The following is a 57671-nucleotide window of genomic DNA, read 5'->3' on the forward strand; positions in this document are numbered from 1 at the left end:
GCCACAAGATGCTGGGCCGCCAGGCCGGCCGGGCCACCCGCGGCGGCATGGGCTTCGACTACATCCACTCCGCCGTCGACGACCACAGCCGCCTCGCCTACAGCGAGATCCACGCCGATGAGAAGGCCGCCACCTGCGCGGCCTTCCTGCGCCGGGCCGCGGCCTTCTTCGCCGCGTCGGGCATCGACCGCATCGAGCGGGTGCTGACCGACAACGCCTGGCCCTACCGCAAGAGCTTCGCCTGGCGACAGGCTCTGGCCGACCTCGGCGCGACCGGCAAGCTGACCCGCGCCTACCGGCCGCAGACCAACGGCAAGGTCGAACGCTTCAACCGCACCCTGCTCGAAGAATGGGCCTACCTACGGCCCTACACCAGCAACACCGAACGCACCGACGCCCTGACAGACTTCCTCCACACCTACAACCACCACCGCTGCCACACCGCACTCGGTGGCCACCCACCCATCAGCCGTGTGAACAACGCTGCGGGTCAATACACCTAGGTCGTGTCGGCAAAGTCCCGTCGTCCGCCCGCGGGGCAGGCGGGACTTTGCGGACACGGCCTAGCGTCGGAGCATGACCGAAACCGCGACCTGGCCGAACTGGGACGGCGAACCGGCCCACGTCGACGACCGCGTCCACGCCGGCGCCGCAGGAGACCCGTCATGACCGCGTTCGCCGACCTTCACCACGGCGACGAACCCCTCCTCCTCCCCAACGCCTGGGACCACGCCTCCGCGGCCGCCCTGGCTGCCCAGGGGTTCCGTGCGATCGGCACGACGAGCCTCGGCGTCGCCGCGGCGGCCGGGCTGCCGGACGGGACGTCGGAAACCCGCGACGAGACGCTGCGGCTCGCCCTCGCGCTCGGCTCGGGGCCGTATCTGCTCTCCGTTGACGCGGAGGACGGTTACAGCGAGGATCCGGACGAGGTGGGGGAGTTCGCCCGGGAGCTGGCCGCCGTTGGAGTCGTCGGCGTCAATCTGGAGGACCGCCTCGGCTCCACCGCACTGCACGCCGCGAAGATCGCCGCCGTCAAGTCGGCGGCACCCGGCCTCTTCGTCAACGCCCGCACCGACACTTACTGGCTGGGCGACGGAAAGGGGACGACGGATCGTCTCGACGCCTATCAACAGGCGGGTGCCGACGGGGTCTTCGTGCCGGGCCTCACCGAACCCCGCGAGATCGCCGACCTGGTGAAGCGCGTCGACGTCCCTCTCAACATCCTCTACAACCCCGCCGGCCCCACCGTCCCCCACCTCGCCGACCTCGGCGTCCGCCGCGTCAGTCTCGGTTCGCTGCTGTACCGGCGGGCGCTGGGCGCGGCGCTGGAGACGGCCCTGGACATCAGGGAGGGGCGGACGCCGGGCGGTGCCGTCCCCTCGTACGGCGCCGTGGACGGGCTGAGCCGCCAGGGCGATTCCGCTCACAGCGCGGGGACGTAGGTTCCTGTTACCGTTGACACTTTCCCGGGTATCAGACCCTTTGGACTCATCACCGGCGAGGGACCGAGGAACCATGACCATGGACATCCCCGGCGACAGGCGACTGGCGGCCGCCGTCGTGATGGACGACCAACTGCGGGTGCTTCTGGTGCGCCGCAGCGAGAAGGAGCGGTTCCTGCCACGGGTGTGGGGCGTTCCCTGCGGGAAGCTGGAGCCCGGTGAGAGCGCCGAGGACGGCGCGCTGCGGGAGCTGAAGGAAGAGACCGGGCTGCTCGGCGAAGTCGTCCGCAAGGTCGGCGAGTCGTCCTTCCTCAGTGACTTCCGAGGCCATGAGATCAAGAACTGGCAGGAGAACTTCCTTGTCAGGCCCTTGTCCACGGGGATCACGCTGCCCGAGCCCGACCAGGACGCCGCCTGGCTCGCCCGGGCCGAGCTGACGACGGTCGACATCGACGCGTACAACCTCGACATCGTCCGGCAGGCCTTCACTCAGCTCTGAGCCGCTCCGACAACTCCCGCAGCGCGTCCAGATACTCCGGCACCGCCAGCGGCACCTTCGCCACCGCGCCCGGATGCGAGCCCGCCGCCGTGAACACATCGGTCTGCCGCCGCCGCTCCGCGCCCGTCTCCAGGAACAGGGTCACCGTCGGCGCGTCCGTGTCGCACCAGGCCCGGTGCAGGGTGTGCGCGGGCAGGGCGTAGGAGCTGCCCGCCGCGTACTGTCCCACATGGGTCAGCCGCAGCCGCGCCGGACCGGCCGGCTCCAGCACCCAGTCCGCCGACCGTTGTGCCAGCGACTCCTCGTAGCGGGCCGCCGTGATTCCGCCGGCGCCTTCGTCGACCTCGTACAGCTCCATGGCCAGCCGGCCCCGTACGACATAAGAGGCCAGCGGCGAGCGGTGGTTGTGGATGTCCTCCTTGCCGATCGCGCCCGCGCCGGGATGCCACACGTGTGCGCGCAGCATCCGGCGCGGTCCGCCGTCGATCAGCAGCAGCTTGTCGAAGCCCAGGACATGACGGTACGACAGCCGCGCACAGCCCTCGGGATCCCCCTGTCCGTCGGCGAGTTCGGCGATCAGCCCGGGCAGCCGGTCGGGGGCGCCGAGTTCGGTGACCACGGCGCGTGCCGCGGCGACCAGTTCGTGCTCGGGCGGTTCACCGTCCAGCGTCCCGGTCAGCAGCCGCCGCGCCGCCACGACCTGCCGACCACCCATGCAATCGTCCTCCGACTCCCGCTCGCCCGACCCGGCTTCAGCCGTTCGGCTGGTACATCCATACGGCATGCGCGCGCAGCGCCGACAGCCCCTGATAGGTCATCCACATCGGCCGCCGCTGCTCGGCGCTGCCGCCCAGCCGCCAGAACCAGATGCCGTCCGTCTGCCCCGCCCACACCGCGGCGAGGGCGCCGTCCAGCCGTACCCGCCACTCGTCCTCCAGCCCGTCGGCACGGGCGATCTCCAGGGCACCCGGGCAGAGCAGGGCGCGGACCAGCCAGGAGGCGGTGAAGTGCCGTACGTTCAGCACCTCGTGGCGGGAGGGGTCGTCGGAGCGGGGGCGGCGTACCTCCTCGTGCAGGTTCTCCAGGTCCGGGCAGGTGTCGTGCGGTGCGTCCGGACAGGACAGCAGCCAGCGGACCCCGTCCTCGCGGGCGGCCCGCGCCCGGGCGGCGCGCGCGTCGCCGTCCTCGCCCAGGACCCGGGCCGCCCGGTCCAGGGCGACGACGGCCTGCGCGGTGTGCAGCGGGGACGGCCTGCCGTAGGGCGGCTGCAGCCGGTAGCCCCAGCAGCGCAGATGGTCGCGGCGCTGGTCGCTGATCGCGCCGTCCGCGAGGGCCTCGCGCAGCAGGGGCAGAATGTCGGAGCGGGGCGCGGCGCGCAGCAGCCCGCGCAGCACGGTCGTCACCACATGGGTCGACTCCCGTCCGGCTCGGTCGAGTTGACGGGTGAAGCCGCTGGTGCACCGGTCCACCTCCGCGGCCAGCCGCTCGGCGGACGTGCCGGCCCGGGCCAGCGCGCCCAGCACCAGAGCGGTGACCTCGGGGCGCGCCTCGGACCCCTGCGACCGCGCCGACCAGCCGCCGTCCGGGAGCCGCAGCCGCCACAGCGTGTCCACCAGGTCGCCGGTGCTCAGCCGGCCGTCGGGCACGCCCAGGTCGAGCATGATGTGCAGGCCGTACGCGGTGCCGACGGGGGTGGGCCGGGAGGGCGAGTCCTCGCCGAGGGAGTGCGGCCAGCCGGTGAGGCGCCCCTGTTCGGGGTCGTCGACGACGGACACCTGGTCGACGAGGGTGTCGTAGGCGGAGGCGAAGACCTTCGGGAGCGGGCCGGGCGCCCCCGGCGCCATCGCGGCGGTTCCCGCGGCGGGGAGCCGCGCGGGACCGGCGGCCGCCGCTGCCGCCCTGGCCCGCAGCAGTGCCGCCGCCAGCCAGGTCGCGACGAACGTGGCGAGGCCGCTGAGCCCGGCGATCACATACCGGGCGGCAGACCCGTCGAGGGAGTCGGGCAGCACAGTGAACAGGAACTGGAACACGCCGTACCCGGCGGCCGCACACCCGAGGCCGCCGAGCCAGCCGACGAACCGGGCCGGCGGTGAGTCGTCCGGGGGTTCCCCGCCGGGAGCGGGAGGTGGGGGGCCGGGCTGACGGTGCCTCAAGGGGCCGCGTCCTAGCTGCTGTTGGGACAAGACGCGCTCCCTCCCCCGTGATGGCGGCGTGTGACCGCCGCGAAGCCTCCAGTCTAAGTGGTCAGGGTGACAACTGGGGCGGCCGCCGGTCGTGCCCGTTCCGTGGCCAGTTCACGAGCGCCACGTGCAGGGCGTCGACCGCGCGCTCCCAGGACTCCCGTACGTCCCGTGGCGCGCCGAACGCGCCGGTGGACTCCAGCGCGCAGTAGCCGTGGAAGGTGCTGCGCAGCAGGCGGACCGCGTCGGTGAGGTCGGGTTCCTCCAGGCCGTAGGCGCGGAGCATGCCATAGGTGATCTCGGCGGTGCGGCGCATCGCGGGGGCGTCCGCGACCAGGGCCTGGTCAATCCGGATCTGGGTGGCCGCGTACCGCCCCGGGTGCTGCAGGGCGTACTCCCGGTAGGCGTCCGCGAAGGCGGCGAGCGCGTCCTTCCCGGCGCGCCCCGCCACCGCCGCGGCGATCCGGTCGATCATCTCCTCGCCGGCCAGCAGGGCGACCCGGGTCCGCAGGTCCCGCAGATTCCGCACGTGCGAGTACAGGCTCGCGTCCTTCACCCCGAAGTGCCGGGCCAGCGCGGACAGGCTGACGTTCTCGAACCCGACCTCGTCGGCGAGCTCGGCGGCGGCCGCGGCGAGCCGGTCGGCGGTGAGTCCTGCGCGGGCCATGGGGCGGCTGACCTCCGGATACGTGACCTGGCCTAGGTCGCGGACACGACCTAGGGCATCTAGGAGGAATCCTAGGCCGCCGGGCATTGGCGCCGTCGGTGATACGGCCCTTCCTCGGGCCGTCGACTTACTACCTTCGCTCCCCATGACTCACACCGAGATCGAGATCACCGCCGAGCTGGTCCGGGACCTGCTGCACGACCAGCACCCCGACCTCGCCGGACATCCCGTGCGGCTCGGCGCGCGGGGCTGGGACAACCAGCTGTGGCGGCTCGGCGACGACCTCGCGGTGCGGCTGCCCTGGGCCACGCCGACCGCGGACGAGCTGCTGCGCAAGGAACACGCGTGGCTGCCCGGCCTCGCCTCGCGGCTGCCCCTGCCGGTCCCGGTCCCGCAGCGCCTCGGCGAACCGTCCGAGCGGTTTCCGCGCCCCTGGATCGTCACCACCTGGGTACCGGGCTCGCCCGCCGACCGCGACCCCGTCACGCGCGGCGCGGACGCGGCCGACGCCCTGGCCGCCTTCCTGACGGCCCTTCACCGCCCCGCCCCCGAGGGCGCTCCCCGCGGCCGCGACCGCCGCGGGGGCGCACTGGCCGACCATGCCAAGGGGTTCGCCAAGGGGCTCGCCTCGGCCGTCGAGCTGGGGCTCATCCCGGATCCGGACGCCGTCCGCGCGGTCTGGGAGGACGCCGTCGCCGCGCCCGGGTGGGCGGGACCGGCCGTATGGCTGCACGGGGACCTGCATCCGGCCAACGTCGTCACGGCGGACGGCACCTTGTGCGGGGTGATCGACTTCGGTGAGCTGTGCGCGGGCGATCCGGCCTGCGATCTCGCCGCCGTCTGGAACCTGCTGCCGGACGGCGCCGCCGACCGCTGCCACGCCGCCTACCGGCCGGCCCCCGACGCCGCGACCCTGCGCCGTGCCCGCGGCTGGGCGCTGATCCGCGCGCTCGGCGGCCTCCTCGTCGGAGAGGCCGGGGTCAGGGGCCGCCCCGGAGGAAAGCCCAGTTGGGGCCCACCGGCACGGGCGGCACTGAGGCGCCTCACCGGCTAGGAGGTGCCTGCACCGCGGCGACGCGGGCCAACCTCAGCTCGGTCGTCGGCCGCTGGCGCACCTCCTTCAGCGCCCAGCCGTACTCGGCGGAGCGCTGCGCGGCGTGACCGGCGCCCACAGCACGGTACTTGCGCACGCCGAGGTCCATGTCCCGCTGGATCTTGTTGGCCGACCACTTGGCGAGCACGGCCTCGAGACGCGCCCGGTAGAAGGCGGCGTCGCCTTCGTGACGGAGCTCGGGCAAGGTGACGAACCAGCGGGGCCAGAACGGGACGACCCTCAGCACGGTGTCCATCAGCTTGTCGTATCCCTTCTCCACGCCGGGTATCAGGCTCAGCACCTCGATCACGAAGGCGAAGGCGATGAGCACCAGGAAGAGTGCTGCCCACAGGATCCAGTGCACCGGCGCGTACACCGTGGTGAGCAGGAACTGGCACGTCAGTCGAGCGGTGCCGCGGACAGGCAGGGGGTCCCAGGACGGGTCGCGGTGCATGAGCTTCTCTCAGGCGTGGGGACAGGGAGACAAGGGCCGTCGTATCACGGTGGCCGACCACATTGTGCAGCGCGCCGCGAACGGGCCCGCACTCAGCAGCGCTTGCCCTGCGTCAGTACCAGCGCCACGTCCTCCGCCCGCACCCTGAGCGCGTGCCGGGTGGTGTCCTCGCCCCGGGACGGGGCCGGGTCCCACAGCCATACGGTGTCGCCGCTCGCCTGGAAGGACAGCACCGGATGCCGGGTCGGGACGGGGCCGTTGATGACGGGCGTCCGGTCGCCCACGGGCTGGACGCAGACGAGTTCGGGGCGGATGCCGAAGTAGGCCGGGGGACGCCGGCCCTCGGCGGCCGCGTTCATCGTCCGGTCGGCCGCCCTGTCCAGGTCGTCCAGCGTGAGCTGCACGACCGTCAGGACCGCGACGATCCCCGACAGGATCAGCGCCAGCCGGAAGAACCCGCTGACGGGCGCCTGCACATTGAAGTGCCGCGCCCAGCCGGCCAGCGCGACGAGCATGAGGACGAACGCCACCGCCACCGCCAGCGGCCGGAACGCCACGGCGTACTGCCAGTAGAAGCCGACGTGCACCGCACCGGCCGGAACCCCGAACAGCTCCTCCAGGTAGAGGGCGTGCAGGAACGCCCCGACCCACGGCATGACGAACGGCAGCGGGGCCGCGAGCACGGGCAGGAACCAGTGCACGTTGCGGCTGAACCAGGAGGCGCTGAGCGCGTACCACAGCCCGATCAGCGTCAGCCCGATGCCCAGGACCCAGCCCAGCCCGGTGAGCAGCCCGGACAGCCCCGTGTCCTGGGAGCGCCCCCACATCCAGCCGAGGAGCGTCATGGCGGCTGTAAGGATCACCCCGCAGCCCAGCCGGACCAGCTTCGGCGGCGGTGCGTTCGAGGTCATCCACGCGCCCACCGGCCAGCAGACGGCGGCGGGCACCAGCAGCGCCGTGAGCCGCCACGGAGAGGTGAGGACGCCGACAAGGATGCCGCTCGCGACGCAGACCAGCACGGTCGCGGAGATCACCGCGATCGTCCCCGCGTCGCGACGCGGGTCGGCCGCCCCGGTCCCCGACGCACGAGGTCCCATCGACCGGCGTATGTCGTGCGTGTCGGGGTCGAAGGGTGGCCCGCCGATGTTGCGCGCGGCCAACTCCGCAAGCGCCTGGTCCCGTTGCTCGTCGGAGTACTCCCCGCGCAGATGCAGGGTGTGCCGTACGTCCCGCCCGCCGACGGCGATCCAGTGCTCGGCCAGCCACCGCAGGACCGGGCGCAGGTCGTCCGGCACCCTGCGGTGCACGTGGTAAGTGGTCTGGCGCTCGGCCGACTTGGCGGGAATCAGCTTGCTCTCCCGCACCCACAGGTCGAGCTTGCGCCGCCCTGCGAGCGACGTGAGCCGCTCGACCGCCGTCGGCCGAGCGGTCCACCGGGAGCCGTGGACGGGGATCTCGACGACGAGCCCGGCGTACCCGTCGTCGGCGGTGACCGAGTCCCCGTCCCGTGCGGGCCGCACCCCCCACCCCTGGGCGGCGAACACGCCGGTCGCCAGCTCCAGTTCGTCCTGGTCGTCACGGACCTCGACGACCAGGCGAACCCTGCGGTTGTACGGTCCCTGTGGCTCCGGCGTCACCGGGGAAGTCTCGCACCGTCAGCCGATCGGCGCGTACAGCACCCCCAGCTTGTCGATCTCCTCGCCCGACCGCCCGGTGAAGCCGACGATCTGCCAGCCGGACGGTGCCGTGAAGGTCTTCGTGCTCGATGTCGCCGTTCCGGCGGACAGCGTGCGGCCCTTGTCGGTCGTGAACGACGCCGAGAAGATCCTCGTGCGCCCGTCCTTCTGGCCCTGCGTCAGCTTTACGGCGGTGAGGTGCTCGCCGGAGGCCAGGGTCAGGGAGGCGGCGGTGCCGCCCGTGCCGCCGTGGGTGAGGGTCGTGCCGCCGTCGTGGGTCAGCGACACCGCGTCCAGACGGGAGGCGCCGCGCAGGGTCAGGGTGCGGGGCGCGGGCGTGTTCGGCAGGTCGTCGGCGTCGTTGAAGGCGGTGCCGTGCGGGCCGCCGAAGAAGTCGCTCGCCTTCAGGGCGGAGTCGAGGGTGTAGGAGAAGTCGACCGTGTGCGGGAAGTGGTCGGAGAGGTGCTTGCCGTCCGAGCGGAGGAACGTGGCCCAGTCGTTGTTGTAGCGGGTGGCGTTCAGGTTCAGCAGCTCGCTGCCGCGGTAGAGGACCTTGTCCACGACCTCGCAGTCGTTCGTCGGAGCCGCGGCGTCGCACAGGAGCGCGTCGCTGCCCGCCGCCGGGGGCGTGCCGCCCTTGACCAGCCGCACCCAGGCGTCCGTCAATCCGTTCTCGCTGACGAGCGTGCGGATGTTGTCGCCGGTGCGGGTGTAACGGGTGTTGGTGTCGCCCATGACGATCACCGCGTTGCCGGACGAGTTGGCCTGGATGAAGTCCGACAGCTGCTCCACGTTGGCGCGGCGGGCGGCGAGCGCCGCGTCGTCGGAGTCGGCGTTGGTGTGGACGTTGTAGAGGTCGACGAACACGCCCTCGGCGAGGCGCACGCGGGCAAGGGAGAAGCCCTTGGGTGTCAGGCAGTTCGTGCCCGTGCAGTTGTTCCACTTCACCCGCTGAAAGTCCTCGAAGGCGAAGTCGGACAGGGTGTTCATGCCGTCGCCGATACCCGCCCCGCCGCTGGTCGCGGTGCGGTACGGGTGGGCGTCGTTGGCGTACAGCGAGGCGTGGTAGTTGAAGTCCTCCTGGACGTTGACGATGTCGTACGGCGCGAGGCGCTGCCCGATGAGCGGAGTGTTCGTCTCGGGGTCGCTGTCGCCGAGTCCGAGGGGAAGACCGGCGATGTTGTACGTCAGGACGTTGAAGGTGCCGGAGGTGGCGGCCGCCGCGGGCGTGGCCGCTGTGGTGGTGAGGCCGGTGAGGGCGAGCGCGGCCGCCGCGAGGGTGCCGATCAGTCGTCTCATGGTGGGGGTGTCTCCTGAGGGGGTGGCAAGAAGGTGAGCGCTGCTCAGGTTCGGTGTCAACCAGGGTGACGTACAAGGGCCGTTGGGGAAACAGTGAGGGACGTGACGTTCCGCCGTGTCCGGGGCACCCGGCGGCCACTCACCGCTCGTTCAACGTTCATGTTTCGCCTTGATCCTCCACAGGCGGCGCAGAAGCGCCGGAGAAGGCGGCCGCGGACAGCAGTCGTAGAAGGCAGCGGCAAGGGGAGGCGTTCATGGGGCACGGGCACACGCACGGTCATCATCACCACCACGGGCACGGGCACGGGCACGACCACGCGCACGACGAGGCGGCGTCCGGCGCCCTGCCCGCAGCCTTCGACACCTCCGTCCCCGACGAGGCCCTGACCCCCGAGCAGCAGTCCCGCCGCACCCTGCTGCGCCGGGCCGGCCTGCTGGGCGCCGGGCTGGCCGCCGGCAGCGTCGTCGCCCCGACCCCGGCCGCCGCCTCCGCTCCGACCGAGTCCCCCGCCTCCGGCGGCCGCCGCACGAACGGCTTCCTGTGGCTGGCCGGCGACCACCACATCCACACCCAGTACAGCAGCGACGGCAAGTACCGCGTCGTCGACCAGGTCCGTCAGGGCGCCAAGCACGGTATGGACTGGTTGGTCATCACCGACCACGGCAGCGCGACCCACGCCAAGATCGGCGTCGAGAAGGTCAACCCGGACATCCAGGCGGCCCGCGCCGCCTACGAGGACACCCTCGTCTTCCAGGGCCTGGAGTGGAACATCCCGGCCGCCGAGCACGGCACCGTCTTCGTGCACCCGGGCAAGAACGAGGTGTCCGTCCTCAAGCAGTTCGAGACCGACTACGACGGCAGCGTCAAGGGCGCCGGCGACTCGACGCCCGCCAACGAGGCCCTCGCCATCGCGGGCCTGAACTTCCTCGCCGAGCAGGTCGAGCGGCGCAAGGTCAGGGACGCGCTGATGCTCGCCAACCACCCGGCGCGCCGCGGTGTCGACTCCCCGCACGAGATCCGCGGCTGGCGCGACGCGGGCCGCACCCGCCAGATCGCCGTCGGCTTCGAGGGCGCCCCCGGCCACCAGGCGGCCGGCCTGCCCGCCCCGCTCGGCATGGCCCGCGCCCGCGGCATCTACGACAACAACCCCAGCGCCAACTCCTTCCCCGGCTACCCGCTGGAGAGCTACCGCACCTGGGGCGGCTTCGACTGGATGACCTCGACCGTCGGCGGCCTGTGGGACAGCCTCCTCGCCGAGGGCAAGCCGTGGTGGATCACCGCCAACTCCGACTCCCACCAGGTGTACACGGACACCGCGGTGCGCGGCACGGGCGGCGACTTCGCCACCGACGGCCGCTACCCCGACCCCGTCTACGGCGGCAAGATCGACATCACCCAGGGCGACTACTGGCCCGGCCAGTACAGCCGTACGCACGTCGGCTCCGACGGCTTCTCCTACGCCGCCGTCATGGACGGCATCCGCGCGGGCCGCATCTGGGTCGACCACGGGCAGCTCATCAGCGCCCTCGACGTCCGCGTGACCGGTGGCCGCCGCTGGGCCACGCTCGGCGGCGCGCTGCACGTCCGCAAGGGCACGAACGTCACGCTGACGGTCGACGTGACGCCGGCCGGCGGCCCCAACTGGGCGGGTTTCGTCCCGAAGCTGGCCCGGGTGGACGTCATCCAGGGTGACGTCACCGGCCCGGTCGCCGACAAGGACACCTTCACCGCGCCGACGGCCAAGGTGGTCAAGTCGTACGAGGTGAACAAGTCGACCGGCACGGTCCGCCTCACCTACGACCTCGGCAAGGTCGACCACCCCGTCTACGTCCGCCTGCGCGGCACCGACGGCAACCGCACCGCCGTCGGCCCGATGGGCGCCGCCGTCGACCCGGCCGGCCCGGCCATCGACGTCGTCGGCGACGCCGACCCCTGGCGCGACCTGTGGTTCTACACCAACCCGGTGTGGGTCCTGCCCTCGTGACGACGTACGCCCTGACGGTGGACACGGAGGTCCGGGACCTCCGCGCGGCCGACCACCTGCTCCGTACGCTGGCGGCCGAACTCGCCCTCCCCGAGGGCGCGTTCGGCTGCACCCACCTGGTGCGGGGAGAGCGCCCACGGGTGGTCCTCTCCCTCACCCTCCCGTCCGAGCCGCTCCTGCGTACCGCCCAGGAGCGGCTCACCGCCCGGGGGCACGAGGTGGCGCCCGGTTCGCCGGACGCGGTGGGCCGGGCGGTGATCTACCCGGGCGTCTCGGCGCTGACCGGCACCCTGACGGTCGCGGACCTGCTCACCCGCTCGGCGATCGACCGCGTCACGGTCCTGGGCACCCCCGGCCGACCTACCCCGGACACGCGGCTGGTGACCGGCGACCACGTACGCCCGCAGTGGCAGGACGGCGAACTGGTCCTGACCGCCATGCCCGCTGTGGGCGGCGCCCTCGTGCCCTTCGAGGTGCCGGATCCGACGCCGTGCTGCGCGGACCACTGAAGCGGGCGACGGGAGACGGGCGGCGGGGGGCGGACCGCGGGAGACGGACGACGGGAGGCGGTCGAGCGGACCCTCTGACTCGACATCCCACGGGGGCAAGGCCTCAGGAGGGTCCCTGGTCACGGCCGCGATCGGCGGGACGTTGTCCCTGCTGTGGCTGCTGCCCTTGCGGATTCCCGGCATCCGCCCCCTCGACGGCTTCCTGCCGCCCACCTCCGCCGAACCCCCGGCCGAGGCCGCTGGATTGAGCCCGTGTTCCGGGGGCAAGAGCGCGGAGACGTGCTTTCTGGGGCGCCGCCAACCCTCGTAAAGGTGGCCGGGGTCCGAGCGCGTTCGAGGTCTCAGGTTCGTTGTCCCAATCCGACGGGGGACGGATGACGTACAGGGCACGACACGGATGACGCACGAGGCACGACGCGGGAGGGACGCCGACAGCGGGACACCCCGCGACCGGTCGCCGGGCGGCTTCCCGCGCCCCCTCTGGCGGCAGCGCGACGAGCTCCGCCTCCTGCTCCCGTCCGCCTGCGGTGACACCCCCTTCTGCGGCCGGCACCCAGGGCTGCCGGCCGCAGAAGGGGCTCAGGAAACTGCCGCCTCCGTCATCCGTTGACGCCGGTGTAGTGCCGCAGACTCCACCGCCAAAGCAGCCGCGCCGCGAGGTACGCCAGCACGCCCAGCAGCGGGGAGGCCGCCGCCAGCCAGTACGGCACGATGGTGTCGTGGCCGTGACCGGTCAGCACCGCCGCCGGGAAGTACGCGACGAACGCGAGCGGGAGGCCGTACGTGAGGAAGCCGCCCACCGCCCTGGGCAGCACGTTCAGCGGGTAGCTGCCGAACGTGCCGAGGAGTTCCTCCAGCCAGCGGCCCCAGTAGTCGGCGGCCAGGAAGCGGAGCGCCGCGGAGGCCACCACCGTGAACAGGGCCGCCTCCAGGAGCATGCCGCCGAGCACGGCCGCGACCAGGTACGTGATCCGGCCCGCCGTCCAGTCGAGATCACTGCGCGACAGCGCGCCCACCATCAGCCCCGCCGCGACCGTCAGATCACCGATGGCGTTGGTGGGGAAGTAGTCCAGCTGGACCTGGCGGTGGACCGGCATGGGGCGCAGCAGGTAGGTGTCGATCCTGCCCTCCTGGATCTGCCGGCCCGCCCAGTGCATCCGCCCCAGGAACAGCACGAACAGCCCGTGCGCCAGCATCCGCGTCGCCGGGATCAGCAGCACGTCGGAGCTGTCCCAGCCGCCCATCCCGGTGAACCGGGTCAGCAGCACCGTCGCGAACACGATCACCGACACCTGCCAGACCGCGCCGATCGCGACCATCATCAGGAACTCGGTGCGGTACTCCAGCTGCGCGCGGAAGTTGAGGGCGGTGATGCGCCACACGATGCGCAGAGCCTTCAGTGACATCTCAGCCTCCCTGAGAGATCACGCGCCGCGCGGCCTGCCGCCACACCCACCGGGTGAACAGCGCCAGCACCAGCACCCAGCCGGCCTGAACGGCGAGCTGAAATGCCGCGTCCGACAACGGAATCCGGCCCACGTACAGCGACAGCGGCACGCTCAGCGTCGCCTGGAAGGGCAGGAAGGCGCTCATCGTGATGAACCAGTCCGGGAAGAACCACAGCGGCGCGTACACCCCGGCCAGCAGGTTCTGCGCGAAGAGGAGGATCAGCATCGCGGCGTTGTTGCGGAGCGTGAAGAAGCACAGCTGGTCCAGGACGAGCATGACGTAGTACAGGACCCACTGGCCCAGCAGCATGCTCAGCAGGAACACCCCGGCCACCGCGGCGGACTCCGGTGGCCGCACGACTCCCACGGCCAGGCAGACCGCGTAGCCGCCCAGCGCCCACGCCAGCCCGTAGAGCTGTTCGCCGAGGGCGCGCAGGGCGTAGTAGCGCTGCGGCGGCAGGGGGCGCAGGTACCAGTAGACGATGGTGCCGAGCTGCATGTGCTGCAGCACCATGTCGCGGCCCGTGTGCTGGTCCAACTCCCTGAGCCGGGAGGCGAGTACGGCGAGCACGGCGTACGTCACCGCCTGGTCCCGGTCGAGTCCGGCGGTGGTACCGCTCTGGGAGTACAGGCCGCGCCACAGCGACCACACCAGCACCACCTGCACGGCCAGCCGGATCAGGACGGCGGTCATGCGGGGCGGGGCGTACAGCTCGCCGAGCGGGGTGACGCGGGCCGCGCGCCAGGCGTGCAGGACCGCCATGTCAGGCCCCTTCCGCGGCGGCGCCCGCCTGGACGTACGCGGCCCGCATCACGTCTTCGAGGTCCGCTTCGTCGATGCCGATGTCGGTCACCTCGAACCGCTCGATGACCGCCTTCAGCGCCTGGTGCACGGTCGGCGCGTCCGGCCCGTCGGGGCCGAAGACCACCCGCGGGCCGTCGTGCCGCAGCAGAGCGATGCCCGCGGGCGGTACGACGTCGGTGTGCGGGTCGGCGAGCGTGGCCCGTACCTGCCAGGTCGAGCCGAACTTGCGGCGGATCTCGTCCAGGGTGCCGTCGAGCATCAGCCGCCCGTGGTTGATCAGCACGACGCGCTCGGCGAGCCGCTCCACCTCGGTCATGTCGTGCGTGGTGAGCAGGACCGTACGGCCGCGCTCCTCCACCTGGTTGCGCAAAAACTCCCGCACCTGCTCCTTCACGACCACGTCCATGCCGATGGTCGGCTCGTCGAGGAAGACGACGGGCGGGTCGTGCAGCAGGGCGGCGGCCAGGTCGGAGCGGACGCGCTGGCCGAGGGAGAGATGGCGGACCCGGGTGTCCCAGAAGGAGGAGAGGTCGAGGAGGTCGTCGAACTCCTTCAGCCGCGCCGCGTGTTCGGCCTTCGGCACCTCGTAGATGTCCCGCAGGATCGCGAACGACTCGCGCACCGGGAGGTCCCACCACAGCTGGGTGCGCTGCCCGAACACGGCGCCGATGTTGCGGGCGTTGCGCTCCCGCTCCTCGTACGGCACCACGCCCGCGACGCGGGCCTCGCCGGAGGTGGGGGTGAGGATGCCGGTGAGCATCTTGATGGTGGTGGACTTGCCGGCGCCGTTCGGGCCGAGCAGGGCGAGGAGTTCGCCCGGGGCGACGGAGAAGGTCACGTCGGAGACGGCGTGCTTCGCGACGCGCTCGGGGTTGACGAGTGAGCGCAGGGCGCCCGCGAAGCCGGGGCGGCGGACGGTGGTGTGGAAGGTTCGGGAGAGACCGCGAACCTCGATACTGCCAATCAAGTGACATCAGCTCCCTTGCCACGGAAAACAGGTTGCGGCCGGTCGGCATGTCAGCCGACCGGCCGCTGGTGACGCTCCGACGGTGTCGGAAAGTCGATCAATCGGTCAATCGATTAATGGATCCGTCTCACCTGACGGTCGAGAAGACGAACGAGAACTCCGTCGGCTCGGCCTTCAGGAAGTACTGCGGCAGCGGGCCCGGACCGCACGACTGCGAGCCGATTCCGTGCTGGCCATGGTCGAGGTTGACCCAGACCGTGCTCCCCGGCGTGAGGTCGGTGAGGTGGTGCGCGGCGTCCAGTTGCTCGGTCGTCCAGCGGCGGGCGCTGAACCAGAACTCCGGGTCGCCCTCGATCCGCAGCCCGCCGAGCTCCACCCAGCGGACGTCGGCCCGGGCGCCGTTCTCCTGCGGGCGGAGGTACGGGGTCTGGAGCTCGTCGACGGTGGAGTGCCAACGGCCCACCATCGACGCCGTCCTGGTGTCCGGGTACGCCTCACCGGGACCGCCGCCGAACCACGTCACGGCGTCCGCCTGCGCGAGCCCGAACCGGACGCCGAGCCGGGGCAGCGGCACCTTCCAGTCGCCCTCCGGCGTCACGGACACGGTCAGATGCAGCCGGGTGCCGTCGGAGGTCCACCGGTACACCGTGGCCAGGCCCGTCTCCCAGGCGGCGGGCGCCACCCGGGTCCGTACCGTCAGCGCGTCGTCGCCCAGCTCGACGGCGTCCAGGCGGTGCCGCATGCGGTGCAGACCGTACTTGCGCCAGAGCATCCCGTAGCGGGTGTCGCTCTGCCATTCGGCGCCGTCGTCGTTGTCGGTGGGCGCCCGCCACACGTCCAGGCGCGGGGCGGTCACCTCGACGCCGCCGATGGTCTTCAGGGCGCCCGTGCGCACGTCGAAGGACGCCGGGCCGAGGGTGATCAGCTTCTCGCTCGCCGTGGGCCGGTCGCTCGCGGCGACCGACGGCGACTGCCGTGCGGACACCGGGAACTGGCCCCATGCGACCACATGGTCCTTCGGCGCCCACGCCGTGTCGGCCGCGAGCAGCGCCCGTACGGTCCACTGGGTCTCGCCACCGCTCTCCTGAGCGGGCGGCTCCGGCAGCTTCACGTCCGCCGACTCGCCGGGGCCGAGGGCCGGCACCGACAGGGCGCCCGCCTCGACGGTCTCGCCGTCCACCTGGTACGACCACTCGAAGCCGAGCGCCGACAGATCGGCGAAGTCGTACTTGTTCGTCACGCGTACGGTGCCGTCGGCGCCGTCGCCCTCGATCCGGACCGGCTCGATGACCTTCTTGTACTCGACGAGCCCGGGGGAGGGCCGCCGGTCCGGGAAGATCAGGCCGTCGCAGACGAAGTTGCCGTCGTGCAGCTCCTCGCCGAAGTCGCCGCCGTAGGCGTAGCCCAGCTCGGCGTGCTTGATGCCGTGATCGATCCACTCCCAGACGAAGGCGCCCTGGAGCCGGTCGTACGTCTCGAACAGCCGCTGGTAGTCGGCGAGACCGCCGGGGCCGTTGCCCATGGCGTGCGCGTACTCGCACTGGATGAAGGGGAGCTCGCGACGCTTGTGCGTACCGCCGTCGAGGCGCTGCCCGATCTTCTCGACCTCGTCGTGGAAGGCGTACATCCGCGAGTACACGTCCGTGTCCCGGCAGTTCCAGTCGCCCTCGTAATGCACGAGCCGCTCGGGGTCCCGCTCGTGGATCCACTCGGCCATCGCGGTGAGCCCCCGCCCGGTGCCGGCCTCGTTGCCGAGGGACCAGAAGACGATCGACGGGTGGTTCTTGTCGCGCTCGACCATCCGGGCCGCGCGGTCCAGGAGGGCCGGGGTCCAGCGGTCGTCGTCGACGGGGTTGTCGCGCCAGGCCTGCTCGGTGAAGCCGTGGGTCTCCAGGTCGCATTCGTCGATGACCCACAGGCCGTACTCGTCGCACAGATCCAGGAAGGCGGGGTGCGGCGGGTAGTGCGAGGTGCGTACGGCGTTGAGGTTGTGCCGCTTCATCAGCAGCACGTCCTCGCGCATGGTCTCCAGGTCGAGGGCGCGGCCCTTCTCCGGGTGCCACTCGTGGCGGTTGACGCCCTTGAAGAGGATCGCCCTGCCGTTGACCTTGATCAGGCCGTCCTCCAGGACGACCGTACGGAACCCGATGCGCAGCGGCACGCGTTCGCCCGCCGTGATCAGCTCACCGTCGTACAGCTTCGGCGTCTCCGCCGACCACGGCTCGACCGGGACCGTCACCGGCTCGCCGGTCGTGACATCGATGTCCAGTGCGGGGACGGACACCCGCCCGTCGACGTCGGAGTCGACGCGCAGGGTGCCCTCGCCCGTGGTGTGGTCGTAGGAGGCGTGTACGAAGAAGTCGCCCACGCCGCCGGTCGGGCGGTGCAGCAGGGTGACGTCACGGAAGATGCCGGGCAGCCACCACTGGTCCTGGTCCTCCAGGTAGGAGCCCGCCGACCACTGGTGCACGCGGACCGCGAGCACGTTGCCGGCCGGCTTCAGCAGCTCGCCGACCGCGAACTCGTGCGGCAGGCGGGAGCCCTTGAACTCGCCGAGCTCCGTGCCGTTCAGCCAGACGCGGGCGCAGGACTCGACGCCGTCGAAGCGCAGGACGGCGCCGCCGTCGCCCGGCCAGTCCTCCGGCAGGTCGAAGGTCCGCAGGTGGTCGCCGGTCGGGTTCTCGGTCGGGACGTGCGGCGGGTCGACCGGGAAGGGGTAGAGGTGGTTGGTGTAGATGGGCGAACCGAACGCGCCGTCGCCCTGCAGGACCCAGTGGCCGGGGACCGTGACCTCGGCCCAGTCCCCGGCGTCGTACCCCTGCGCGGCGAAGGAGTCGTCCTCGGCGTCGGCGGTCGCCGACACACGCAGGCGCCAGCTGCCGTTCAGGGACAGGGACTTCGCGTCGGAGGCGGCGTACCAGGCGCGGGGCGGGAGGGTGCCGCGGCCGGGTGAGACGTCCTCGACGTAGTCGACATGGTGGGTGGTGCGGAAAGACATCTGTCTCCAGGTCTGAGGAAGAAGGCGTCAGCCCTTGATGCCGGTCTGTGCGATGCCCTGGACCAGCCAGCGCTGAAGGAACAGGAACACGAACAACAGGGGCAGGATCGAGATGGCCGTGGCCATGAAGATCAGGTGGTAGTTGACGGTCTGGTTGGTCGCGTACGACGAGAGCGCGACCTGGACCGTCCACGCGCTGGGGTCCTGACCGATGACCAGGGGCCACAGGAAGGCGTTCCAGCCGGCGATGAAGGTGATCGTCGCGATCGCCGCGAAGAAGTTCAGCGAGTTGGGTACGACGACACGCCAGTACGCACCCCAGTAGCCGAGCCCGTCCACGCGCGCCGCCTCCTCCAGCTCCTTCGGGAACCCCAGGAAGTACTGCCGGAACAGGAAGCAGGTGAAACCACTGAAGAGGCCCGGAATGATGAGACCCCGGTAGCTGTCCACCCAGCCGAGCGACGAGACCAGCACAAAGCTCGGCACGAACGTGACGGCCGTGGGGACCATCAGGGTGGCCAGTACGGCGTAGAAGATCTTGTTGGCGTGCCTGTACGGGATGCGGGCCAGGCCGTAACCGGCGAGCGAGCAGATCAGCAGGATCCCCGCGGTGTGCAGGACGGCGACGACCAGCGAGTTCCACATCGACCTGGCGAAGTCGACCGTGACGTCGTCGAACGGCTCCTTGACGTTCGCCCACTGGATGTCGGTGGGGAACCACTTCCATTCCTCGCCCGTGATCTCCGGGTCCGTCATGAAAGCGTTGCGGACGATCAGATAGAACGGGATCAGGAAGAGGACGGCCGCGACGCCCGTCGCTAGGTACAGACCGGTGTTGCCGATGACGCCGCCGCGGCGCCTGACTCGCGTCGGTGTCTGCTTGCGGACCTCGGGTGCTGTGGTGGTCACTGGGACTCGTCACCCCTTCCGAAGCCCATGATCTTGCCCTGGAACAGGGTCACGAGGCAGATGAGCGCGGTCAGGACCAGCGCGCCCGCGCTGCCCGCGCCGTAGTTCTGGTTCTCACCGAGGGCCATCTTGTACAGCTCGACCAGCGGTGGCATGCCCCAGGTCGCCTTGCCGAGCAGGATGAAGAACTCGTCGAATGCCTGGTAGGCGGCGATGAGCAGCAGCAGGATCACCGCGGTCGACGTCGCCCGCAGCTGGGGCAGCGTGATGTGGCGGAACGTCTGCCAGCCCGGCTTGGCTCCGTCGATGGCGGCCGCCTCGTACAGCTCCTTCGGGATGTTCTGCAGCGCCGCCAGGAAGAGGATCATGTAGAAGCCGGACTGCAGCCACAGCCGGACGGTCACGATGACCAGCCAGTACCACGGCGGGTCGGGATTGCCGAGCCAGGCGATGTTCTCGATCCCGAACCAGCCGAGGAAGGTGTTGGCCATGCCGAAGCGGACGCCGTTGAAGATAGACATCTTCCAGATCAGCGCGGCGGCCGCGTAGCTGACCGCGGTCGGCAGGAAGAACACCGACCGGAAGAAGGCCTTCATGAACCGCAGCCGGTTCACCAGCAGCGCGAGCCCCAGCGACAGCGCCCAGGTGGTCGGCACGATGAACGCGGCGAACACGGTGAACGTGACCAGGGAGTTCCTGAAGTCCGTGTCCGACAGGATCTGCTTGTAGTTGTCGAGGCCGACGAACTCGCTCGGCGTGACGGTGAACCGTGCCTCGAAGAAGCTGAGATACAGGCTCCAGCCGATGGGCACGAAGACGAAGATCACCAGGCCGATCAGGAACGGCCCGGTGAAGAGCCAGAAGTTGAAGGTGCTGTTCGCCCTGAGGCCCCGCCGCGGCCGGTCCTTGGAGACCTTGGCCGGGGCGGGGTTCTTGGCGACCCCGGGTGTGGTGGTGGTCGACATGTCGAGATCCGTCCGGCGGCCTATCCGAAGAGCTTCTCGAGCTCGGTGCTGACCTTCTTCTCACAGGCGGCGAGCTGGGCCTTGGGGTCGCCGTCCTTGCGGACGGAGTTCGCCATCACGTCGTTGAACGCGGCGATCATGGCCTGGGTCCAGCCGATGTTGTCGAAGTGCCCGAACTCGTTGAACAGCTTCACGCCCTCGGCCGGCAGGCCGGACTTCAGCTTCGTCGCGGACTCGGCGAGGGAGGTGCGCGGCGGGATGTGGAAGCCGTAGGAGGTGGCGAAGTCCTCCTGGTACTCCTTCTGGTCGATCCACAGCCACTTGACGTATTCCTTGGCCTTCTCGACGTTCTTGCCCTTGGCGTTGACGAACATCGACCAGCCGCCGTTGTAGACCGACTCCTTGCCGGCGGAGCCGACCTTCGGGAACGGGAAGACGCCGATGTCGTCGCCGAGCGCCTCCTGCATGGCCGGCATGGCCCACATGCCGCACCACTGGATCGCCGTCAGGCCCTGGGTGAAGGCCGACGGGTCCCACCAGTCGGCGGGGGCGTCGAGCAGCAGGTCGCCGCTGGTGAACAGGCCACGCAGCTGCTTGAGGCCCTCGGCGACGGCGTCGGTGTTGAAGGCGGGCTTGTTGTCCGCGGTGAGGGTGTCGGCGCCGGCCGACCAGATCAGGTTGTGCTGGACCGGGGTGAGGTCGTTGCCGAGGTAGGCGCCCTTGACCTTGCTGGTCTTGAGCTTGGCGGCGGCCTCGATCAGCTCCTCCAGCGTGGTCGGCACCTCGACCTTCGCCTTCTCGAAGAGCGAGGGGCGGTAGAAGAAGAACTGCGGGTCGTCGATCATCCGGACGCCGTATATCTTGCCGTCGACCGTGTGCGACTTGATGTCGGCCTGGTTGAAGTCACTCTTGACCGGCTCGATGATGTCGGTCAGGTCCGCCACCTGACCGCTCTTGATGAGCTGGATCTGCGGGTGGAACTCGAACACGTCCGGCGCGTTCTTGGTCAGCAGCGCGGCGAACAGCTTCTGCTCGAAGTTGTTGCCGGTGATCCACTGGGTGGTCACGCTGGTTTCCTTGTACGCCTTCGCGTACCGCTTCACAGCCTGCTCGACGCCCGCCTCGCCGTAGGCGTGGAAGTACTGGACGAGACCGTCCCCCGAACCCCCGCTGCCCCGCCCGGTGTTGCTGCCGCACGCGGCCAGCCCGCCCGCGGCGGCCAGACCCATCGCGGCCCGCAGAACGGTTCGGCGGTCCCAGTTGCTGTTGCTCGATGCCGACATGCTGACGTCCTTGTCTCGAGTGCGGCTGCGCCCGGCGCCGGTGGTTGGAGCGGCTCGGCGCCGGTTGGCTCAATTGGACTTGCGGTGCGGGACGTTAACCTTCGGCTAAGGCTTCGGCAAGGGGTTGGACGAAGTCTGTGCGAAGCGTTGCGCAGCGTTCGGGATACCGGACGTGACGGGGGTGTGGGTCACCGCACCAGCGACCCGCAACGCCCTTTCAGGCAAAGGGAGTCAGGACGTACGGCTCCGAGCGGGGGCGGCGCGTTTCGTGACGGTCCGCTGGCCCACGGACTGCAGCGCGCCCTCCAGCGCGAACGTCGCCGCCCCCAGGCACACCGGGTCCGTGGGGATCGGGGAGAGGACGATCCGGGTGGCGGCGAGCGGACGCCTGAGCGCGTGCCGGGCGACGGCCTCGCGCACCTCGTGCAGCAGTGGGTCGCCGAGTGCGGCGGCGACCCAGCTGCTGAGCACGACGACCTCGGGGTTGAACAGGTTCACCAGGTCGGCGATGCCCGCACCCAGGTAGCGGGCGGTGTCCCGGACCACCTTGACCGCCACCGGATCGTGCGCGGCCACAGCACGGGCCAGCGCGTCGATCGTGGCCGTCTGGTCCTCCGGGTGCAGCAGGGCGCTGTCGGCGGCCAACTCCCGCAGGTTCACCATGATTCCGGGCGCGCCGACATACGTCTCCACGCAGCCGTGGTTGCCGCAGTGGCACAGCCGCCCGTCCAGCACGAGCGTCGTATGGCCCCACTCGCCGGCACTGTTGCTCACGCCCCGGTGCAGTCCGCCGCCGAGCACGAGCCCGGCGCCCACGCCGGTGCCGAGGTTGACCACCACGGCGTCCCCGCTGCCGCGCGCGGCACCGAACCACAGCTCGGCCACCGCGCAGGCGCGCAACGGGTTGTCCATGTACAGGGGATAGGCGATGTGCTCGGCGAGCAGGTCGAGCAGCGGAACGTCGTGCCAGTCCCAGTTGGGCGCGTACTCGGCGACGCCGGTGTCCCGGTCCACCTGCCCCGGCACGCTCACGCCCACGCCGAGCACCCGCGCACCCTCCACGCCGGCCTGTGCGACCACCGACCCGACGGCGGCGGCGACATGGCCGACGACCTGCTCCGGGCGGCTCTCGCCGGGGCGCATGTCCTCGTCGGCGCGGGCCAGGACGTTCAGCGCCAGGTCGAACAGCTCGACCCGGACGTATGTCTCCGCGATGTCGACGCCGATCAACGCGCCGCCGGACGCGTTGACGGCCACGAGGCCCCGGGGGCGGCCGCCGGCCGAGTCCTCGAACCCGACCTCCGTGATCATGCGGAGGTCCAGCAGCTCGCCCACGAGGGTGGCGACCGTGGCGAGACTGAGACCGGTGGCGGCCGCCAGCTCCTGCCGGGAGGTGGGCGACGAGGCGATGATCTGGCGCAGCACCTCGTAGCGATTCGCGGTGCGGATGTCCCGTGATGTGCGCTTCACCTCAGGTGCCCCCGTCCCTTCACGTCCACGTCATGCCGGGTCGTCGTCGGCACCGGCGCGGCGCAAGGCTATGGCGTGCGGGACCTTTCGACAAGGGGTTAGGAAAGGGGGTTTACGAAGTCCTCCCGAAGTCAGTCACCCAGTATGTCCTGCACGAAGGCGTTGGCGAACTTCCGATTCGGATCCAGCTCCCGTGCCAGCCCCCGGAAGTCGGCCAGCCGCGGATACCGCCCACGCACGACCTGCGTCGGCACCGCGAACACCTTCCCCCAGTGCGGCCGCGGCTCGAAGGCGTCCAGCGCCTCCTCCAGCCGCCGCACCACCGGAAGTACGGCCGCGGAGTCCTCGACCCAGGTGAAGTGCAGCGCCACGGTGTCCCGGCCGTAGGACGGACTGAGCCACTGCTCGTCGGCGGCGACCGTGCGTACCTCGCAGGTCTGCAGCACCGGCGCGACCGTCTCCCGGATGCCGTCGACGGCCCGCAGCGCCTCGACGGCGTACCGGCGCGGCAGCAGATACTCGGACTGCAGCTCCGCCCCGCTGCTCGGTGTGAACTCGGCTCGGAAGTGCGGCAGCCGCTGGTGCCACGGCCCCGGCACCCCGAACTGCTCGGTGCAGTTGACCGCGGGCATCCCCGGCACCGGGTGCAGCTTCTCGGTGGCGGGCGCCGCCCACGGGAAGTCGGGCAGCGGCTGGTCGGTGCGCCGCTTGAGCCACACCTGCCGGAAACCGGCCGCGCGCCAGTCGGTGAAGAGGCTGACGCTGTACGCCGACGACATCACCGTCTCGAACATCGCCGAGTCCAGCCCGTCCAGCGGCAGTTCGGTGAAGACGTGCTGCTCGACGTCGAAGGAGGGCTCCAGCGCGAGGGTGAGTGCCGTGACGACACCGAGGGCGCCCAGCGAGGTGACGGCACCGCCGAAGGGCTGCTCGCCGCGCCCGACGGTCACCAGCGAGCCGTCCGCCGTGACCAGCTCCACCTCCCGCACGGACGTGGCCAGCGAGCCGTTGCCGACCCCCGAACCGTGGGTTCCGGTGGCGACCGAGCCCGCCACCGAAATGTGCGGCAAGGAGGCCATGTTCGGCAGCGCCAGCCCGTGCGCGTACACCGCGCGGGCGAGCTCGGCGTACCGTACGCCGCCCGAGACCCTTACGGTACGGGCCTCACGGTCCACGTCGATCATCGGCGGCAGACCCGCGATCGACAGCAGGACGCCCTCGGGGCCCGGCTCGGCGATCTCGTTGAAGGAGTGCCCGCTGCCCAGCACCCGGACCCGCTCGCTCCCGGCCACCAGGGCGCTGATCGCGTCGAGCGAGTGCGGCCGGTGCAACTCCTTGGCCGAGTAGGTGATGTTGCCCGCCCAGTTGGTGATCGTCTCCGTCATCCTTGCCGTCCCTCCAGGAGAGTGCCTACGTTGACCCTCTCATTCGCCGCCGCCTGCCGTAGAGAGCGGTTTCTCATGCTCTCTCGCGATTCCTCGGGGTCTCTCTCGGGATTCCTCGCGATTCCTCCGGTCTCTCCGGTTCACGCGGCCCAGCGGGAAGGTCACTTCGTTGCCCGAGCGTCCCCAGGCGCTGTTCGCCATGACCCCTGAGAACCTGCCGCTCGTCTTTCCGCCCCAAGTGCTGGCACGGCTGCGGGAGTCCGTGGACATCGATCCCGCCCTGGTGGCGCAGGACTTCAGCGCCCCCGGCGTCGCCGATGTGCTCGCCCGCGCCGAGATCCTCGTCACCGGCTGGGGCTGCCCCCGCCTGGACGCGGCCGTCCTCGATGCCGCGCCGAAGCTGCGCGCGGTGCTGCACTCGGCCGGCTCGGTCAAGGGCCTCGCCACGCCCGAGCTCTGGCGGCGGGGCATCGCGGTGAGTTCGGCGGCGGTGGCCAACGCCGTGCCGGTCGCCGAGTACACGCTGGCCATGATCCTGCTGGCCGGGAAAGGGGTGTTCGACGCCCGCGACCGCCTGCGCACGGAGCGTGCCTTCCCCGGCTGGGGGCTGGTCCCCGGCATCGGCAACCACGGCCGCCGGGTCGGCGTGATCGGGGCCTCGCGCATCGGCCGCAAGGTGATCGAGCTGCTGCGCCCCTTCGACCTGGTCCCCACCCTGACCGACCCGTACGTCGACGAGGCGGGGGCCGCCGCCCTCGGCGTGCCCCTCCTCCCGCTGGACGACCTCCTGCGCACCTCGGACGTCGTCACCGTCCATGCCCCCGAGACCCCCGAGACCCGCCACCTCATCGGCCCCCGCGAGCTGTCCCTGATGCCCGACGGAGCGGTCCTGATCAACACCGCGCGCGGTGGCCTGCTCGACCACGACGCCCTCATCGCCGAGCTGCGCACCGGCCGCCTCTCGGCGATCCTCGATGTGACCGACCCTGAGCCCCTGCCTGCCGAGTCACCCCTGTACGACCTGCCGAACGCCTTCATCACCCCGCACCTCGCGGGTTCGCAGGGCAACGAGGTCGCCCGGCTGGGGCTCGCGGTCGTGGCGGAGGCGGAGCGGGTTGGCGCCGGGCAGGCGTTGGCCCATGGGATTGCCCCGTCCGAACTGGAACGTATGGCGTGACGGCTGGTTGTTTTCGCCCCCGCCGCCCCCGCCGCCCCCGCCCGTCCCGCCGGACGGGCTGGTTGGTCAGCCCCTCCGGCGTGTGAGGAGCGGGGGTCCAGGGGGCGGAGCCCCCTGGCGGGGTCGAAGGGGCGGAGCCTCTGGAGGACGGGAAGGGCAGGGGCGGCGGGGGCGAGAAAAGACGCCCCATCACCCCCGCGCCTCGCCACGACCGGCCTCGAAGGGGACCCGGCGCCGCTCACGTCCGGGCATGGGCATAACGTGAGGAGTCGTACGCCAAAGAACCTGTGTCACATCCCCGGCCGGGCGCGCGGCGTCTGGCACGCACTCCCCCAAGCTCTTCGAGCAGGGGGGACCCCAGCCGCGTTGCCGAAACGCCCACGTAGCTCCGCTACGAGGGCGCTCCGGCGCCTTGCGATCGCACGCACCAGACGCCGCGCGCTGATCCGGCCGGGGATATGACACAGGCTCTGAGCCGGGAGGAGATTACGGATGGGCAGCCGCACCGCACTCGTCGAGGATCTGATGGAGCGGTTCCCGCACGTTCCGCGGGAAGCCGTATTCAAGGAGGATCTGCTCCGGGGCGGGGTGGCCTTCGACCCCTCCGCCCTCAGCGACAACGAGGACGGCGAGGTCAAGCCGAAGTCGTACTTCATCTTCTCCTTCGACCACGGCACCCTGCCCGAGCTGGGCGAGGCCGCGCTGCGCCGCCCGCCGGAGGAGATCATCCTCACCGGTGGGCCGTACGACCTGCGCCGGACCGTCGTGTCGGTGCGGGTGAACCCGTCGTCGCCGTATCGGGTCGCCGCGAACGAGGAGGGTGTCCTCGGGCTGTATCTCGACGGGAAGCGGATCGCCGACGTCGGTGTCCCGCCCATGCCCGAGTACTACCGGCACACCCTCGCCAACGGGAAGTCGGTGATGGAGGTCGCCCCGACCATCCAGTGGGGCTACCTGATCTACCTCACCGTCTTCCGGGTCTGCCAGTACTTCGGCGCCAAGGAGGAGTGCCAGTACTGCGACATCAACCACAACTGGCGCCAGCACAAGGCGGCCGGCCGCCCGTACACCGGGGTCAAGGACGTCGAGGAGGTCCTGGAGGCCCTGGAGATCATCGACCGGTACGACACCGCCAAGGCGTCCACCGCCTACACGCTCACCGGCGGCGCGATCACCAAGACCGTCTCGGGGCGTGACGAGGCGGACTTCTACGGCCACTACGCCAAGGCCATCGAGGAGCGCTTCCCGGGCCGCTGGATCGGCAAGGTGGTGGCCCAGGCGCTGCCGAAGGACGACGTGCAGCGCTTCAAGGACTACGGCGTGCAGATCTACCACCCCAACTACGAGGTGTGGGACGAGTACCTGTTCAAGATGTACTGCCCGGGCAAGGAGCGGTACGTCGGCCGGGACGAGTGGCACAGGCGGATCCTCGACTCGGCGGACGTGTTCGGCGCGCGCAACGTGATCCCCAACTTCGTCGCGGGCGTGGAGATGGCCGAGCCCTTCGGGTTCAAGACGGTCGACGAGGCGATCGCATCGACCACCGAGGGCCTGCGCTTCTTCATGTCGCACGGCATCACGCCCCGCTTCACCACCTGGTGCCCGGAGCCCACCACCCCGCTCGGCAAGGCCAACCCGCAGGGTGCGCCGCTGGAGTACCACATCCGGCTGCTCGAGGCCTACCGCGCCACCATGGACGAGTTCGGCCTGTCCTCGCCTCCCGGCTACGGCGAGCCCGGCCCCGGTCGCGCGGTGTTCTCCGTCAGCTCCTTCATGGACAGCCTTCCCGCGGAGGAGTCCGCCACGGTATAGGTGACCGTACGGGTGAGACGGACGGGGCTCGCATCCGTACAAGTGGCTGGAGTTGCGGGGCACGTGCGCGGCACGACGGTCCGTCAGGACATCTGAACACGGCGCTTGTCAGTTGTGTTGAAAACGTGAAAGGCTCCTGCCCTGCCGCGAGGTTCCCCCCAACTCCATTGCCAATATGGCGAGTTGACCTCGCATGTGGATGCAGGAGACTCATGCCCGACCTGCCGACTCCCCAGGACGCCACCGAGGCCGCGCTGTTCTCCGAGTGCTGGGACGCCGTGCTGTCGTACGCCGATCTGTGCACGGCCGGCTCCACCGCGGCCGGCCAACTGGCCGCGGAGGCGTTTTCGACCGGCATACGCGAGGCCCGTGAGGCCGAGGCCGGGACCTTCAGGAGCGCGGGCCGCCGCCCGGCCCGGCTGCCCCGGACCGCCCTCCTCCTGGCCGCCGTACGCACCACGGCGGCCGAGTGGGAGGAGACCGGCCAGGGCCACAAGCTCGACCCCGACCTGCGCCTGTGGCTCAACTCCGAGAAGGCCGCCCGCTACACCGGACCCCCACTGCAGCGCCCGATCGCCCTGCGCGGACTGCGCGACATGCAGGAGCCGGACGCCGCGCTGCTCTGGCTGGCCGAGGTGGAGGCGCTGCCGCTGCCCGTCGTGGCCCGCCGGCTCGGCCTCGACCCGGACACCGTCTCCGAGGAACTCAACCAGGTCCGCGGCCTGTTCCGGGACCGCTGCCGGCGCAACCACCTCGACACACCGATGGACGCGCGGTGCCGCAGCTACGCCCGGCTGCTCGACGCCGTCACCCGCTCGACGGCCGCCGACACCCCGGACGACCTGTCCCGCCACCTGGCCACCTGCGTGCAGTGCGCCGAGGCCGCCGCCTGCCTGCGGCTGCACGGCGGCGGGCTGCCCGGGGCGCTGGCCGGCGGGGTGATCGGCTGGGGCGGCCTCGCCTATCTGGAGCGCCGCCGCCGGGCCGCCGAGGTGCGCCTCGCCGGACCCCGTGACCCGGCGGACGCGGATGCCGGACCGCCGAACCCCGGCGCTCACAAGGCACGCGTCGTGCGGGGCGGCCTCCTCGTCGCCGCCGTCCTCGTCTCCGCGCTCGCCCTCGCGGTGTCGGTGATGCCGGCCGGTTCCACCGGCGACGGCACCACGGCGGGCGGCGATTCCGACCGGCAGCCGGTCGCCGGCCCCGGCTTCTCCCTGCCGGTCACGGGCGCCACCCAGCCGGCGCCGGACTCGCCGCGACCGTCGAAGACCCCGACGCGCGACGACTCGCCCGAGCCGGAGAACCCCGACCCGGACCCCGAGCCCCAGGGCACCACATCGACCACGGCCGAAGAGGACGACCCGGACCCGTCCCCCAGCGAACCGCCCACCTGCGGCGTCCAGTACGACCTCGTCAACGAATGGCCCGACGGCTTCCAGGCCACCGTCACCGTCACCTCCGAACGGGCCCTCGACGACTGGCGCGTCGCCTGGTCCTTCCGCGACGGCCAGAAGGTCGGCCAGATGTGGGACGCGAGCTTCGCCCAGAACGGCTCCCGGGTCACCGCCAAGGCCGCCGACTACAACCGGACGGTCCACGCGGACGGAACGCTCTCCTTCGGGTTCATCGCCTCCTGGGAGGGTGAGAACTCGGCGGGATACGACTTCACGCTGAACGGGCACGACTGCGCGAAGCTGTAGGCGCCGGACGGGCCGTAACCCTCCGCGAGATGACGTCGGCTCACTATCCTCCAAGGGAGGGGCTGGGCTCCCACCTGGCCGGTGCCGGGCGGCGCTCACCCCCACGGTGCTCGTTCCTTGCACGCGAAACGTCGTTCGGGCGCTCCGCAGGCCCGAGGTGCACTCCGGTGACAGCTGAGGGAAGGGCCGCCGATGGTCGCTCTCGATGTGGTCAGCGCCGTGGTGGGCTGGCTGGTGGCGGTGTGCGGGGACTCCGGTTTCCACCTGGTGCGCGACCAACGGGACGAGCGGGCCCTGCGCAAGATGCTCCGGGGCTCCATGGAGTCCGTGGTCGCCGCCGTACCACCGAGTTCACGCAGGACCCTGGAGCGCGGCATCGCACGGCACTTCAAGGTGCCGCCCACCCTGCGGCTGGACGGCACACTGCCGGTCCAAGACGCTTTGCAGGCCGCGGTGGACGCGCAGATCGCCGAACTCGGCGAGTGGGTCGCGCGGACCACTGGCGTGCCGTTCGAGGAGGCCGTCGCCGTCGAGCCGGACGTCCTGCGCACCCGGATCGCCGACGCGATCGTGTCAGGCCTGCGGCAGTATGCCGCCGCGGGAGCGATGAGCGAACTGGTCCGCGCCCTGGACACGGCCGAGATCCTGGGGCGGATCGACGCCCTGGGTCTGCGGCTGGACGGGCTGACCGTCCCGTCCCGGGCAGCGGTCACCTTCAGCCTGCCTCGTGACACCGCGTCCTTCACCGGACGCTCCGCCGAACTGGCCCACATGATCCGCACCGTCGGCCGGGACACGCCCGAGCCGGACACACCCCCCGTGCCGACCGTGCACGCCGTGGACGGCATGGCAGGAGTGGGCAAGACGACGTTCGCGGTACGCACCGCCCATCTGCTGAGCCCGCACTTCCCCGACGGCCAGCTCTTCCTCCACCTGCACGGGCACACTCCCGGGCGACGCCCCGTGGACGTCTCGGACGCGCTGGTGTCGCTGCTGCTCACCCTCGGGGTTCCCGCGAGCGCGGTTCCGGCGGACGTCGGCACACGAGCGGCCATGTGGCGAGGCATGGTCCGGTCCAAGCGTGTACTACTGATACTCGACGACGCCGTCTCCAGCAGCCAGATCCGTGCCCTGCTGCCCGGTTCTCCCGGTTCCCTGGTGATCGTCACCAGCCGACGTCGGCTCACCGCGCTCGAAGGGGTCGTACCGATGAGTCTGGGAATCCTTGCGCCCGCCGAGGCCACGGAGCTGTTCACCCGCCTGGCCGGACGCCCGAGCGTGCACCCGGCCGACCCGCGGGTCGCGGAGGTGGTGCGGCTGTGCGGCTACCTCCCGCTGGCCATCCGGCTGACCGCGGGCAAACTCGCCCACCACCCCAGCTGGACCGTCGACGACCTGGTCCAGGATCTGACGGCCACCCAGGACCGCATCGCCGCCATGCGGGCCGAGGACGACTCCGTCCAGTCGGCGTTCGATCTGTCCTACGGGGACCTCTCCCCGGACCAGCAGAGGATCTTCCGCTGCCTGGGGCTGTTCCCCGGGGCCGAGATGGACGCGTTCGTCGTCGCGGCACTGGCCGGGGTGTCGCCGGCCGACGCACAGGACCTGCTGGACGGGCTCTTCCAGCACCACCTGGTCGAGGAGCCGGCCCGCGGCCGCTACCGACTGCACGACCTGATGCGCCAACGCGCCACCTCGCTCGTCTCCCTCGACCCGGTCGACGAGATCGAGTCCGCGGTGGAGCGGATGCTCGACTACCACCTGCACACCCTGCTGCGTGCCATGTCGTTCATGGGCGCCCGTATCCCGGTGACACCCGCCGAGGTTCCGGGCAGTCCTCCGGCCGCCATGCCGCGAATCGACGACGTGGAGCAGGCGCTCGCCTGGATCGGCACACGGCGAGCGGATCTGCACGCGGTCGCCGACTTCGCCGCAGCACGTTCCCGAGGGATCTACGCCGTACGCATCGCCGCGGCCCTGCACCCGTACCTGCGCGCTCAGGGATACTGGGACCAGGCACTCGTGCTCCACCGGTCGGCGCTGGCGGCGGCGGTCGCGGCGGGCGACCGGGCCGGAGAGGCCGTGAGCCTGGCCAATCTCGGCGCGATGCAGCGACTGCGCGGCGACTACGTGGCCGCGATGGAGAGCCACCGGCGGGGACGCGAGGTGCACAGGCAGCTCGGCGACCGGCTGGGCGAGGCGACCGCGGTCCACGAACTGGGCCTCAATCAGCGCCTGACGGGGGAGTACGCGGCCGATCTGTCCCACCAGGAGGAGGCCCGAGCGCTGTACCGCGCCGTGGGCAACCGCGTCGGTGAGGCGAACACCCGGCAGGAAGTGGGCACATTGCAGTGGCTCACCGGTAACCTCGCCGCCTCCTTCGCCGCACAGTCCGAGGCGCTGGAGATCTACCGGGAGCTGGGCAACGAGCTCGGGATGTCCTTCAGCCACAACGAACTCGCCGTCGTGTGCCGCCTGCTGGGCGACATCCCGGCGGCGGCGACCCACGCGGCCCGTGCGCTGGACCTGCACCACCGACTCGCCAACCGGCACGGGGAGGCGTACTCCCGCGCCGAGCTCGCCTTGATCATGGCGATGACGGGATCGGTGAACGACGCGCTCGCCGCCGCCACCGCCGCCGTCGACCTGCACAGGGACCTCGGCAACACCTACGGCATGGGCCTGGCACTGCTGGCGCTGGGCACCGTCCAGCGCCAGCACGGCGACGACGCGGCCGCGGTCTCGTCCCTCGTACAGGCCGTGGAGATCAACCGGGACACCGGATACCGGCACGGTGAGGGCTGCGCGCTCAAGGAACTGGCCGTCGTCCGCGACCGGCTGGCACGCGAGGGCCAGGCGGACGCGGACCTGGCCGCGGCCCAGGAAGTGCACCGGCGGTTCGGGCACCGCCATGCCCTGGCGGACGCATGGGTGGCCCAGGGCGACATCCTCACGCGCCGCGGTGCCGCCGAGGCGGCGCTGGGCCCGTACGAGACCGGCCGGGACCTGGCCCGGGAGATCGGCGCGCCCCTGCTGCAGGCGCAGGCGAACGAGGGCAGTGGCCGGGCCCTGATCGCCCTGGGTGACCGGGACGAGGGCGTGCGGTCGCTGCGCGCCGCGCTGGCGCTGTACACGCGGGCCGGGGTGGCCGAAGCCCGCCGGGTCACGGAGCTGCTGGATCGGCTGTGAGCCGGCCGGCCCTGCAACGGGCGGCCGGCTCGGCAACGGGCGGCTTGCTCGGCAACGGGCGGCCTGCTCGGGGGCGCAGGCGGAGCATGGGGCGTCCGGGTCGGCGGCTCTCCGACAGTGCGCCCGGGCCCGCGGCAGCGCACGCACCGCCGAGGCCTTCCGTGTGCTCAGGCCCGGTGGCCGGATCGGCGTCACCGATGTCGTCGCCGACGACGGTCGCCGAGGCCTTCATCCGGCGGCCGGCTCGGGGCCGTCGCGGGTCAGAGCGGCTCCCCGAGGGCGTCGAGCATCCGCGCACGGATGTGATGGATGATCTTCCACAGATCGGGGCCGTAGACGGACGGATTGGCGAAGCCGTGCCCGGCCCGATAGCGGTGGGCGAGCAGACCGCCACCGCAGATCCGCGCGATCGGGCAGGCCCGGCACTCGGTGGCGAGGGCGGCCGGTCCGCTCTGGCAGGCGACGATCGCCGGGTGGCTCAGCGCGGCCTGGAGGGAATGCTCGTGAACGTTCAGGCCCAGCCGGGCCGCTCCGGGATACGCGGACTTGAGCGAGTCGACCTGCTCCAGGCTCCCGTCCGTCTCGATGACGAGCGCGCGGCAGGGCGCCTGTCCCAGGGACTCGGTGGCGATGTCGTCCCCGAGAAGCAGACCCATGATGTTCTCGAACAACCGGATGCCGGTCGGACGCTCGTCGGCGTCGAACCAGTGGTCGAAGATCCGCAGCAGCCAGTCGGCGTAGGGCGTTTCACGGGAGTCGGTCCCGCGGTGCGGTGGACGACGTGTCCAATTGCCGTGCGGCAGAAGGAAGTCCACCACCGGGGGCCGGTGACGAAGCAGCGCCCGATAGGTGCTCACGGGGTCGTGGGTGACGTCGATGGTGCACAACAGCCCGGCGAACAAGTGCCGAGTGGCGGGACGGGTGAGCAGGGCGAGCGCCTCGGTGACACGGGTCGTGCTGCCGCCGCCGTGGTGGTGGCGCCGGTGACGGTCATGGTCGGCGTCGGCTCCGTCGAGGCTCACGCCGACCTTGATGCCCCACTGCGAGAAGACGTCGAGGAAACGCGTGTCGAGCAGCGTCCCGTTCGTCTGCACGCCGAGGGAGAGCACCGTCGACGGCGGCAGGGCGCCGCTCACGGTGCCGGCGATCCGTCCGATGGCGGCAGGCCCGACGAGGAGGGGTTCGCCGCCGTGCAGCACGACGTGCACCTTGCCGAGGGCGAACGCCCGGGCGTGCTCTCCGATGCGGTGCGCGGTACGTGCGACGACCTCCTCGGACATGACACGGGGACGCTCACGCCAGCTGTCGTCGCCGCTGCGGTAGATGTAGCAGTAGTCGCAGGCGAGGTTGCACCGACCGTGGACCTTCAGGACGAACTCGTTGAACGGGACGCCGAGGGTCCGGGCGGTGGGCGGGTTCACAGGTCCGGTTCTATGAAGGCGTGGAAGGACCCGATGTCCGGCTCCCTCAGGAGCCTGGCACGGTGACGCTCCAGGACGACCCGCAGGGCGGGGTTCATCCGTCGCACGAACCGACGGAACTCGTCTGCCGGCAGGTCCGTGAGGTACGAGGCATCGATCGCCACACCGTCAGCTACCTCCTCCTGTCCCCTCACGTCGCCCCCGTCTCCGCCCACTTGAAGCTGATGAAACCGACGATAGAGCGTGCGTCCTGAGGCGAACAGCCGCGCGGTCGGCCACGTGGCGGAAGAACGGGGCACGGAAAACGGCTGGCCTCGGGCCGGGACGTACGGCTAAGGTCGTTCCGTTCCGCGACGACCGGTGGTCGTCCACGGCCGAGCGCGATGGGAGGTGTCGACCGATGGCTGTCTTTGCGATGGGCGCTGCCCGCATTCAGTTCATCAAGTCCGCCTCCGTGGCCGCCGGCTGAACTCACCTGATCTCTCCGCGTCATGTGCACGCGGCTGCCGGGGCCACCCTTGTGAAGGGTCACCCGTTGACTTCCACCTCTGTTTTCTCCGCGTTGGCTCCCTACGGCTGGGACTCGGCCTGGGCCGACGCGTTCACCCCGTACGACGCCGAAGGGCTGCTGCCCGGGCGGGTCGTGCGGGTCGACCGCCGGCAGTGCGACGTCGCCACCGCCGACGGGGTCGTACGCGCCGACACGGCCTTCGTCACCCCGCACGATCCGATGCGGGTCGTGTGCACCGGCGACTGGGTCGCCGTCGAACCAGCCGGGAGCAACCCGCGCTACGTACGGACGTATCTGCCGCGCCGTACCGCCTTCGTGCGCTCCACCTCCTCCAAGCGGTCCGAGGGGCAGATCCTCGCGGCCAACGTCGACCACGCGATCGTCGCCGTGTCGCTGGCCGTCGAACTCGACCTCGGCCGTATCGAGCGGTTCCTGGCGCTGGCCTGGGAGTCGGGCGCGCAGCCCGTCGTGGTCCTCACCAAGGCCGACCTCGTGCCGGACGCGGTGACGCTGTCGCATCTCGTCCAGGACGTGGAGACCACCGCGCCGGGTGTGCCGGTGCTGCCGGTCAGTGCGATGGACGGGGCCGGCCTCGACCTCCTCGTGGCCGTCGTCTCCGGGGGTACGTCCGTCCTGCTCGGGCAGTCCGGTGCGGGCAAGTCGACGCTCGCGAACGCGCTGCTCGGCGAGGACGTCATGGAGGTCCAGGCCGCGCGTGACGTCGACGGCAAGGGTCGCCACACGACGACCACGCGAAATCTGCTCGCCCTGCCCGGGGGCGGGGTCCTGATCGACACCCCGGGGCTGCGGGGTGTCGGACTCTGGGACGCCGAGACGGGGGTCGGCCAGGTCTTCTCGGAGATCGAGGAACTGGCCGGGCGGTGCCGCTTCCACGACTGTGCGCACGAGAGTGAGCCGGGGTGCGCGGTGCGCTCCGCGATCGACGCCGGTGAGCTGCCGGTACGTCGGCTCGAGAGCTACCGGAAACTGATTCGGGAGAACCAGCGGATCGTGGCCAAGACGGACGCTCGGCTCCGGGCTGAGATTCGGAAGGACTGGAAGAGGAAGGGGGCAGAAGGGCGCGCGGCGATGGAGGCGAAGCGGGGAAGGTGGCGCTAGCCGTATTGACCCGCGGGGTTGTTCACGCGGGTGATGGGTGGTTGGTCGCGCCCACGCGGCGGAGCCCCCACATCGATACAGCCCCGCGCCCCTGGGGCGTGACAGCGCCGTGTCCGATTTCCGCCAGCGGCGCCGCCGTGGCTCGCTCACACTGGACCCTGTGATGGACGAGGACACCAGGTACGAGGCGGTGCGCAGCCGGGACGGGCGGTTCGACGGCGAGTTCTTCTTCGGCGTCGAGACGACCGGCATCTACTGCCGCCCCAGCTGCCCGGCCGTCACACCGAAGCGGCGCAACGTGCGGTTCTTCGCGACGGCCGCCGCCGCGCAGGGCTCGGGTTTCCGGGCCTGCCGGCGGTGCCGGCCGGACGCCGTGCCGGGGTCCGCGCAGTGGAATGTGCGGGCCGATGTGGTGGGGCGGGCGATGCGCCTGATCGGCGACGGGATCGTCGACCGGGAGGGCGTCGCCGGGCTCGCCGCACGGCTCGGTTACAGCGCCCGGCAGGTGCAGCGGCAGCTCACCGCCGAGCTCGGCGCCGGGCCGGTGGCGCTCGCCCGGTCCCAGCGGGCGCACACCGCGCGTGTGCTGCTGCAGACCACCGGGCTGCCGATCACCGAGATCGCGTTCGCCTCCGGGTTCGCGAGCGTGCGGCAGTTCAACGACACGATCCGCGAGGTGTACGCGTCGACGCCGAGCGGGCTGCGGGCCGCCGCCGCGCGGAGGGGCGGCCGAGGTGCCCGGTGCGCGGGCACGCCGTCGGCCGGGATCCCGCTGCGGCTGGCGTACCGGGGTCCGTATCAGGCCGGCGCGGTCTTCGACCTGCTGGAGCGGGAGGCCGTGCCCGGCGTCGAGGAGGTCAGCGGGCCGGTCGGGAGCCGGACGTACCGCCGTACTCTCCGGCTCCCGCACGGCACGGGCATCGTCGCGGTCGGCGAACGGCTGGGCGGCACGGCGAGGCGGGCCCCCTCACCGGCCGACGCCGACGTCAGTGCCGCTGCCGCTGTCAGTGCCGATGCCGAGGCCGACGCCTCGTCCACCGGCTCCCATCGCCGCCGCAGTCCCGGAGCCGCAACCGCCTCCGCCACCCACCCCGGCGGCTGGCTCGACGCCCGCCTTCACCTCACCGACCCCCGCGACCTGACCACCGCGGTTCACCGGCTGCGGCTCCTCTTCGACCTCGACGCCGATCCTTACGCCGTCGACGAGCGGCTCGGCGCCGACCCCCGGCTCGGACCGATGGTCGCCGCCCGCCCGGGGCTGCGGTCACCCGGTGCCGCCGACGCGGCAGAGCCGGCGGTCAGGGAGCTGGTCGGTGCCGCGGGGGCCGCGAGGCTGGTGGCGAGGTACGGCAAGGCGCTCGACTCGCCCTGCGGCGGCCTCACCCATCTGTTCCCCGAGGCGGCCGTCCTGGCCGAGGCCGAGCCCGGCGGCCCCCTGGGCGCGCTCTGCGCCGCACTCGCCGACGGAACCCTACGGCTGGACCCGGGCGCCGACCGGGAGGAGGCGCGGCGTGCGTTGCTCGGGCTCCCCGGGCTGGACGCCCGTACCGTCGCCGTCATCCGCACCCGTGCCCTCGCCGACCCGGACGTCGCCCCGCCCGGCGTCGCCGCCCCCGACAGCTGGCGCCCCTGGCGCTCCTACGCCTGGCAACACCTGTGTGCAGCAGGAGAGTTGGAGTAAGCATGACCAGCCTGACCCACTGGACCGAGCTGGACAGTCCGCTCGGCCGCATCCTCCTCACCGCCGACCCGACGACCGGTGCCCTCACCTCCCTCTGCGTGCCGGGACAGAAAGGCGGCCGGACCGTCCAGGAGGGTTGGCGGTACGATCCCGCGCTCTTCCGCGCGGCCGAGGAACAGCTCGCCGCCTACTTCGCCGGTGAACTCAAGGAGTTCCAACTGGAGTTGCGCGGTGAGGGCACGGAGTTCCGGGAGCGCGTCTGGGCCGCGCTCGACTCCGTACCGTACGGGGCCACGACGACGTACGGCGAGATCGCCGCGCGGATCGGTGCGCCCCGTGCCGCCGTACGGGCCGTCGGCGGGGCGATCGGCGCCAACCCGCTGCTGATCCTCCGCCCGTGCCACCGGGTCATCGGCGCCGACGGGACGCTGACCGGGTACGCGGGCGGCCTCGACCGCAAGGTGCGGCTGCTGACGCTGGAGGGCTCGATCCGGGCCCCCGAGTGAGGTCAGTCATCCTCCAGCCCCCAGCTGTGGATCCACCGCGGATGGACGTGGATGACCTCCTCGCTGAAGTACGGGCCCAGCTCGTGCGGGCCCGTGAGGAGTTCCGCGTCCCCGCGGATCTCGATCCCGCGCACCCGCCACGGCCGTACGCTGACAAGGTCGTCGACGACCAGGGCCACCTTGGGGTTCTCGCGCAGATTGCGCCACTTCTTCGTGCCGCCCATGGCCCGTCCGCCGATCAGGATCGTCCCGTCGTCCTGGGGGAAGAAACCGACCGGGTTCGCCTGCGGCTGTCCCGCCGGGTCGACGGTCGCCAGCCGTCCCAGGCGCTGTGACCGCAGGTACGCGTGTTCCGCCTCGCTGAATTCGGTCATGCGGCCAGCGAAGCACGCCCGCCCCGCCGGCGCATCGGCTCCCCGCCCTGGGGCCGGCGGCCTACTCCGTGCGCGGAAGTCCCCACGCAGGCGCCTCCTCGTTCGGCCGCACCGGCGCGATCCGCAGCGGCCGGCCCTGTTCGTCCCGCACCTCGACCGGTCCCGCGATGCCATGGTGTACGACGCAGGGGGCGCCCGCCTCGCTGGTCAGGCGCACCCAGCGGGTGGCCCCGCCCTCGCGGACCGCCGACAGCAGGAAGGCACCCTGCGTGCGGAAGCCGTGCACCGTCAGGCCGCCCAGGCGGCGGGCAAGGGCGGAAAGGCGCGGATCACCCCGCCCGCCCCAGGGCTGGCCAGACCATGTCGTGCAGGGACTGGGCGGCCGACAGAGGTGTCTCGATGACCGGGTCCGACTCCTTGATAAGGAAGGGGGAGACCCGATGTATCAAGGCCTGATGTGTCGGCAGGTGCATCGGCGGCTCGGTTCGGCCGCCCGGCGCATCAGCCCCAGATCACCGCGCCCACCCACGCCCCGACGATCAGCTGGCAGGTGAACAGCTCCGCCAGCACGCTCGACCCGCCCGCCCGCATCGCCGTGCGCAGCGCGGCCCGCGCCTCGCCGTGGCGGCCCAGGCGAAGCCGTTCCCCGAGGTAGATGCCCGCCATGAAGCCGGGGATCGAGCCGAGCACGGGGATCACGAAGAAGCCCAGGCAAGACCCTGCCCCGGCGTACACCGTCATCCGGCGGCCGGCCCAGTTGGGGCGCAGTCGGCGGGGCGGGAGTGCCCAGCGCACGACCTGGGAGAGGAACAGCGCGACGGTGGCCCCCACGAGCACCCACCACGCGACCGGCTGGGGGTCCTGCAGCGCCCACCACATGACCCCGGCCCACACCAGCCACGACCCGGGCACCCCGGGCACCAGCACTCCGCACAGGCCGAGCAGGAGGACCAGGCCGACCAGCACGAGGTCCCACACTCCCATCTGACCAGAGTGCCGGAGCCCGGGAGAAAGCGCAGATCAGCTTGGTTGCCGCAGGGCCACCCGGGTCCACTCGTGTGCACCTGCCCGCACCCGCTTGTGCACCGGCGTCACCCCTGCCGCTCCCGGGCGACCCAGCCCCGCTCGTACGCGTGCCACCCCAGTTGCAGCCGGGTCGTCACACCGGTCAGCTCCATCAGCCGTTTCACCCGGCGCTGCACGGTCCTCAGGCCCAGGTCCAGCTGCTTGGCCACGCTCGCGTCGGTCAGGCCGGCCAGCAGCAGGGAGAGCACCTCCAGGTCGGTTTCGTCGGGCCCGTCCGGCTGCTGCTCGGTGATGCCGGACTCGCCGAGGCGTACCGGCAGCGCCTCCCGCCACACTGACTCGAACAGCCCGGCGAGCAGCTCCAGGAGGCCGCTCGCGTGGACGACCAGTGCGGCCGGCTCCGAGGTGTGCGAGGTGAGCGGTACGAGGGCGAGGGTGCGGTCGGCGATCACCAGCTTGGTCGGCACCCGGTCCGCGACCCGCACCTGCTCCTCGCGCCCGAGCGCTGCGGACAGCTCCGTGATGCCGTGCGGCTGGTCGAGGACCGAGCGCTCCAGGACCACCCGATAGCGCACGCCGCGATCGGCGGCCTGCTCCTCCGCGTGGTTCTCCAGGCCGGTGACGGCGACGGGACTGCCGGTGACCAGCGCGCACACCTCCGTGCTCGCGCCGAGCTGGAGCTGCAGGAACCGCTGGGCCACCGCGGCCGCCCCGATCACCACCTCGACCAGGTCGTGCACGGCCGGTTCGGTGGCCCCCGCCCGGTACTCCTCGGCGAGCATCGCGGCCGCCAGCTCCGCCTTCTCCAGCTCGTGCCGCTGCTGGGTGAGCAGCGCGCCCAGCGCCACCCCGGGCGGCGCGGCGACCCAGCGGCCGGGCCGGGCCGAGGACTGGGCCGCGAGACCGTGCCGCTCCAGCCGGCGCAGGGCGCGCTCGGTGTCGTACTCGCCGAGAGTCAGCCGTCGCGCGAGATCCGGTACGTCGGCGGCGCCCACGGACACCAGGGCCCGGTACGCCGACTCGTGCGTCTCGTCGAGACCAATCGCTCCCAGCATCGGGCCGCGCCCCTCCCAAGTCGAACACCGGTGTCCGGTCCGTGGCGGAAAACGGCCACGGCGTAAAACCGCCTCGGCACATCATCGCCGCACCACCTGTCACTCTGCCAAGGTGTCGCCACCGCAGCATCAACCGCCGCCCGCTTTGCCCGACTTAGGCCCTCTTGGCCTGCGCATTCGCGTCCTGGGCGGGCGGCGGCCACGCGGGCCACGAGCCCGGGGAGTGATCAAGGCCGCGCTCGCCCACTCGTACGACGACGGCGAGACCCGGACCGAGGCGCGGACGGCGCCTCGGTCACCCGGATCGTGACCCGGGCCTGCGACGTGCGCCGACGCGCGCGTAGGGGATCGGGGCCCGGGTCACACAGCAGTCGCCGGGCGGCTCTCCCGTGGGGGGTGGGGCTGCCCGGCGACTGCGCCGCACCTGTGCCGCTCTCGTGTCGCAAGGTTGTTCAACTCCTCACCCGGCAACGGCCTTTCCGGGCCGCTCACCGGGTCGGATTTTCCGGATGCCCCGTTTTCATCCGGCCCGTGCGGTGGACAATTGGGGGCATGAGCCAGCAGGGGGGAAGGCCCACCGGTCACGAGGACGACTGGTGGGGGCAGCTGTACGGCGACTCCGCCGAGGACACGGGCGCCACGGCAGCGCCCGACACACTGGACGACCGGTTCGCCTCAGCTGCCGGGGTGTCGGGGAAGGGCGCCCCGGTCCCGTCGCCGCGGGTGGGCGCGGATGCCGTCGAGGTTCCGTCGACCTTCCCGCCCGGACTGCCGAGGCCTCCGGGATTCACGGTGAAGACGCCACCCCGGGAGCGGGCGACGCCGCCCACGTTCGACGACGACAAGCCCACCCCGGCCGGCCACGTGGACGTCCCCACCCTCTCGCCGGCCCCGCGCGAGTACGTGGGCAGCGGCCCACCCACCTACGCCGCCGAACCCACCGCACTGCCACCCGCGGACCCCGACGACCTCGACGACCTGGTCACCGACACCGTCCTGGACGGCGCGCACTACGGCGCCTGCACCCTGCGCGCCGTCTCCCAGCGCGGCGACTCGGCCCGCTACCGGGGCGAACCCCGCCGCGACTCCCTCCTCACCGCCCGCTTCGGCACCGGCGAACACGCCCTGATCCTCGTGGCGATGGCGACCGGCGCCCGGGCCACCCCGAACGCGCACCGCGCCGCCGCCGAGGCCTGTCACTGGATCGGCCGGGCCGTGGGCCGCAGTCACCCGAAACTCGCGGAGGACCTCAGGGCCGCACGCCGCGGTGAGCTGAAGTCCGGACTGCACCGCCTCACCGACCGCAGCCTCGGCAAACTCCGCGCCAGCGCCGCGGAACAGGGCATCGAGCCGGAGGAGTACGCGGCGACCCTGCGCTGTCTGCTGCTGCCCGCCGACCCCGACTGCCGTACACGCGTCTTCTTCGGCGTCGGAGAGGGCGGACTCTTCCGCCTGCGGGACGGCGAGTGGCAGGACATCGAGCCGCGCGTCACCGACGCCACCGGTGAACCCGTCGTCGGCTTCGGCTCGCTCCCCGCCGAGACACCGGAGGGCGACCGCCTCACCATGGACCTCGGCATCACCACACCGCCGAGCCCTTACGATCCGGCGCCCGACCCACCGCGCGAACGCTTCCGCTTCCGCGCCTCGGTGGCCCGCTCGGGAGACACCCTCCTGATGTGCACCGGCGGCCTCGCCGACCCACTGCGCGGCGAACCGGAACTCGCCGCCCATCTCTCCGGACGCTGGTCCCGCCCCGAACCGCCCGGTCTCGCCGCGTTCCTCGCCGACACCCAGGTCAGGGTCAAGGGCTACGCCGACGACCGTACGGCGGCCGCCGTCTGGGAGGCGTGACCGCGGCCCGCGCCTCTACTCCCACGGCACCCACTTGCGGGCCGAGGTGTCGTACCCGTAGTTCGGCAGCCCTTTGATGCTCGTCGTGCGGATCGGGCGGCCGTGGTCGTCGATACGGACCGTGCCGGTGCGGCCCTGCGAGGACCAGTCCAGTTCCAGGTACCAGCTGCAGTCGCAGCCCTCCGTCCGCGCGTCGACCAGCAGCACCTCCGGGTCCTCGGCGGACACACGGTACGGCAGCTTCATCGCCGGGATCGGGGTGCCCGTGTCGTTGCCGTCGGCGGGGCGGGCGATGGGCCGGTCCATGTCCAGGTCGACGTCGAAGTAGCGAGGCGTCAGCGCTCCGCCGCAGCCGTTGCTCATCGAGTAGTTGCTGCCCTCGACGGGCGCCGAACGGCCCACGACGCGCACCCGGAGCGCCTCCAGGACGACGGCCGTCGACGTCCGCCCCTGCACGCTGATCTCCACCAGCGTCTGCCGTCCGTGCACCGCGCTCTGCGACGCCGCCCAGGTCGCGGCGTCCTGCGGGGGCGGGGGCGGAGGGACCTGCTGCGGGGACTTGGTGACGACGTAGTCGTGGCCGCAGCCCGCCTGCCAGACATGGGAGTCGGCGCTCCAGGTGAGGGGGACGCCGGTCGCGGGTGGCTCCTGACCGGTTTCCTTCGGAGGGCTGCCGGCGTCTGTCGTGGCCTTCGACGAGGGCTTCTGCTTCGAGTCCGAGGTGCCGGCCGGCGGCGAGGGCGTCGTGCGGGAGGACTTCGGAGACGGGGTCGAGGTCGGGCGGGGAGCGCCCGTTGACGCCGTACCGGTCGGGTCGACGCCCTGGACGGAGTCGCTCGCCCGGGGACGGTCGTCGTCCGGCAGCGCGGAGAGGCTGCCGAGCGTGGCGAGGAGCGCCGTCGCCACGGCGGCGGAGACCAGGAGGCGTCGGCGGCGGTACCAGGGGCGGCGGGACGGCTCGGCCGGTGAGGGTTCTTCGGGCAGCTGCGAAGGGGAGCCGTCCGCAGCCGAGGGCGCGCTGTCCGCCGTGGCGGCATGGGCACTTGTGGTCCGCGCCCGCCGGCGCGCCGCCACCGCGAGGAGCCACAGCCGGTGCAGCTCCAGCCGCTCCTCCGGTGTCGCCCGGCACAGCGCGGCGAAGCGTTCCACGGGCGCGAAGTCGAGGGGGACCGCGTCACCGGCGCAGTAGCGGTGCAGCGTGGAGGTGTTCATGCTCAGGCGGCGGGCCAACTGGCCGTAGCTGCGGTCGGTTCGCTCCTTGAGCCTTCGGAGCAGCGCCGCGAACTCCTGGACGTCGTCCCGCACTTCCGACACCGTTCCCCCGGGTCCTCCGCGTCCCGGGACGGCATCCCAGGCACTCCATATACCTGCACGTCAGAAGGGCTGGGATGGTTCCACCCTCGCGGATCGGGCGCCGGCGCTTGCGTCCGTCGGCTGTGACGGCTGATGCTCTTGGTGTCGCACCGACCACGGCCTGACGCACCGGCCTGGGCCGGACGGACCATCCGGCGCCGGTGACGGCCCACTTCAGATCGTTCACGCTCTCATCTCACTCACGGGGGACACCCATGCCCAAGCGCACCCGAGCCGGCGCGCTCACCGCACTCGCCGTCGCGGGCCTCGCCGCAGGCGCCGCACTCTCCGCCGCACCGGCCGGCGCCGCGACCAAGGCGCCCGCGCCCAAGTTCCTGTCGGCGTCCGAACTTCCGCCGCACCCCTCCTCCGCCTGGACCGCCGGAAAGATCACCGACGGCGTCCCGGAGGAGATGCAGGGCTGCCTGGGCGAGGCTCTGCTCGCCTACGACTCCCGCTACCGCACCTTCCGCACCGACCTCGAGACGGGCGCCGAACAGCTCAACGTCGTCGTCGGCGACAGCGCCAAGGCCAAGGCCCTCGCCACGCGCCTCAACAAGGAGATCCGGTCCTGCGCCGCGCGCAGCGACGCCGACCCGGAGATCGAGGCCGAGTACCGGAGCTACGGCAGCCTGCCGGTCGAGGAGGGCGCCCGCGTCCACGGCGTGCACACCCGAGCCTCCTGGGGCGCCATGGACATCCACCTGCTCTCCGTCGGCCGGGACGGCGGCACCGTCACCGTCGTGCAGTGGGGGCAGATGGGCGACTTCACGAGCGCGCCGGTGAAGGCCTTCAAGAAGACGACCACCACCGCCGTCAACAAGCTGTACTGACCGACGCGCCACCGGACCGCCACACCGGCGGGGCCGCCCTCCCGGACGGGGGTCGGGCGGGCGGCCCCGCACCCTCGCAAGGCGTACCACCGCACTGCCGAGGGTCGGCCGGACAACCGAATTCCGGCCAGTTTCGCCAGCCTCGGGAACCGGCGCGGACTTCGCCTCCGTGTCGAGCCCCAGCCGCCACAGCTCTTCGTCGGCTACGGCGGAATGGGCAGGCCGCAATCGGCGGGCGGACCGAACCTCCACCGTCAGGACGCCGCCGTCGCCGTCGGCACGTGACCGTGCCGGACCGCCCTGGTCGGCCGCCCGACCGGAAGCAGATGAACCGCCTCACCTCCCCTCGCCGGAAACCGGCCCCCGGCCCGGCGGCGTGCGTTGCCGGTGGCCGACACGGTTCGGTCGTCGCCTCCGGCGACTCCCGGGCGGCCGGTGGGTGACGTTCCAGGTTTCATCCACCGGGCCCGGACCGCCGCAACCGTGGCCGAACACCCGGTCGTTGACAATTCGACATGACTGTCGGCGGTCCGACTGGGAAATGGTTCCCGTGAACGTGTTCGAGCAGGAGGGGAACCGACATCGGCACGCAGGCGGGGGTCATGAAGAGGCAGGCACGGCGGGGCGGTCCCACGGCATTCGGGGCCTCCTCGGTGGAGACGGTGGAGGACAGGGCCGCGAACGCCGGGGAACACACGCAGACGCCTCAGCTCAGGCGCAGACTCGGGCGGGCGGACCTGCGGGCCGTACCGGAGGCACGCAGGGCGCTGCGCGAGCTGTTACGGACATGGGGGAGGCCCGGACGATCGGACATAGCCGAACTGCTCACCAGCGAGCTCGTCACCAACGCGATCGTGCACACCGACCGTGAAGCGGTCCTGACGGCGACCGTAGGACCGGGCGGACTCCGGGTGGAGGTGCGGGACTTCGTGGCCCGCCGGCCAAGGCTGCGCGTACCGAACGCCGACGACGGTACGAACGGCAGGGGCCTGGTCCTGGTCCAGTCCCTCGCGGACTCCTGGGGCGTGCGGGCGCACGGCGTGGGGAAGGCGGTGTGGTTCGAGCTCGACGCGGGTGCCGCGTGAAGCCGTACGGCGACGCAGGCGGCGCGGGGCGGCGCGGGTGCCGTGGCGCAACGGCAAGGGGCGCGACCCGAGTCCCGGGTCGCGCCCCTTGCCGTCAGGAGAGGTGTGCGGCGTTCTCCGCCTCCCGCCTCAGCCGAACTGCTGCTCGAGATCCTTGAGCTTGCGCTCCAGGGAGTCGAGTCGCGGCAGCGCCATTGTGTCGTCCTCCGCGGTGAGGTCGACGGTGACCGGATCAGAACCGGTGCGGACGGGCTGCAGTGAGGGACGTGAGCGCACGGGCAGTTGCTCCGGCGTCGATATGGCAGGCTCCGCGGAGACCTGGCCCGAGGCGCGCTCCAGGGCCGCCTGCGGCTCCACGTGCCGTCCGCCGCCGCGGCCGACGAAGCCGCGGTGACCCCGGCTGATGGCCTTCAGCTGGGCACGCTCCATACGCTGCTGCTCGCGCCGGCGCAGTCGGGCCTCGTCCTTGGCCCGCTTGTCCTCGCGCACCTCGTCGACCGCCTCGTCCAGGCTGCGCACGCCCTCCAGGAGCATCAGCGACCAGGCCTTGTAGGTCTCGCGGGGCGCCCGCAGCCAGCGGACGATGCGGATCTGCGGAAGGGGCCTCGGCACCAGGCCCTGCTCGCGCAGGGCGGCCCGGCGGGTCTGCTTCAGCGCCCGGTCGAACAGCACCGCCGCGGACAGGGACATGCCGGCGAAGAAGTGCGGGGCGCCGTCGTGGCCGATGCCCCTGGGTGCGTGCACCCAGTTGAACCAGGCCGCGGCGAACGCGAACGTCCACACGAGTATGCGGGAGCCGAGGGCCGCGTCACCGTGGCTGGCCTCGCGGACGGCGAGGACGGAGCAGAACATCGCCGCGCCGTCGAGGCCGAACGGCACGAGGTACTGCCAGCCGCCGGAGAGCCCGAGGTTCTGCTCACCGAAGCCGACCAGGCCGTGGAAGGAGAGCGCCGCGGCCACCGCCGCACAGCAGAACAGCAGGACGTAGGAGACGGTGCCGTATATGGCCTCCTTGCGCCTGCGGCGCTCCTCGCTGCGCTCCCACGAGTCGTCCGCGCTCGCGTCCTTCCCCGAGGCCTTCCCGCGCCGGAGCACCGCTATCGCCGCCAGCAGGCCCAGGAGCAGGACGGCGCCCGGAAGCAGCCAGTTCAGCGATATGTCGGTCAATCTCATCTGGGGTCCCTTGCATTGGGATAGGGCGTAACGCCCGCCATAGTGGCCCAATCCCACCGGCCCTCAGGGGGTTTCGGGGCAAGAGGCCGCCAAGGAGGTGCAAGGGGATGCCCAGGGCGGCTTTCTGCTCGAACTGCCGCTTGAGGGGCGGGAGTTGAGTTCGAACAAGACTACCCGTACGGGTGGTTCCACGGAAAGTTCCTGCGCCGAGTGAGGAATTTGTGAAACGCCTGTAACCGAAGCGGGTGTCCTGCTCGCGGTGATCTTACGGCACGGCGAGTTACGGCCAAGTCTGAGGGGGCCTCAACCGGCGGCGGCGAGAAGCCTGGTGACCCGATCGGCGTCGCAGGTGCGCGGGCAGGTGGCGCAGGTGTCCTCGGGGCGCAGTGTGTAGAACATGCAGCAGCTCGCCCGGTCCCGGGTGGCCAGTGACTCCCCGTTCGGGCCGGTCAGTTCACGGAAGGCGGCCGATCCGACGTACGGCTTCGTCGCGCCCGGCAGCAGCAGTTCCAGCTCGCGCCGCGCCCGGTCCTGCTCGCCGTCGCCGAACAGATGGGCGACGTACCACAGACCCTCGACGACCTCGTCGGTCGCCATGCCCCACAAGGCGCGTCCACGTCGCCGCATCCGCGGCCCGAAACCGCCGAGGACGGGCTCGAGGTGCTCGGCGACGGCCGACCGCACCTCCGCGCGCAGCGCCTCCTCGTCCGGTACGACCCTGGCGCCGGGCAGGATCGCCGCCGGGTCGCCGGGGAGGCAGGCGAAGCCGGCGGGGCGGGCGGCCAGGCGGCCTATGGAGAGGCCGGGGGCCGTGCGGTCGTACGAGACGTGCGTCACGGGGAAGCGGGGGACGCGGCGCAGCAGGAACCAGGGCACCGTGATCAGCAGGCAGGCGGGCCAGGCGTAGCGGTGCAGGCCGAAGCCGGCGACGACGTCCGGACGTGCGGGCTGTCCGTAGTCGCGCAGTATCTGTGCGTCGTCCCAGGCCAGGAAGGCGTCGAGGCCGGTGCCGCCCTCCGCGAGTGCCGTGGCCGGGATCCAGCCGCCGTGGCGCGGGAGCTGGTCGGCGGTGGCCGGCTGGGTGATGTCGAGCCCCGGGAAGGCCTCGGCGAGACGGGTGTAGGCGTCTGCGAGGGCCATGGGGGGCACGGGCATGGGGGCCGCCGATTCGCTCGACATCAAAGGTAAGGCTTACCTTACCCATGATCGCTTCGGTTTGAACTGTCGAGTTCTGCGCCTAAGGTGCTTGACGGGCGAGTAACAAGCCGCCGTAATGACGCTAATGATCCCAAGTACCGACACGTCCGGAGGAGGACCCGTGAGGCAGAGCGCGCAGGGCTCCGCGGGAACGGGGAATCCGCGGGTCTCGGAGGGCTTGCAGGGCGCGGACGTCTCGGGGGGTTCGGCCGCTGCGGACGCTCGCGCGGGCGGGGCGCAGATCCGGGCGGGTGGGTCGGAGGTCCGGCGCTCCGGTGGGTCGGAAGCCGGGTCGGGTCGGTCAGGTGTCCCGTCCGGTGTGGCGTCGGGAGTGCCGCGGGTGCCGCCGCAGGGCGGGGCCGCAGGGGCAGGCGTGGGCTCGGGGCCCGGGGCCGACGGAGGCCAGGCTCGGTCGCTGGGGGCCGCCGAGGTGGCCGCGGCGCGTGGCGAGCACACCCACAGCGAGCAGCCCATCCCGCGGCCGCGGCCGGTCGTGCAGCGGGCCTCGGTACGGGGGCAGATCCTCGACGCGCTGCGCACGGCGCTGGTCACCGGCGAGCTGACGCCGGGGGAGGTCTACTCGGCACCCGCGCTCGGCGAACGCTTCGGGGTCTCCGCGACGCCGGTTCGTGAGGCGATGCAGCAGCTCGCCTTGGAAGGTGCCGTGGAGGTCGTTCCCAACCGGGGGTTCCGGGTGGTCGAACGCGGGGCCCGGGAACTGGCGGAGCTGGCCGAGGTCCGTGCGCTGATCGAGGTGCCGGTGATGCTGCGGCTGGCGCGCAGCGTGCCTGCCGAGCGCTGGGCGGAACTGCGGCCGTTGGCCGAGGCGACGGTGCGAGCGGCGGCGACGGGGTGCCGGGCGACGTACGCGGAGGCGGACCGCACCTTCCATCGTGCGGTGCTGTCGCTGTGCGGCAACGAGCAACTGGTCCAGATCGCCGACGACCTTCACCGCCGCGCCCAGTGGCCCCTGGTGGGCCCCGCCCGTCCGGCCGGCCGCGGTCACGCCGACCTCATCGCCGACGCGGCTGAACACGTGGCGCTGCTGGATGCGTTGATCGCCGGGGAGTTGGAGGTTGTGCGGTCGTTGGTGGGGGAGCACTTCTCGGGGGCGGGTTGAGCCCCACCCACCCCCCGCAGGGGCGCTTCTCTCCAGGCAACGGCCCTCGCTCGGCGCCGGCCCGCATCGTTCAGCCCGTCCGGCGCTTGAGGACGAGGCCCCTTCAGGGCCGAAGCGGGGGTCTGGGGGCGGCAGTCCCCATGGCCGGCCGGTCGGGCGGTCGGCTTACGCCGTTGCCGCACCCGTCGCGGGCGGCATCGGCGCCAGCTGGCGGGCCAGCCACGTGGGCACGCCGCCCAGGAGGCAGAACAAGCGGCGAGCCTCCTCGCGCAGCCGTGACGCCTCAGGTTCGGTCTCCGTGTCGGCCAGGGACGCCAACGCGGGCGCCGTGCCCACCAGGTAGCCCAACTCCTCGCGGATGCGGAGGGACTCGGCGAAACCGTGCCGCGCCTCCGCCAACTCTCCGTCGCGCAGCGCGAGTCCGGCCAGGTGGCGCCAGGTGAAGGAGAGGAGGAGAGGATCGTCATGGGCCGTCGCGCCCGCGTGTGCGCGACGGTATGCCGCACGGGCCGCCTGCGGGGACCGGGCCAGGTTCTCCGCCAGCAGCCCCCGCCGGAAGTCCAGCGTCGCCCGCCCCGCCGCCCCGGGAGGGATCAGCGCCGCCGCCCGCCCCAGCGCCGCCCGCGCCTCGTCGGCCCGGTCGCGCACCGAGTGCAGGGTCGCCGCGTACGCAAGTTGCCCGCGTTCACAAGCGGCCGCCCCCCGCTCGTCGTCACTGTGGGCCAGCGCCTCGGCCGTGCGCAGCGCGTCCTCGGCCTCCTCCCAGCCCTGCTCGGTGTACAGACACCGCTCCACCAGCAGCGCGGCCCGCTGCAGCGCGGCCTGCGCGGTGACCGGCTGGAGCAGGGCCGCCGCGTCCGCCCAGCAGGCGCGTGAGCGCAGCCGCCATACCGCGGTCTGGAGTGGATCGTCACCGGCGGTCGTTCCGTTACCAGACATGGCGGTATGCGCCACCTTTGCCCTCCCCGAGCACGCCATCGAGCTGTTGAGTGGTGGCGGCATCTCAGCACGAATCCTGGCGCCTGGCCAAGAGGGTGGGTGAAGGAATTCACAAAGTCGGGTGACGGAGGGGCGACTTGTCGGCAGTGGTGTCGGCGCGCCTGCTCAGGGGCGAGTGTTCCCGGAGTGCCGCGCGATGTAGTCCACGGCATCGCGCACGGTGACCAGAAATCTTACGTCGTCGTCCGGAATCCGCACGTCGAAGCGCTCCTCGGACGCGACGATGACCTCCACCATGGACAGCGAGTCGATATCCAGGTCCTCCGTGAAGGAAGCGCTCATGTGGACGTCCTCGGTGGGAATGCCCGCGATCTCGTTGACGATGTCGGCCAGACCGTCGAGGATCTCCCGCTTGCTGCGGGAGTGGCTCTCGCCCAGGTGCTCGGCCCGCTCGCCGGCTCGTGTCGCCACGCCGATGACCCGCTGATCCGGGTGGTTGAGGAGGGACTGGACGATGAACCAGAACGAGTCCGGGTCCAGCCAGTGCAGTTCGTCGAGCGCCTCGTCGACCAGCTTGCTGTCCTGGGATTCGTGCCAGATCACCAGGGGCGCGAGCACCTGGGCGGGCAGCGTGGGATTGTCGCGCAACACCCGGCAGAGCGCCTCCAGCCAGTCGGCCAGCGGCTGTTGGGGAAGCTGCACGTGATGGTGGTACGCGTTCAGCTCCTCGATCAGCCGGTCCACCGGCAAGCCTTCCAGACGAGCGACCAGAGCGCCGATGCTGCCGCTGCGCTCCCGTCGCTTCAGCTCGCTGTGCCACAGCCACAGGGCCAGCTGTTCCGGGTGTGCCAGCGCGTCCGCCACCGAGTCCGTCATGTGCAGGCCGGCCGCGGCGGCCGCATTCCGGCAGAAGGAGACCCAGCTCTCCCTGGAGTCCGGCAGGACGGCCGGCTCCTGGAGCGTCGTCATGACCCGATCGGTGGCCTGCCACAGGTCGGCGATCTTCTGCGGCTCCATCCAGCCCAACCAGCCATTAGGTTCCACCTCCTGTCGGATCAGGCTGCCGTGCGGGCCGGCCTCCTGCGTGAGCTCCCGCCAGACGGTCTCCGCCGGAGACGGCACCCGCTTGTAGCGCGGTTCCCGACGTCCGATCAGTCTCCTGGGCCGGTCGCTCTCGTCGATCTCGAACGTCGGGCTGGCCAGATAGTGAACGGGGTCGCCGAGCTGTTCCCGCTCGGCCGCTCTCAGCTCGTCGCCGAGCCCGTCGTACAACCGCCGCAGGAAGCGCCGGTCCTCCTCCAACTGGGCCACCCGCTCCTCGTGCCGTCGAGCGACCGCCGCACGGTATCCGTTCGCGAGCGGACCCCTCGTGGCACCGAAGGCTTCCCGGCATCTGGCCAGCCAGGGGAGCTCCGTGTAGGCGACACCACGGTCGGTCTCCAGGACCTCCAACACCGCGCCGGGCAGCCGTGCGTCGCTGCCGTGGGTCGTCAGCCAGTCGACGCGCCTGCGCAGCTCTGCCTCGTCGTCTCCGGGCGCCACGATCAGCAGCCGTGCCGCGAGCGTCACCGCCTCGCCGGTCGGTCTGGCCAGCAGCAGCTCCACCTCCTCGGGTACCGCTGCGGCGGGCAGGCGGAGCAACGCCTGCCGGGCGGCCGTCCGCACGCCGCGGTTGGGGTCCCACAGGAGGTCGTTGAGGAGCCGGAGCCCCTGGGGGTCTCCGTCCGCCGTGATCCGGTGGGACTGCTCGGCGACGATGCGGCGTACGAAGTCGACCTCGTGCCCGGCCAGTTCGTGCAGGAAGGACCAGAAGGAAGGACCCTGGCGGCGGTCGAGCTGGAAGGCGAGCAGGGTCGCGATGCCCCGCCACTTCCAGTTGCGGCGGAGCATCGCGCGGACCACGTCGATGTGGACCAGCTCCGCGGGCCTGAGGTCCTCCAGCCGCAGGACGAGAAACTCCAACGCCCCGCGCAGGGAGGGGAATCCGTCCTCCTGGTCCATCAGCGCGAGCGCGTCGGACACGATGACAGGACCGCTCTTCGCAGACCAGCCGTGGTCGACATAGAGGCTGAGCGCGAGGACGTACTCGGCGAACCGGTCGTAGATGAAGACGACGTTGCGGATGCCCAGTTCGTCGTCGACGCTCTCCTCGAGGATGATCTCCTCGTCGATGACCCGGCTGTAGAGCGAGTCGCTGCCGTCCAGGTCGGCCGACGCACAGCGCAGCCGGGCCGCCACCGCGCTGCGCGGCACCGTCGTGCTGCGGGCCTCCCGCATGAGACGGGCGACGTCGAGCACGAGTTCAGCGACCGCACTGTGGCCCTTGAGCGAGGTGGTGTCGGCGACCTGCTCGACCTTGCGCTCCCAGAACAGCTTGAACAGCCTGAAGAGACGGAAGTCCTCGATGACGCCGACGTCCTGACCGCGGTAGGCCTCGCACAGGATGCGCAGCACGAGGGCGTGCCGGCAGCGCTCGGCTGCCTCGCCCCGCAGCTCACCCCTGATGCCGAACGCTGCGAAGTAGTCGGCGGCGATGCGCGGGAAAGCCTCTGCGGGGAACAGCGGTACGTCCTCCACTCGGGTGGACGACGGCCTGATGCCGACCGGCGCGAGGGTCCGCTGGCGGACGTAGCTCGACCAGAACGATGTCCGGTAGAACTGCCAGAAGTCGGTGCGGCAGGTGATCACCACCTTGACGCCCGCGATCTCCGCCTGCCGCAGCAGCTCGTGGAGGGCCGCCTTCATGTCGTCCGGTTTGGCGGGCGATTCATTGATGGCGTCGAGGAGCAGCAGGGGGCGTAGGCCCACAGCGCTGACCTGGGCCAGGTCGGCGAAGCACCCCGGCCAGTCGTTGCCGTAGCCGAGGCGGCCGGCGATGAGGCCGAGGAGGCCGTGTGGCTCGGAGACCGGCACCCGCGCCGACATCAGCAGCACGACGGACTCCTCGAGAGTGCGCTCGGCCAGCGAGCACAGCAGGCTGGTCTTGCCACGACCCGGCTTGGAGACCACCAGGAGGCACACACTGTCGTCGGCGAGGAATTCCTCGACGCGCTCCTCGAGTTCCTCGTGGCGGAAGTACAGCTCGCGGAGGTACTTCGATCCGACCTCGGCGATCTCCTTCAGCGTGTTCTCGCGGGCACGGGTGCGCAGGGTGGCGAACGCGGTGCCGGTCGCGAGGAGTTCGGTGATCCCGGACGGGCTCAGCTGCCGGATCTCGTCGGCCAGCTCGTTCAGCTGTTGCTTGCGGTCGATCCCGGCCGTGGCGACCTGGGCCAGCTTGTCGACGAGGTCGGCCAGAACGTCCGGGCCGTTCGGCGCCAGCGTGCCGATCAGCGAGGTGAAGAAGGTCACCGCACTGCCGCCGTGCACGTCGAGATGCCGGATGAGCGCTCCGTACCCGGCCTTCTCCAGGAGGAACTCCCGCTGGCCCGGCTGGGTCATGCCCGGCAGGGTGGCAAGGCTCTGGACCAGTCTGCCGCGCAGGCTCCCCGCGTGCGGATCGTGCATGGCTGTGCCCTCCGGCTGATCAGTTGAGACGGGAGCGGAGGTCCGAAGGGAGCCGGTCGAGAATCCGGCACGTGCGGTAGCCCTCGTTGCGGAAGTAGCGGCTGCCGGTGGCGGGTTCCTTGAGGTTGCCGCCGGCATGGTGGACGGCGCAGACCCGCCAGTCGTCGGTCAGTACCGGCGAGCCGGAGGAACCGGGGAGCGTGGCCGTGACGTACTGGATCACGGTGTCGTCGACGTACTCGACGAAGTTGCTCTGCAGGGCGATCTGCTTGGGCTGCCCGCCAGGGTGCTGGATGATGTTCACTCGCTCACCGACCAGGGGCGGCGAGGCGGCGAGGGCCAGTCGGCCCCAGCGTTCGCCGGGGCGGTCGGCCAGTTCGACGAGCGCGAAGTCGAGGCTCCGGTCGGCGAGGAAGTATCCGCCGCTGGCGTACGCGGTCTCGACGGGGCGCGGCCGGCCCTGCGGATCGTCCTCGTAGTTGAACAGGAATCGGGTGCCCGCGAGCAGGTCCGCGCTCGGCAACACATGTTCGTTGGTCAGCAGGAGGTCCTCTGCCACCAGGAAGCCGGTGCCGGTCCATCCCGTGGCGCCCTGGCGCACATGGATGTGGCACACGGCCCGGGCGGCGGTCAGGGCCTGCTCCAGGAAGTGGACCGGCCGGAGCGTGTTGCTGGTGATGATCTTCTCTTCGACGCTTCCGGCGGAGTCGGCCCCCCGCCACGCGGTGACCGGGCGAGCCGGGGAGACCGGCACCATCATGTGGTGCTTGAGCAACAGGGCGGCGATGAAGTCCTGTTGCTCCCGGCCGACGAGGGTGGCGACCAGGTTGAGGAAGCGGCCGAGCGCCTCCTGGTCGCGGGAGATCCGGCCGTACGCCGACAGATGGGTGACGATGCGGCTGGCCGCCACGAGCGGGGGACCGGTGACGTCGATGTGGGGGACCAGCTCGTCGAGTCCGGCGAGATTGAGCATCTCGGCACGGCCGGACTCCGTGGTGAGCACGGACAGGGACGCCAGGAGCGTGACGATCCGCTGTCGTTCGTCCACCGTCAGTTCGACCATCGGACCCTCCCCCGTGACTCGGCTCGCGCCGGAGTGCACCCATGGTGCCAGCAGGCGAGCCGTCAGGCGTCCGTTATGCGCGCACTCGGGCCGGTGAGACGGTGGGCGGAGAGCCTGGCGGGTGTCAGCTCATGCGGAGCGCCAGGAAGAAGTCCAGCTTGTCCTCCAGTCGGGAGAGGTCCCGACTCGTCAACTGCTCGATCCTGCCCACTCGGTAGCGCAACGTGTTGACGTGCAGGTGGAGGCGGGTGGCGCAGCGGGTCCAGGAGCCGTCGCACTCCAGGAAGGCCTCCAGGGTGGGGATCAGTTCGGCACGGTGGCGGCGGTCGTAGTCGCGGAGCGGGTCGAGCAGTCGCGCGGTGAAGGCCCGGCGTACGTCGTCCGGGACGAAGGGGAGCAGCAGGACGTGCGACGCCAGTTCCTGGTGGCCGGCCGCGCAGACCCGGCCGGTGCGGGCCGCCGCCACCCGGCGGGCGTGGCGGGCCTCCTCCAGCGCGCCGCGCAGGCCCTCCGCCGAGTGCACCGCCGCGCTCACGCCCAGGGTGACCCGGCCGTCGTCGTCCAGGCCCGCAGACAGCGGGTCCCGGATCGAGTCGAGGAGGGCGTCGGCGAGGATGCCGGCCTCCGAGCCGTCGTGCTCCGTGGAGACGGCGGGCAGCGGGACCAGCGCGATGGCCTCCTCGCCCGTGTGGGCCACGGCGATGCGGTCGGAGGGTTCCGGGCCGGTCGCCAGTGGGTCGACCAGGACTTCCTCCAGCAGGGACTGGGCGATGGGGCCCGCCTCGATCTCCCCGCCGTCCCATTCGACGCGGGCCACGACCACCTGCCAGTGCGGGGCCGAGCCCAGGCCGGGCAGCAGCACCGGGGCCGCCACCCGCAGGCGCGCGGCGATCTCGGCGGGGGCCGCGCCCGTCTGGACCAGTTCGAGGACCTCCTGTGCGAGGCGGCGGCGGACCGTGCGTGCCGCGTCGCGCCGGTCGCGTTCCACGGCGATCAGCTGGGTGACGCCCTGGAGGAGGTCCAGGCGCTCCTCGGGCCAGTCGCTCGCATCCGCCTCCACGGCCAGCAGCCAGTCCGACAGCACCGTCTCGCGCACGTCCCGCGAGGCCTGCGGGGAGCGGCCGCTGCTGCGGATCGGGAAGAGGGAGTACGTCGTGGTGCCGAGGGTCAGCCGGTGCGGGCCGCGGCGGCCGGTGCGGGTGGCCGACAGGTGCTCCGCCGCCAGCCTCGCGCACACGTCGGCGGGCAGCGCCGGGCCCGCGACCTTCGGATCCGCGATCAGCCGCCCCGTCGGCGACAGCACCCATGCCCGCAGGTCCAGGTCCGAGCCGAGCAGGTCGAGGACCACGTCCGGGCCGCCGCCCGCCGGGCCCGACGTCATCATCCGGCGGTGCCGGTCGACGACGGCCGCGAGGTCCCCGGCCCGCTCGCCGCTCACCTGCCGTACGACATGCTCGGTGATCGTCGCGAACGCCACCGACTCGTGCACGGCGAACAGCGGAAGCCGGTGCCGGGCGCAGGCCACCACCAGGTCCTCCGGCACGTCCCCCAGCTCCGCCTCGCCCGCCGCCAGGGCCACGACGCCGTTCTGCACGAGGAGGTGGACGAAAGGATCGGAGTCCGCGGCGTTCCTCCGCCACGCCAGCCCGGTCAGGACCAGCTCACCGCCCGAGAGATAGCGGCTGGGGTCCCTGAGGTCGGTGGTCATCACACCGCGCACGGTGCGGTCCAGCTCGTCCTCGCCGCCGAGCAGCTTGAGGCCCAGCGCGTCGGTGTCCAGCAGTGCGCGCAGCCGCATTCTCGTCGCCGCCGTTCTTTGTCTCGAAATCTACGATGGATCCAGAAGGTCATGTGGTGAGCGGCCCGTTCGAGGGCCGGTGAGTGGTGACCGGCGTCCACCGGGGCCGTGTCCCGGCGGTGCCCCTGGTCACAAGGGGTGTGTCTCACGTTTCCACGGAAAAACGGGGAGGTTTCTGATGTCCTCCGTTCATATGAATCTACAAGATGACCGCCCTGGCCAGCCAACTCCTTCATGGTTTCCGTGACTGACCCTCGTGGAGCACGGCGCTGTGTACTGACGTCAATGCGCGTTAACAGCACATGAACGAGCCGGGCCCGCCGCACCGGATCTGGCTCAAACCGTACGACGCCGCGAGACGAAGAAGAGAGCCGGTCATGGACTTCCTGCGCCCCGCCAGCTGGGAGGAGGCGCTCGCCGCGAAGGCCGAGCACCCCACCGCTGTGCCGATTGCGGGTGGCACCGACGTCATGGTCGAGATCAACTTCGACCACCGCCGGCCCGAGTACCTGCTCGACCTGAACCGCGTCGCCGACCTCTACGAGTGGGAGGTCGGCGAGAACAGCGTGCGGCTCGGCGCCTCCGTCCCGTACACCATGATCATGGAGCACCTGCGCGCCGAGCTGCCGGGCCTCGCCCTGGCCTCGCACACCGTGGCCTCCCCGCAGATCCGCAACCGCGGCGGCGTCGGCGGCAACCTCGGCACCGCCTCCCCGGCCGGCGACGCGCACCCCGCCCTCCTGGCGGCCGGCGCCGAGGTCGAGGCCGAGTCGGCCGAGCGCGGCACCCGCCTCATCCCGATCGACGAGTTCTACACCGGCGTGAAGCGCAACGCGCTCGCCGCCGACGAGCTCATCAGGGCCGTACACATCAAGAAGGCCGCCGGGCCGCAGCAGTTCTCCAAGGTCGGCACCCGCAACGCCATGGTCATCGCGGTGTGCGCCTTCGGTCTCGCGCTGCACCCCGAGACGCGGACCGTCCGTACGGGCATCGGCTCGGCCGCCCCCACGCCGGTCCGGGCCGAGACCGCCGAGGAGTTCCTGAACGCGGCGCTCGAAGAGGGCGGCTTCTGGGACAACGGCAAGATCATCACCCCGTCGGTCGCCAAGCAGTTCGCGGACCTGTGCTCCGCCGCCTGCAACCCGATCGACGACGTCCGGGGCACGGCGAGCTACCGCCGGCACGCGGTCGGCATCATGGCCCGCCGCACGCTGACCTGGACCTGGGAGTCGTACCGCGGCACCGCCGCCGGCACGGAGGGAGCCGCCTGATGCGCGTGAACTTCACGGTCAACGGACGTCCGCAGGAAGCCGACGACGTCTGGGAGGGCGAGAGCCTGCTGTACGTGCTGCGCGAGCGGCTCGGTCTGCCGGGGTCGAAGAACGCCTGTGAGCAGGGCGAGTGCGGCTCGTGCACCGTCCGGCTGGATGGTGTGCCGGTGTGTGCGTGCCTGGTCGCGGCCGGTCAGGTCGAGGGCCGTGAGGTCGTGACCGTCGAGGGGCTCGCGGACTACGCCAAGCAGCGTGCGGAGCAAGGCGGTTGCGCGACCGGAGCCTGCGGTACGTCCGGTACGTCGCTCCAGGACGCCCAGCGATGGGCGGCCGAGGGACAGGACTCGCAGACCGGCGAAGGCACCGAGCTCTCCCCGATCCAGCAGGCGTTCATCGACGCCGGCGCCGTCCAGTGCGGCTTCTGCACGCCGGGGCTGCTGGTCGCCGCCGACGAGATGCTGGAGAAGAACCCCAACCCGACCGACGCGGACATCCGCGAGGCGCTGTCGGGCAACCTGTGCCGCTGCACCGGCTACGAGAAGATCATGGACGCGGTCCGCCTCGCGGCCGCCCGGCAGGGAGAGGCGGTCTGAGCGGCATGCCTACCAACGGCGCTCCCACGAAGATCACGCAGGGCTCCCGGACCAAGGGCGGCATCGGCGAGTCCACCCTCCGCCCGGACGGCACCCTCAAGGTCACCGGCGAGTTCGCGTACTCGTCCGACATGTGGCACGAGGACATGCTCTGGGGCCAGATCCTGCGCTCCCCGGTCGCGCACGCCGAGATCGTGTCCATCGACACGAGCGAGGCCCTCGCCACGGCGGGCGTCTACGCCGTCATGACGTACGACGACCTGCCGACCGACGTGAAGAA

General features: G+C 71.6%; 47 protein-coding genes and 2 pseudogenes (1 of these 49 running past the window's edge). 20 read left to right on the plus strand and 29 right to left on the minus strand.

What is annotated here, in order from left to right; genetic code table 11:
• The 3 genes from ACIBAG_RS25120 to ACIBAG_RS25130 all read left to right on the plus strand — a co-directional run.
• On the plus strand, nucleotides 1-503 hold a 503-nt coding region (locus ACIBAG_RS25120; protein WP_399107745.1), incomplete at its 5' end, for an integrase core domain-containing protein.
• 162 nt (nucleotides 504-665) lie between these two features.
• A complete protein-coding gene (locus ACIBAG_RS25125; RefSeq protein ID WP_399107746.1) occupies nucleotides 666-1442 on the plus strand; it encodes an isocitrate lyase/phosphoenolpyruvate mutase family protein in 777 nt (258 codons plus the stop codon).
• Nucleotides 1443-1515: 73 nt separating this feature from the next.
• A complete protein-coding gene (locus tag ACIBAG_RS25130; protein WP_399107747.1) occupies nucleotides 1516-1941 on the plus strand; it encodes an NUDIX hydrolase in 426 nt (141 codons plus the stop codon).
• Here ACIBAG_RS25130 and ACIBAG_RS25135 read toward each other — a convergent pair.
• The 3 genes from ACIBAG_RS25135 to ACIBAG_RS25145 form a co-directional block, all read right to left on the minus strand.
• Nucleotides 1928-2656, minus strand: coding sequence for a hypothetical protein (locus ACIBAG_RS25135; RefSeq protein WP_399107748.1), 729 nt, complete (start codon nucleotides 2654-2656; stop codon nucleotides 1928-1930). The two genes, ACIBAG_RS25130 and ACIBAG_RS25135, sit on opposite strands and share 14 nt — an antisense overlap.
• A gap of 37 nt (nucleotides 2657-2693) precedes the next feature.
• A complete protein-coding gene (locus ACIBAG_RS25140) occupies nucleotides 2694-4094 on the minus strand; it encodes a hypothetical protein (RefSeq protein WP_399107749.1) in 1401 nt (466 codons plus the stop codon).
• Between the two features lie 91 nt (nucleotides 4095-4185).
• On the minus strand, nucleotides 4186-4788 hold the full coding sequence (locus ACIBAG_RS25145; RefSeq protein WP_399107750.1) for a TetR-like C-terminal domain-containing protein: 603 nt from the start codon (nucleotides 4786-4788) through the stop codon (nucleotides 4186-4188).
• A gap of 145 nt (nucleotides 4789-4933) precedes the next feature.
• On the opposite strand from ACIBAG_RS25145, the gene ACIBAG_RS25150 reads away from it, so the two are divergent.
• Entirely contained in the window at nucleotides 4934-5842 is a 909-nt protein-coding gene (locus ACIBAG_RS25150; protein WP_399107751.1) for an aminoglycoside phosphotransferase family protein, read from the plus strand.
• Here ACIBAG_RS25150 and ACIBAG_RS25155 read toward each other — a convergent pair.
• From ACIBAG_RS25155 to ACIBAG_RS25165, 3 genes are all read right to left on the minus strand, one after another.
• Nucleotides 5832-6335 carry a hypothetical protein gene (locus ACIBAG_RS25155; protein ID WP_399107752.1) on the minus strand — a complete coding sequence of 168 codons (504 nt, stop codon included), beginning with the start codon at nucleotides 6333-6335 and terminating at the stop codon, nucleotides 5832-5834. The genes ACIBAG_RS25150 and ACIBAG_RS25155 overlap by 11 nt on opposite strands.
• 92 nt (nucleotides 6336-6427) lie before the next feature.
• Complete coding sequence (locus tag ACIBAG_RS25160; RefSeq protein WP_399107753.1) at nucleotides 6428-7972, minus strand: hypothetical protein; 1545 nt, start codon at nucleotides 7970-7972, stop codon at nucleotides 6428-6430.
• Nucleotides 7973-7990: 18 nt separating this feature from the next.
• Nucleotides 7991-9310, minus strand: a complete 1320-nt coding sequence (locus ACIBAG_RS25165; RefSeq protein WP_399107754.1) for a jacalin-like lectin — start codon at nucleotides 9308-9310, stop codon at nucleotides 7991-7993.
• Between the two features lie 254 nt (nucleotides 9311-9564).
• Between ACIBAG_RS25165 and ACIBAG_RS25170 the strand changes: the two genes are divergently transcribed.
• Together ACIBAG_RS25170 and ACIBAG_RS25175 are read left to right on the plus strand one after the other, a co-directional pair.
• On the plus strand, nucleotides 9565-11295 hold the full coding sequence (locus ACIBAG_RS25170) for a PHP domain-containing protein (protein WP_399107755.1): 1731 nt from the start codon (nucleotides 9565-9567) through the stop codon (nucleotides 11293-11295).
• A complete protein-coding gene (locus tag ACIBAG_RS25175; protein ID WP_399107756.1) occupies nucleotides 11277-11804 on the plus strand; it encodes a hypothetical protein in 528 nt (175 codons plus the stop codon). Before ACIBAG_RS25170 ends, ACIBAG_RS25175 begins: the two co-directional genes overlap by 19 nt.
• Before the next feature lie 599 nt (nucleotides 11805-12403).
• Here the strand turns inward: ACIBAG_RS25175 and ACIBAG_RS25180 are convergent.
• From ACIBAG_RS25180 to ACIBAG_RS25220, 9 genes are all read right to left on the minus strand, one after another.
• Nucleotides 12404-13210, minus strand: coding sequence for an ABC transporter permease (locus ACIBAG_RS25180; protein WP_399107757.1), 807 nt, complete (start codon nucleotides 13208-13210; stop codon nucleotides 12404-12406).
• 1 nt (nucleotide 13211) lies between these two features.
• Nucleotides 13212-14015 (minus strand): ABC transporter permease, encoded by an 804-nt coding sequence (locus ACIBAG_RS25185; protein WP_399107758.1) that lies wholly within the window; start codon nucleotides 14013-14015, stop codon nucleotides 13212-13214.
• 1 nt (nucleotide 14016) lies between these two features.
• Nucleotides 14017-15024, minus strand: a complete 1008-nt coding sequence (locus tag ACIBAG_RS25190; RefSeq protein ID WP_399107759.1) for an ATP-binding cassette domain-containing protein — start codon at nucleotides 15022-15024, stop codon at nucleotides 14017-14019.
• Nucleotides 15025-15151: 127 nt separating this feature from the next.
• On the minus strand, nucleotides 15152-18022 hold the full coding sequence (locus tag ACIBAG_RS25195; RefSeq protein WP_399107760.1) for a glycoside hydrolase family 2 TIM barrel-domain containing protein: 2871 nt from the start codon (nucleotides 18020-18022) through the stop codon (nucleotides 15152-15154).
• 27 nt (nucleotides 18023-18049) lie between these two features.
• Complete coding sequence (locus ACIBAG_RS25200) at nucleotides 18050-18931, minus strand: carbohydrate ABC transporter permease (protein ID WP_399107761.1); 882 nt, start codon at nucleotides 18929-18931, stop codon at nucleotides 18050-18052.
• A complete protein-coding gene (locus tag ACIBAG_RS25205; protein WP_399107762.1) occupies nucleotides 18928-19896 on the minus strand; it encodes a carbohydrate ABC transporter permease in 969 nt (322 codons plus the stop codon). The genes ACIBAG_RS25200 and ACIBAG_RS25205 overlap by 4 nt, the downstream gene beginning before the upstream one ends.
• 20 nt (nucleotides 19897-19916) lie before the next feature.
• On the minus strand, nucleotides 19917-21179 hold the full coding sequence (locus ACIBAG_RS25210) for an ABC transporter substrate-binding protein (RefSeq protein WP_399107763.1): 1263 nt from the start codon (nucleotides 21177-21179) through the stop codon (nucleotides 19917-19919).
• A 231-nt stretch (nucleotides 21180-21410) separates the two neighbouring features.
• Nucleotides 21411-22649, minus strand: a complete 1239-nt coding sequence (locus ACIBAG_RS25215) for an ROK family protein (protein ID WP_399107764.1) — start codon at nucleotides 22647-22649, stop codon at nucleotides 21411-21413.
• Between the two features lie 131 nt (nucleotides 22650-22780).
• Nucleotides 22781-24034 carry an FAD-binding protein gene (locus tag ACIBAG_RS25220; protein ID WP_399107765.1) on the minus strand — a complete coding sequence of 418 codons (1254 nt, stop codon included), beginning with the start codon at nucleotides 24032-24034 and terminating at the stop codon, nucleotides 22781-22783.
• A gap of 169 nt (nucleotides 24035-24203) precedes the next feature.
• Between ACIBAG_RS25220 and ACIBAG_RS25225 the strand changes: the two genes are divergently transcribed.
• From ACIBAG_RS25225 to ACIBAG_RS25240, 4 genes are all read left to right on the plus strand, one after another.
• On the plus strand, nucleotides 24204-25211 hold the full coding sequence (locus tag ACIBAG_RS25225) for a hydroxyacid dehydrogenase (protein WP_399107766.1): 1008 nt from the start codon (nucleotides 24204-24206) through the stop codon (nucleotides 25209-25211).
• Between the two features lie 492 nt (nucleotides 25212-25703).
• Nucleotides 25704-27023, plus strand: coding sequence for a radical SAM protein (locus tag ACIBAG_RS25230; protein ID WP_399107767.1), 1320 nt, complete (start codon nucleotides 25704-25706; stop codon nucleotides 27021-27023).
• Nucleotides 27024-27235: 212 nt separating this feature from the next.
• Nucleotides 27236-28723 (plus strand): cellulose binding domain-containing protein, encoded by a 1488-nt coding sequence (locus ACIBAG_RS25235; protein ID WP_399107768.1) that lies wholly within the window; start codon nucleotides 27236-27238, stop codon nucleotides 28721-28723.
• A 192-nt stretch (nucleotides 28724-28915) separates the two neighbouring features.
• The gene (locus tag ACIBAG_RS25240) at nucleotides 28916-31912 is read left to right on the plus strand and encodes an ATP-binding protein (protein ID WP_399107769.1); all 2997 of its coding nucleotides are present in this window, start codon (nucleotides 28916-28918) and stop codon (nucleotides 31910-31912) included.
• A gap of 260 nt (nucleotides 31913-32172) precedes the next feature.
• Here the strand turns inward: ACIBAG_RS25240 and ACIBAG_RS25245 are convergent, their stop codons facing one another.
• On the minus strand, nucleotides 32173-33333 hold the full coding sequence (locus ACIBAG_RS25245) for an FxsB family cyclophane-forming radical SAM/SPASM peptide maturase (RefSeq protein ID WP_399107770.1): 1161 nt from the start codon (nucleotides 33331-33333) through the stop codon (nucleotides 32173-32175).
• On the minus strand, nucleotides 33330-33497 hold the full coding sequence (locus ACIBAG_RS25250) for a hypothetical protein (RefSeq protein ID WP_399107771.1): 168 nt from the start codon (nucleotides 33495-33497) through the stop codon (nucleotides 33330-33332). The genes ACIBAG_RS25245 and ACIBAG_RS25250 overlap by 4 nt, the downstream gene beginning before the upstream one ends.
• 371 nt (nucleotides 33498-33868) lie before the next feature.
• On the opposite strand from ACIBAG_RS25250, the gene rsgA reads away from it, so the two are divergent.
• The 3 genes from rsgA (at nucleotide 33869) to ACIBAG_RS25265 (ending at nucleotide 37150) form a co-directional block, all read left to right on the plus strand.
• Complete coding sequence (rsgA, locus tag ACIBAG_RS25255; protein WP_399107772.1) at nucleotides 33869-34963, plus strand: ribosome small subunit-dependent GTPase A; 1095 nt, start codon at nucleotides 33869-33871, stop codon at nucleotides 34961-34963.
• 163 nt (nucleotides 34964-35126) lie between these two features.
• The gene (locus ACIBAG_RS25260; RefSeq protein ID WP_399107773.1) at nucleotides 35127-36644 is read left to right on the plus strand and encodes a DNA-3-methyladenine glycosylase 2 family protein; all 1518 of its coding nucleotides are present in this window, start codon (nucleotides 35127-35129) and stop codon (nucleotides 36642-36644) included.
• 2 nt (nucleotides 36645-36646) lie between these two features.
• Nucleotides 36647-37150: a methylated-DNA--[protein]-cysteine S-methyltransferase gene (locus tag ACIBAG_RS25265; protein WP_399107774.1), complete on the plus strand. Its 504-nt coding sequence runs from the start codon at nucleotides 36647-36649 to the stop codon at nucleotides 37148-37150.
• A 2-nt stretch (nucleotides 37151-37152) separates the two neighbouring features.
• On the opposite strand, the gene ACIBAG_RS25270 is transcribed toward ACIBAG_RS25265, so the two are convergent.
• The 4 genes and pseudogenes from ACIBAG_RS25270 to ACIBAG_RS25285 form a co-directional block, all read right to left on the minus strand.
• On the minus strand, nucleotides 37153-37524 hold the full coding sequence (locus ACIBAG_RS25270) for a PPOX class F420-dependent oxidoreductase (protein ID WP_399107775.1): 372 nt from the start codon (nucleotides 37522-37524) through the stop codon (nucleotides 37153-37155).
• A 61-nt stretch (nucleotides 37525-37585) separates the two neighbouring features.
• Nucleotides 37586-37949 (minus strand): annotated as a pseudogene (locus tag ACIBAG_RS25275) (Tat pathway signal sequence domain protein); the annotation flags it as partial.
• A gap of 76 nt (nucleotides 37950-38025) precedes the next feature.
• Nucleotides 38026-38508: a DUF456 domain-containing protein gene (locus ACIBAG_RS25280; RefSeq protein ID WP_399107776.1), complete on the minus strand. Its 483-nt coding sequence runs from the start codon at nucleotides 38506-38508 to the stop codon at nucleotides 38026-38028.
• Nucleotides 38509-38615: 107 nt separating this feature from the next.
• Nucleotides 38616-39605 carry a helix-turn-helix transcriptional regulator gene (locus ACIBAG_RS25285; protein ID WP_399107777.1) on the minus strand — a complete coding sequence of 330 codons (990 nt, stop codon included), beginning with the start codon at nucleotides 39603-39605 and terminating at the stop codon, nucleotides 38616-38618.
• A gap of 552 nt (nucleotides 39606-40157) precedes the next feature.
• Here ACIBAG_RS25285 and ACIBAG_RS25290 point away from each other — a divergent pair.
• Entirely contained in the window at nucleotides 40158-41459 is a 1302-nt protein-coding gene (locus tag ACIBAG_RS25290; protein WP_399107778.1) for a PP2C family serine/threonine-protein phosphatase, read from the plus strand.
• Nucleotides 41460-41474: 15 nt separating this feature from the next.
• Here ACIBAG_RS25290 and ACIBAG_RS25295 read toward each other — a convergent pair whose 3' ends face one another.
• A complete protein-coding gene (locus tag ACIBAG_RS25295; protein WP_399107779.1) occupies nucleotides 41475-42773 on the minus strand; it encodes a helix-turn-helix domain-containing protein in 1299 nt (432 codons plus the stop codon).
• 254 nt (nucleotides 42774-43027) lie between these two features.
• On the opposite strand from ACIBAG_RS25295, the gene ACIBAG_RS25300 reads away from it, so the two are divergent.
• Both ACIBAG_RS25300 and ACIBAG_RS25305 read left to right on the plus strand, forming a co-directional pair.
• Nucleotides 43028-43645, plus strand: a complete 618-nt coding sequence (locus tag ACIBAG_RS25300; RefSeq protein ID WP_399107780.1) for a hypothetical protein — start codon at nucleotides 43028-43030, stop codon at nucleotides 43643-43645.
• 602 nt (nucleotides 43646-44247) lie between these two features.
• Nucleotides 44248-44730: an ATP-binding protein gene (locus tag ACIBAG_RS25305; RefSeq protein WP_399107781.1), complete on the plus strand. Its 483-nt coding sequence runs from the start codon at nucleotides 44248-44250 to the stop codon at nucleotides 44728-44730.
• Nucleotides 44731-44859: 129 nt separating this feature from the next.
• On the opposite strand, the gene ACIBAG_RS25310 is transcribed toward ACIBAG_RS25305, so the two are convergent.
• Together ACIBAG_RS25310 and ACIBAG_RS25315 are read right to left on the minus strand one after the other, a co-directional pair.
• Nucleotides 44860-45903, minus strand: coding sequence for a DUF2637 domain-containing protein (locus ACIBAG_RS25310; RefSeq protein ID WP_399107782.1), 1044 nt, complete (start codon nucleotides 45901-45903; stop codon nucleotides 44860-44862).
• A gap of 303 nt (nucleotides 45904-46206) precedes the next feature.
• Nucleotides 46207-47058 (minus strand): (2Fe-2S)-binding protein, encoded by an 852-nt coding sequence (locus ACIBAG_RS25315; RefSeq protein ID WP_399107783.1) that lies wholly within the window; start codon nucleotides 47056-47058, stop codon nucleotides 46207-46209.
• A 415-nt stretch (nucleotides 47059-47473) separates the two neighbouring features.
• On the opposite strand from ACIBAG_RS25315, the gene ACIBAG_RS25320 reads away from it, so the two are divergent.
• Complete coding sequence (locus ACIBAG_RS25320; protein WP_399107784.1) at nucleotides 47474-48220, plus strand: GntR family transcriptional regulator; 747 nt, start codon at nucleotides 47474-47476, stop codon at nucleotides 48218-48220.
• Nucleotides 48221-48385: 165 nt separating this feature from the next.
• On the opposite strand, the gene ACIBAG_RS25325 is transcribed toward ACIBAG_RS25320, so the two are convergent.
• From ACIBAG_RS25325 to ACIBAG_RS25345, 5 genes and pseudogenes are all read right to left on the minus strand, one after another.
• Nucleotides 48386-49174 carry a hypothetical protein gene (locus ACIBAG_RS25325; protein WP_399107785.1) on the minus strand — a complete coding sequence of 263 codons (789 nt, stop codon included), beginning with the start codon at nucleotides 49172-49174 and terminating at the stop codon, nucleotides 48386-48388.
• Between the two features lie 150 nt (nucleotides 49175-49324).
• Nucleotides 49325-49597, minus strand: a complete 273-nt coding sequence (locus ACIBAG_RS25330) for an acyl carrier protein (RefSeq protein WP_399108303.1) — start codon at nucleotides 49595-49597, stop codon at nucleotides 49325-49327.
• Nucleotides 49598-52384: 2787 nt separating this feature from the next.
• Nucleotides 52385-52804 (minus strand): annotated as a pseudogene (locus ACIBAG_RS25335) (hypothetical protein); the annotation flags it as partial.
• Entirely contained in the window at nucleotides 52686-53729 is a 1044-nt protein-coding gene (locus ACIBAG_RS25340) for a trypsin-like peptidase domain-containing protein (RefSeq protein WP_399107786.1), read from the minus strand. The pseudogene ACIBAG_RS25335 and the gene ACIBAG_RS25340, both read right to left, overlap by 119 nt.
• 124 nt (nucleotides 53730-53853) lie before the next feature.
• Entirely contained in the window at nucleotides 53854-55527 is a 1674-nt protein-coding gene (locus ACIBAG_RS25345) for a PucR family transcriptional regulator (protein ID WP_399107787.1), read from the minus strand.
• 377 nt (nucleotides 55528-55904) lie between these two features.
• Between ACIBAG_RS25345 and ACIBAG_RS25350 the strand changes: the two genes are divergently transcribed.
• The 3 genes in view from ACIBAG_RS25350 to ACIBAG_RS25360 are tightly spaced (at most 5 nt apart) and all read left to right on the plus strand, a layout consistent with a single transcriptional unit that may run on beyond the window.
• Complete coding sequence (locus ACIBAG_RS25350; RefSeq protein ID WP_399107788.1) at nucleotides 55905-56798, plus strand: FAD binding domain-containing protein; 894 nt, start codon at nucleotides 55905-55907, stop codon at nucleotides 56796-56798.
• Nucleotides 56798-57391, plus strand: a complete 594-nt coding sequence (locus ACIBAG_RS25355) for a (2Fe-2S)-binding protein (protein ID WP_399107789.1) — start codon at nucleotides 56798-56800, stop codon at nucleotides 57389-57391. The genes ACIBAG_RS25350 and ACIBAG_RS25355 overlap by 1 nt, the downstream gene beginning before the upstream one ends.
• A 5-nt stretch (nucleotides 57392-57396) precedes the next feature.
• Nucleotides 57397-57671, plus strand: the beginning of a protein-coding gene (locus tag ACIBAG_RS25360) for a xanthine dehydrogenase family protein molybdopterin-binding subunit (RefSeq protein ID WP_399107791.1). 2110 nt of this gene lie beyond the right edge of the window; the window shows 275 of its 2385 coding nt (coding positions 1-275); the start codon lies at nucleotides 57397-57399; the stop codon falls past the right edge of the window.

The organism is Streptomyces sp. NPDC051243 (genome assembly GCF_044455405.1).
Classification (GTDB): Bacteria; Actinomycetota; Actinomycetes; order Streptomycetales; family Streptomycetaceae; genus Streptomyces.

Coding starts and splice junctions, on each gene's coding strand:
- ACIBAG_RS25125 (WP_399107746.1), top strand. CDS start 666: ATGACCGCGTTCGCCGACCTTCACCACGGCGACGAACCCCTCCTCCTC.
- ACIBAG_RS25235 (WP_399107768.1), top strand. CDS start 27,236: ATGCCCGACCTGCCGACTCCCCAGGACGCCACCGAGGCCGCGCTGTTC.
- ACIBAG_RS25155 (WP_399107752.1), bottom strand. CDS start 6,335: ATGCACCGCGACCCGTCCTGGGACCCCCTGCCTGTCCGCGGCACCGCT.
- ACIBAG_RS25310 (WP_399107782.1), bottom strand. CDS start 45,903: ATGAGATTGACCGACATATCGCTGAACTGGCTGCTTCCGGGCGCCGTC.
- ACIBAG_RS25230 (WP_399107767.1), top strand. CDS start 25,704: ATGGGCAGCCGCACCGCACTCGTCGAGGATCTGATGGAGCGGTTCCCG.
- ACIBAG_RS25195 (WP_399107760.1), bottom strand. CDS start 18,022: ATGTCTTTCCGCACCACCCACCATGTCGACTACGTCGAGGACGTCTCA.
- ACIBAG_RS25265 (WP_399107774.1), top strand. CDS start 36,647: ATGACCAGCCTGACCCACTGGACCGAGCTGGACAGTCCGCTCGGCCGC.
- ACIBAG_RS25130 (WP_399107747.1), top strand. CDS start 1,516: ATGACCATGGACATCCCCGGCGACAGGCGACTGGCGGCCGCCGTCGTG.
- ACIBAG_RS25340 (WP_399107786.1), bottom strand. CDS start 53,729: ATGGTCGAACTGACGGTGGACGAACGACAGCGGATCGTCACGCTCCTG.
- ACIBAG_RS25135 (WP_399107748.1), bottom strand. CDS start 2,656: ATGGGTGGTCGGCAGGTCGTGGCGGCGCGGCGGCTGCTGACCGGGACG.
- ACIBAG_RS25285 (WP_399107777.1), bottom strand. CDS start 39,605: ATGCTGGGAGCGATTGGTCTCGACGAGACGCACGAGTCGGCGTACCGG.
- ACIBAG_RS25355 (WP_399107789.1), top strand. CDS start 56,798: ATGCGCGTGAACTTCACGGTCAACGGACGTCCGCAGGAAGCCGACGAC.
- ACIBAG_RS25345 (WP_399107787.1), bottom strand. CDS start 55,527: ATGCGGCTGCGCGCACTGCTGGACACCGACGCGCTGGGCCTCAAGCTG.
- ACIBAG_RS25165 (WP_399107754.1), bottom strand. CDS start 9,310: ATGAGACGACTGATCGGCACCCTCGCGGCGGCCGCGCTCGCCCTCACC.
- ACIBAG_RS25185 (WP_399107758.1), bottom strand. CDS start 14,015: ATGGCGGTCCTGCACGCCTGGCGCGCGGCCCGCGTCACCCCGCTCGGC.
- ACIBAG_RS25180 (WP_399107757.1), bottom strand. CDS start 13,210: ATGTCACTGAAGGCTCTGCGCATCGTGTGGCGCATCACCGCCCTCAAC.
- ACIBAG_RS25260 (WP_399107773.1), top strand. CDS start 35,127: ATGGACGAGGACACCAGGTACGAGGCGGTGCGCAGCCGGGACGGGCGG.
- ACIBAG_RS25280 (WP_399107776.1), bottom strand. CDS start 38,508: ATGGGAGTGTGGGACCTCGTGCTGGTCGGCCTGGTCCTCCTGCTCGGC.
- ACIBAG_RS25350 (WP_399107788.1), top strand. CDS start 55,905: ATGGACTTCCTGCGCCCCGCCAGCTGGGAGGAGGCGCTCGCCGCGAAG.
- ACIBAG_RS25150 (WP_399107751.1), top strand. CDS start 4,934: ATGACTCACACCGAGATCGAGATCACCGCCGAGCTGGTCCGGGACCTG.
- ACIBAG_RS25300 (WP_399107780.1), top strand. CDS start 43,028: ATGCCCAAGCGCACCCGAGCCGGCGCGCTCACCGCACTCGCCGTCGCG.
- ACIBAG_RS25145 (WP_399107750.1), bottom strand. CDS start 4,788: ATGGCCCGCGCAGGACTCACCGCCGACCGGCTCGCCGCGGCCGCCGCC.
- ACIBAG_RS25305 (WP_399107781.1), top strand. CDS start 44,248: ATGAAGAGGCAGGCACGGCGGGGCGGTCCCACGGCATTCGGGGCCTCC.
- ACIBAG_RS25315 (WP_399107783.1), bottom strand. CDS start 47,058: ATGCCCGTGCCCCCCATGGCCCTCGCAGACGCCTACACCCGTCTCGCC.
- ACIBAG_RS25210 (WP_399107763.1), bottom strand. CDS start 21,179: ATGTCGGCATCGAGCAACAGCAACTGGGACCGCCGAACCGTTCTGCGG.
- ACIBAG_RS25290 (WP_399107778.1), top strand. CDS start 40,158: ATGAGCCAGCAGGGGGGAAGGCCCACCGGTCACGAGGACGACTGGTGG.
- ACIBAG_RS25240 (WP_399107769.1), top strand. CDS start 28,916: ATGGTCGCTCTCGATGTGGTCAGCGCCGTGGTGGGCTGGCTGGTGGCG.
- ACIBAG_RS25205 (WP_399107762.1), bottom strand. CDS start 19,896: ATGTCGACCACCACCACACCCGGGGTCGCCAAGAACCCCGCCCCGGCC.
- ACIBAG_RS25270 (WP_399107775.1), bottom strand. CDS start 37,524: ATGACCGAATTCAGCGAGGCGGAACACGCGTACCTGCGGTCACAGCGC.
- ACIBAG_RS25170 (WP_399107755.1), top strand. CDS start 9,565: ATGGGGCACGGGCACACGCACGGTCATCATCACCACCACGGGCACGGG.
- ACIBAG_RS25220 (WP_399107765.1), bottom strand. CDS start 24,034: ATGACGGAGACGATCACCAACTGGGCGGGCAACATCACCTACTCGGCC.